Source organism: Stutzerimonas stutzeri (assembly GCF_018138085.1).
Taxonomy (GTDB): Bacteria; Pseudomonadota; Gammaproteobacteria; order Pseudomonadales; family Pseudomonadaceae; genus Stutzerimonas; species Stutzerimonas stutzeri_AI.
In genome coordinates, this window is record NZ_CP073105.1 from 4,325,701 (window position 1) to 4,383,371 (window position 57,671).

Sequence of the window (57,671 nt, forward strand, 5' to 3'; positions counted from 1 at the left end):
ACGAAGGTCTTGCTGTCCGGGAATACGCGCTGCGTCTGCACCGCGACGAACAGTTCCTGGTAACGGTCTGCCGGGGTCAGGGTATCCGCCGCGGAAACCGCACGGGTGTCGTAATCGAAGGGGCTCGGATCGGTATCGGTCATTGCTCGCTGTAATTCCGTAGCAGTCCGCCATCTATCACCAGTGTAGTACCGGTGATGTAGTCGGCCTCGTCCGAGGCGAGAAAGGCCACGGCACCGGCCACGTCGCGCGGCTGGCCGAGGCGACCGGCGGGAATGTTGCCCAGCAGGCCGGACAGCTTTTCCGGCTGGTTCATCAGGGCCCGGTTGATCGGCGTCTCGATCGCGCCCGGCGCGACATTGTTGACCGTGATGCCCAGCGGCGCCAGCTCGACCGCCAGGTTGCGCATGAGCATCTTCAGCCCGCCCTTGCTGGCGCAGTAGCTGGTGAAGTTGGGGAACGGCAGCTCTTCATGCACCGAGCTGTTGTTGATGATCCGCCCGCCCCGTCCCGTGTCCCGCAGGTGACGCGCGAACGCCTGGGCAAGAAAGAACGGCCCGCGCAGATTGACGTTGAGCACCAGGTCGTAATCGCCTTCGCCGGCGCCGAGAAACGGGCTGTGCCGCTGCACGCCAGCGTTGTTCACCAGAATATCGAGACGCCCCAGTTGCTCGATCGCCTGGGTAACCAACCGCTGGCATTCGGCGACCACCCCGACATCGGCGGCAATGAAACAGGCACGGCGACCGAGTGCGCGAACCTGTTCGAGAGTCTCCCGGGACTCGTCGTCATCATGCCGGCCATTGATCACCAGATCGGCGCCCTCCTCGGCCAGGCGGACGGCGATGCCACGGCCGATGCCCTGGGAGCTGCCGGTGACCAGCGCGACCTTGTTCTGCAATTTCATCGCATACCTCGCATGGCTGCAGGGGGCCGCGGCGCCCCCTGGCTCGTCATCTTCAGACGGACTGCCGCCGGAGGCGTTCAACGCCGCCTGTTGGCGAGGCGCTTAATGGCCACGCAGGGCAGTCACGACGGCAGACAAACCCCATCGCACTGGCGCAAAATGGCCGGCTCCGTGCTGCTGCGTTCCGGGACATTCATGGCCACTGCCGATCTGCGTAAAGGGTATCTGTTGGGTCTGACGACCTTCTGCATCTGGGGCATGTTCCCGCTCTACTTCAAGTCCATCGAGCAGTACGCGGCGCTGGAAATCGTCACCCAGCGCGCCATCTGGTCGGCGCTGTTCGGCACGCTGGTGCTCATGTTGTGGCGTCATCCGGGCTGGTGGCAGGAACTGCTTGCGCATCCCCGGCGGATCGGCGTGCTGATGATTTCCAGCGTGCTGATCGCGTGCAACTGGCTGATCTACGTCTGGGCGGTGAACCACGACCACATGCTCGAAGCGAGCCTGGGCTACTACATCAACCCGCTGGTCAACGTGCTGCTCGGCCTGATAGTGCTACGCGAACGTATGCGTCCGTTGCAGTGGCTGGCGGTGGCGATGGCGGCCGTCGGGGTGGCGCTGCAGCTGATCACGCTTGGTGATTTCCCCTGGGTCTCCATTACGCTGGCGCTGAGCTTCGGCAGCTACGGCCTGTTGCGCAAACAGGCCCCGGTGGCAGCGTTGCCGGGTCTGGTCGTGGAAACCTGGCTGCTACTGCCTATCGCCCTGGGCTGGTTGCTGTTCTTCGGCAGCGGCCCGAGCACCGAATGGGCGTTCTGGACCGATCCGCAAGCGCTCTGGCTGGTCGCGGCCGGGCCGGTGACGCTGTTGCCGCTGCTGTGCTTCAACGCCGCCGCGCGCCACCTGCCCTATTCGACCCTGGGCTTTCTGCAGTACATCACCCCAACGTTGCTGCTGGTGCTGGCCGTCTGGGTATTCAACGAGCCGTTCCCCGCTGACCGCCAGCTCGCCTTCATCTGGATCTGGGCGGGCCTGGCGGTGTACAGCTATGACGCCTGGCGGCTGATGCGCAAGGGCCCGGTGGCCTGAGGGTGATTCACTCGGTCGGCTGCAGCTTGAGTTCGACCATCAATTCGTCGGCCAGGGTTTCCAGGTGCTGCTGCAGGTCGTCCAGCGACAGCTCGGCTGGTACCGCCAGGCGTGCGTCGGCATGGAACAGCAGCTCGTTGGTCATCGGCGCGGGCAGGACGTCGGTGTTCAGGCTTTCAACGTTAATGCCGTGCCCGGCCAGTAGGCGGGTGATGTCGCGCACGATCCCGGCGCGGTCATTGCCGACCAGCTGCAACTGGATCATTCGCCAGGGGCGCTCGGGCACCTCGCCGCTGCGGGCGAATACCACCCGGATACCCTGCTGCTCCAGTCGTTGTAGCGCATCGGCCAGGTCGGCATGCGCGTCGGCTGGCACCGCCACCCGCAGTATCCCGGCAAATTGTCCGGCCATGCGCGACATACGGCTGTCCAGCCAGTTGCCGCCATGCTCGGCGATGCACTTGGCCACGCGCTCGACCAGCCCTGGCTGATCCTCGGCGATGACGGTTAGGACGAGATGATCCATCGATGACTCCTCTGGCTATGGACGGCGGCGGCGCGCTTAACGGTGGGCATGGACTGCGCTTGGCGTCCTGCCCCCTAGGTATAGAACAATCTACCGTCATCGCCGCGCAGGGCCAGTTTTTTCATGCGCATCGAGCACCGGCTCGTGATCCGGCAATGCGTCTCCAACGGTCCCTTTGGCGGACTGATTTTCCAAACGGCTTCATGTAGTATCCGCCGACCCGGACTACAAGAAGAACTGTCCGACGGATTTGAAGAAGAACCAAGTGAGGCGAGTAATGACTGAGCGCGTTGAAGTCGGTGGCCTGCAGGTCGCCAAAGTCCTGTACGACTTCGTGAACAACGAAGCGATTCCTGGTACCGGTATTGACGCCGATGCCTTCTGGACCGGCGCATCCAGCGTCATCCACGACCTGGCGCCGAAGAACCGCGCGCTGCTGGCCAAGCGTGACGACCTGCAGGCGCAGATCGATGCCTGGCACCAGGCCCGCGCCGGTCAGGCTCACGATCCGGTGGCCTACAAAGCCTTCCTGCAGGATATCGGTTACCTGTTGCCAGAAGCCGAAGACTTCCAGGCCACTACACAAAACGTCGACGAAGAAATCGCCCGCATGGCCGGCCCGCAGCTGGTCGTGCCGATCATGAATGCACGCTTCGCCCTGAACGCGGCCAACGCCCGCTGGGGCTCGTTGTACGACGCGCTCTACGGCACCGACGTGATTTCCGAAGAAGGTGGCGCCAGCAAGGGCCCGGGCTACAACGAAGTGCGTGGCAACAAGGTCATCGCCTATGCACGTGCCTTCCTCGATCAAGCCGCGCCGCTGGAATCCGGTTCCCACGCCGATTCCACCGGCTACCGCATCGACGGCGGCAAGCTGGTCGTCTCGCTGAAAGACGGCAGCACGACCGGCCTACAGGACCCCGCCCAGCTTCGCGGCTTCCAGGGCGCCGCCGATGCGCCGATCGCCGTGCTGCTCAAGCACAACGGCATTCATTTCGAGATCCAGATCGATCCGACCAGCCCCATCGGTCAGACCGACGCAGCCGGCGTCAAAGACGTGCTGATGGAGTCGGCACTGACCACCATCATGGACTGCGAAGACTCCATCGCGGCCGTCGACGCCGATGACAAGACCGTCGTGTACCGCAACTGGCTCGGCCTGATGAAGGGCGATCTGGTCGAGGAACTGGAAAAGGGCGGCAAGCGCATCACCCGCGCCATGAACCCGGACCGCGTCTACACCCAGGCCGACGGCAATGGCGAGCTGACGCTGCACGGCCGTTCGCTGCTGTTCATCCGCAACGTCGGCCACCTGATGACCAACGACGCCATCCTCGACAAGGACGGCAACGAAGTGCCCGAAGGCATCATGGACGGCCTGTTCACCAGCCTGATCGCCGTGCACAACCTCAAAGGCAACACCACCCGTGCCAACAGCCGTACCGGCTCGATGTACATCGTCAAGCCGAAGATGCACGGTCCGGAAGAAGTGGCCTTCGCCACCGAGCTGTTCGGCCGCGTCGAAGACGTCCTCGGTCTGCCGCGCAACACGCTGAAGGTCGGCATCATGGACGAGGAACGCCGCACCACCATCAACCTCAAGGCCTGCATCAAGGAAGCGCGCGAGCGCGTGGTGTTCATCAACACCGGCTTCCTCGACCGCACCGGTGACGAGATCCATACCTCCATGGAAGCCGGCCCGGTCGTTCGCAAGGCCGCGATGAAGGCAGAAAAATGGATCGGCGCCTACGAGAACAACAACGTCGACGTAGGCCTCGCCTGTGGCCTGCAGGGCAAGGCGCAGATCGGCAAAGGCATGTGGGCCATGCCCGACCTGATGGCGAGCATGCTCGAACAGAAGATCGGCCACCCCATGGCCGGTGCCAACACTGCCTGGGTACCGTCGCCGACCGCTGCGACCCTGCACGCGATGCACTACCACAAGGTCGACGTGTTCGCCCGTCAGGCCGAGCTGGCCAAGCGCGAGAAGGCCTCGGTCGATGACATCCTCACCATCCCGTTGGCGCCAAATACCAACTGGAGCGAGGAAGAGAAGCGCAACGAGCTGGACAACAACGCCCAGGGCATCCTCGGCTACGTGGTCCGCTGGATCGACGCCGGCGTCGGTTGCTCGAAGGTACCGGACATCAACGACGTCGCGCTGATGGAAGACCGCGCTACCCTGCGCATCTCCAGCCAGCACATGGCCAACTGGCTGCGTCACGGCGTGGTAACCGAGGAGCAGGTGGTCGAGAGCCTCAAGCGCATGGCGCCGGTGGTGGATCGCCAGAATGCTGGTGACCCGACCTACCGCCCGCTGGCACCGGACTTCGACAACAATGTCGCGTTCCAGGCCGCACTGGAGCTGGTGCTCGAAGGCACCAAGCAGCCCAACGGCTACACCGAGCCGGTCCTGCATCGTCGTCGCCGCGAGTTCAAGGCCAAAAACGGCCTGTAAGCCACGCCGCAGCAGCACCAGAGCCGCCCCTCGGGGCGGCTTTTTTTTGGGCCTGATTTCCGCTCAGCGGCGCTCAAGTTCGGCGTGCGACAACCGATAACGTGACCGCTTCGGCAAATCCAGTCACAATTTACCCGATAGATGGCATTTGGCTATCGGCTCACATCTCGTAGTATCCGCCGCCCGCCGTGGAGTAGATGCATGTTCAAGAATTTCTCGCTGACCGCGAAGTTGTCGCTGGTGCCTGCCGTCGCGCTGCTCGGGTTGATCCTCTACGTCGGCTACACCTCGTTGCAGCTGTCGGCGACCGACTCGCGACTGGTGATGCTGGAAACCCAGAGCTACCCGACGCTGGAAAAAGCCGATGCAGTGATCTTTCAGTTCTCGCGCATTCCGGGCTTGCTGAACAATGCGGTGGCAGCGGGGGAACCGGGCATTCTCGACGAGGCCCGCGATGCGCTGGGCAAGATAGATACCGAGCAGCGGGCATTGGGAGCGCTGCTGAGCAGCCAGCCACAACGTCGGCAGGCGCTCGACAGTTGGCGCAGTGCGGTGAAAACCTACGCCGAGAACGCCCTGAGCGCCTCGGCGAAACTGATCGACGGCAGTGCCTCCTTCGACGATCTGCGCCCGAATCTCGACCGCATGGCCAGCGACCTGAGCCAGGCGCAGAAACTTGCGGCCGACTTCCGTACCGGCGCCTATCAGGACTTCCAGCAGACCCTGGCTGAAGCCCGCGAGGCCAACGAGCGGACAACCCGCCTCGGCATCATCCTGAGCCTGGTGTTGATCGTGGTGGTCAGTGCCGGAGCCTGGCTGGTGATCCGCAGCGTGATGGCCAACGTGCGCGGCGTCATCGCCTCGCTGCAAGCCATCGCTCGCGGCGACGGCGACCTGACCCGGCGCGTGAATGTCGAATCGAACGACGAAATCGGCGCCATGATCGAGCTGTTCAATGGTTTTCTCGACAAATTGCAGCGCACCATTCGCCAGATCATCGAGGCGGCCAGCCCGCTCGGACAGGTTTCCAAAGAACTGTACAAGCTGACCCAAGGCTCGGAAGAGAACGCCAAGTCGCAGCAGCACCATACCGACTCGATCACTCGCGACATCCTCACCATGACCGGCAGCATCCAGGAGGTCGCACAGCGCTCGCAGCAGGCTTCCGAAGAAGCCAACTCGGCCGCCCGCCAGGCCGCCACCGCTCGCGACCACATCGGCAGTCTCGCCAGCGGCATCAGCGATCTTGGCACCAGCGTGATGAGCGCCGTGCAAGCGATGGAGCAGTTGGAGGAAGAGACCCAGGAAGTCGGCTCGGTGCTGACGGTGATCCGCAGCATCGCCGAGCAGACCAACCTGCTGGCGCTCAACGCCGCCATCGAAGCCGCCCGTGCCGGCGAGCAAGGCCGCGGCTTTGCCGTGGTCGCCGACGAGGTGCGCAACCTGGCGCAAAAGACAGCCGCATCGACTGCCGAGATCCAGCAGATCATCCAGCGCCTGCAAAGCAGCGCCAATACCGTGCTCAACGTGATGACCAGCAATGGCGAGAAGTCGCGCTCGAGCATCGAACGCTCGGTCGAGGCGACCCAACTGCTCGAAACCATCGCCCTCACCGTCAACCAGATCGACGAACTCAACGCCGGCATCGCCCAGTTCACCCAGGAGCAGATCGGCCTGTCGAGTTCCATCCAACAAGAAACCCAAGTGTTGCAGCAGGACGCACAAGCAACCGCAAACGGCGCCGAAGCCACCGCCCGGCTGGGCGAGCAACTGGTCAGCACGGGCGATCACCTGCGTGCGGCCACGGCCCAATTCCGCGTTTAAATTGCTTTAGGAGCAACCTGATGACCGCAGTACGTGTTATCGGCCTGGCAGCCGTTTGCCTGGCAACCACTCAAGCCTTCGCCTTGGAGCAGGGTGAGCACCGCTTCAACGGCTTCGGCACTGTCGGCGTGACCCACCTGGGTGGCGAGGACGAAGGCCGCAGTTATGGAGTACAAGGCCAGACCAACGATTCCTGGCGCGGCGACCAGCTGTCCAAGTTCGGCGCGCAGATGAGCTATGGCGTGACCGACACCGTCGGCGTGACCGTACAGGCCACCGCCAAGGCGCAGCAGGATGAGTGGAAGGCCAACCTGGAGTGGGCCTACCTTTCCTGGCAGACCAACGACCAGCTGATGCTGCGCGCCGGTCGTCTGCGCAGCCCGGTCTACATGTACTCCGAGAGCCTCGACGTCGGCTACAGCTACCCTTGGCTGCGCCTGCCCGACGAGGTCTACAGCCAGGTCCAGGTGACCAGCTACGAGGGTGTCGACGCGGTCTACACCCTGCCGCTGTCCTACGGCTCGGTGACCTTCCAGGTCGCGGGTGGTCAAGCTAAGGACCGTGACTACTACGCTTACGACGAGCAGTTCGATATCGACTACGGCAACCTGTTCGGCGCCAGCGTGAGCCTGGCGACCAACGATTTCGGCACGCTGCGCATCGGCTATGTCGAGGCCGATATCAAGACCGATATCAGCGGCACGGTGAATGTCGGCGGCGGCATGATGATGCCCCTCAGTCTGCTGAGACTCGATAAAGAGAAAGGCAAGTTCACCTCGATCGGCTACCAGTACGACAACGGCACCTGGATCAGCAGCAACGAGTGGACCTCGCGCATGATCGAGAACGACGACATGGAGTCGATCGATTCGTTCTACCTGATGGGCGGCCGCCGCTTCGGCGACTTCCTGCCACACGTCACTTACGCGCAGCTGGACGACAACGGCGGTCGCCAGAGCTCCTGGACCCTGGGCCTGAACTACCAGGCCGCCCCGACCGTCGTGGTCAAAGGCGAGTACAAGCGCGTCGACACCAAGAATGGCTATGACGGCGTCTTCACACGCAACGCTCAGGAAGTATTCGACAACGCTGTGTACGACCTCAGCGCCGGTACCCGTGGCGCCCCGGCTCGCAACTACGACGGCGACATCGTTTCCGTCGGCGTCGATTTCGTATTCTGAGGAGCGTCCTGATGAAAGTATCCCTTCGCATTCTCGGCAGCGCGGCACTGCTCGGCATGGCTGCCATGGCCCAGGCCGAGGTCGCCGTGATCGTCAATCCCGGCGCAGCCAAGACGCCATCGCAGTCCGATGTCGCCAATATCTTCCTGGGCAAGGACAAGTCCATGAAGGGCGTGGACCTGAAGGACTGGACGTCGGCCAAGGACAGTTTCTATTCCGCGGTCACCAGCAAGAACGAGTCGCAGCTGAAGTCCTACTGGTCCGGCCTGGTGTTCACCGGCAAAGGCCAGCCGATGTCCAGCGTCGCCGACGACGCGGCAGTGGTCGCCAAGGTTGCGGCCGAGGCCGACGCCATTGGCTATGTCGACAGCGCCGCGGTCAACGATTCGGTCAAGGTGCTGTTCACCCTGCCCTAAGCTGACGTCACGCCAGCAGGCCGCTCCCGGTGGCCTTCCCGATGAAGAACCCCGCCTGCTGGCGGGGTTTCTTTTTGGCCACCGCGCGTTCCTGCTCCGGAATGCTTGTATGTGCATAGGGAAGCGCTGGTGGGCATGCATCGGGCGTATCAGTCCTTGGCGGCTCATCGTCCTGCTGCCGGCAGGACTGTTCCGTCTCGCTCTAGCCCATCTAGTCTGACGTCTCCTTGCGCTTGCCTATATGGCCATGCCGTGACCTAGGCCCGGCGAGCACATTTATAGCCCTAGCTCTCGTTTCAGTGCCGGCCCCGCCCCGTTTCGTGACCCCGTTCACCCACGCAGACAAGCGAGTGAACTTCAATACTCAGCCTGAGTCTCGCTTCGCCGTTTTCGGCAAGTGGGGCCGTCTGCCCACACGCTTTCAAGGAGGAAATCGCGTGCTAGCCCGCTATTGCGCCCTCGTTTTATTCGCCGTATCCCTCGCCCTCGTCGGTTGCTCCGGCAACTACAAATTCAATGATGACGAATATCGCCCGCTGGGCGATCCGCAGGCGCCTGCCCGCAGCAACTGACCCACCAGGAGAAAGGAACCATGGAACTGGTTTTCGATATGGTCAGTGCGCAGCAATTTGCGCCCGGCCTCATCAGCAGCAAGACCTTCAAGCAGGCCGGCGGGATCATCGGCCGTGCCGAGGACTGTGACTGGGTAATCCCGGACCGCAAGCGTGTCTTGTCCAGCCGCCACGCAGAAGTGAGCTACCGGGACGGCGCCTTTTTCCTCACCGACACCAGCAGCAATGGCATCCAGCTCAAGGATACTGGCGCCAGCCTGGACAAGGGCCAAGCGCAGCGCATCGAGCACGGCAGTGTCTATTGCCTGGGCGACTTCGAAATCAGGGCGCGGTTGATTCGGGACCCGGCCTCTTTCGAAGGCGATATCGGCCGCCCGCAGCCAGCCGGCAGCATCATTCCCGACGACGCCTTTCTCGATCTCGATCCGCTGAATGCAATGGACCAGCAGGAGCGGGTCTATGCCGAAGTCGACGATCTCACTGCCGTGCTCGCCCCGCCTCGCGCGCATACCCAGCAGCGCGACTACGCCCAAATCGACGAAGAGAACTTGCAGGTTCCTGAGCTGGTGATGCCCAAGCCAGTTGCTCGAGCCAAGACTCCGCCAGAGCCAGAGTGCCTACCGCAGGGTTTCTGGACTCGCTTCGGTGAGGCGCTAGGCGTGAATCTGGACGACCTGGACGAGGAGCCTCGCCAGGCGCTGGCGCTCAAGGCTGCCGGCCTGCTCAAGCAAAGCGTCGGCGGGTTGCAACAGGCGCTGCGCACCCGTGGGGAGCTGAAAAACGAGATGCGCCTGTCGCTTACTACCGTGCAGAGCGCCGGAAACAACCCGCTCAAACACAGTATCGACAGTGGCGAAGCGCTGAATCTGCTGTTACGCGGCGGCAAAGCGGGTCAGCTGCCGGCCGAACAGGCCGTGGGGCGCGCCTATCGCGACCTGCAGGCACACCAGGTGGCCATGTTGGCCGCGAGCCGCGCGGCCATCAAGAGCATGCTCGAGCAATTCTCCCCAGACCAGTTGGCATTGCGCTTCGAGCGTGACAACAAACCGCTGATTGCCACCGCAGGGACCCGCTGGCGCGCCTATAAGCGCCTGCATCTGGCCATGCAACGTGACGACGATTGGAGCGAACGGCTGTTCGCCCGCGATTTCGCCCAGACGTACGAGGAACAGGTACGCCTGATCGCCACGCTCAACACCGACCTTCAAGGATGATGTCCATGTCTCGCTTTCTCCCCGCCGCGCTGATCGCAGCGCTGGCTGTGCTCGGCGGTTGCTCGGCGCTATCGCCAAATTCCGACCTGACCAAGCTGGACCTGTCGCTACAAGGAAGCGACCGGCTCAATCCCGACCTCAACGACCGGCCCTCGCCCATCGTGATTCGCCTGTTGGAACTCAAGCATCCGGTGGCCTTCGAGAACGCCGATTTCTTCTCGCTCTACCAGCGACCCAAGGAAGCCCTGTCCCCGGACCTGGTGATCCAGGAAGAGCTGGAACTGCGCCCGGGCGAGCAGCGCGACCTCAAGCTCTTCGTCCAGGAAGGCAGCCGCTACGTCGGTGTGCTGGCCGCCTACCGTGACCTGCCCGAATCGAGCTGGCGTTTCGTCATCCCCCTTGAGCACAAGGCGCAGAACCGTATCGAGCTGCGTCTCGACGAGCGCGGCATTCAAACCGTCGATCCGCTCACGAAGGGGAACTGATCGATGAGCATGAACAAGGTGATCTGGCAGGAGGGCATGCTGCTGCGTCCGCAGCACTTCCAGCAAAGCGACCGTTATTACGACGCGCAGCTCAAGCTGCGAACCCAGAAGTTGGGCCATTACGCCTGGGGCTTTTTCGAGCTGGAGATTGACCGCCAGTTTCTCAACATGGGCAAGCTGGTGCTCAGCCAGGCCAGTGGCCTGCTTCCGGATGGCAGCCTGTTCGAGATTGGCGCCGAGCGTGAACCATTGGCCCTGGACGTGCCGCCCAATACCGGCAATACACCTGTCTACTTGGCACTACCGCTGGTGACTGGCAACCACATCGAAAGCCGTCGGCCGGAGCAGAAGGACGTGCTGGCGCGCTACACCGCGTTCGATGAGGAAGTCGCCGACTCCAACGCCGGTGATAGCAGCAGTAGCCAGGTCAGCACCGGCCGACCGGACTTTCGCCTGCTGCTGGGTGAGCAACAGAGCGATCAGGCTTACGTAAAGCTCAAGCTTTGCGACATCCTCGACACCACCCCGGACGGGGTCATCAGCCTCGACCCAGAATACATTCCGACCTTCATCGACTTCCAGGCGTCCAGCTACCTGCTGTCCTGCCTCAAGGAAGTGATCAGCATGCTCGGCCATCGCGGCGACATCCTCGCCGAGCGAATTCGTGCAACCGGCAAGGTGGGCGGCGCGGAAGTCGGCGATTTCATGATGCTGCAGCTGATCAACCGCTACGAGCCCGTGCTACGCCATTACATGGGCATCGACCGGATACACCCCGAACATATCTATAGAGAACTGCTGGGGTTGCTGGGTGAGCTGGCGACGTTCTCCAGCGAGACCAAACGCCCGCGCCTGGATGGCCGCTACCTGCATAACGATCAGGGGCTGTCGTTCCGCAAACTGATGGATGCGATCCGCCAGGTGCTGTCGATGGTGCTCGAACAGCACGCCATCGAACTGCTACTGCAGCAGCGTCAGTACGGCATCCAGGTCTCGCCGCTGCACGACCACAAGCTGCTCGGCAGCGCCTCGTTCGTGCTTGCTGCCAGCGCCCAATGCGACTCCGAAGAGCTGCGCACGCGTCTGCCGGCTCACCTCAAGGTCGGTCCGGTGGAGCGCATCCGCCAGCTGGTCAACCTGCACCTGCCGGGAATCAAGGTCAAACCGCTGCCCGTCGCGCCGCGGCAGATCCCGTTCCATTCCGGCAAGACCTACTTCGCGTTGGAGCTCAACTCCGAGGAGTTGGCGCAACTGGAGCGCTCCGGCGGCTTCGCCTTCCATGTGTCCGGCGAATTCACCGGGCTTGAGCTGAAATTCTGGGCGATCAGGAACTGACCGACATGATCAGAGAAATGGACTACGCACAGGACGACAAGACCGTCATCCTCAATCGCCACGGTGACGCCCCGGCACAGAGCCCGCTGACCGACTTCAGCGCACCGCCCAAATTCGAGCAGCTCGAGGAGCGGATGATCTACGCCGCGCGCCTGCGCCCGGCGGAAACCTTCAACATCAGCCTCAACCCGCTGGTCGCGGCCGCTTCCTCGCTGCTCTCGGAAGTGGTGCGGCTCAAGCACAGCTACGAAGGCGAAGACCTGCATGCGCTCAACCAGCGCTTGTCCGCTGAACTCAAGCTGTTCGAGCACCGCGCGCTGCACGATGGCGCGGAAAGCAGTCAGGTCATGGCCGCCCGCTATGTGCTGTGTACCGCGATCGACGAAGCGGTGGTCACCACGCCCTGGGGCAACGAGAGCGAATGGTCGCAGATGAGCCTGCTGTCGAGCTTCCACAACGAGACCTTCGGCGGTGAGAAGTTCTTCCAGCTGCTCGAGCGCCTCTCGCGCAACCCGGTCAAGCATCTGCCGATGCTGGAACTGATGTACCTGTGCTTATCGCTGGGTTTCGAAGGCAAATATCGAGTGATGCCACGCGGCATGCTCGAGCTCGAAGCGGTGCGCGACAGTCTCTACCGGCAAATCCGCCAATTGCGCGGGGACGTACCACGCGAAGTCTCGCCGCACTGGCAGGGCCTGCGCGACACGCGTCGCCGCCTGGTGCGCATCGTGCCCTGGTGGATGGTCGCGCTGTTCACGCTGATCTGCCTCGGGATGCTGTACGCAGGTTTCGCCTGGGTACTGGGCGAGCAGCGCGACACCGTGCTGCAGCCGTACCAACCCGTCGATCCGACCATTCAGGTCGAGCCCAAGCCGTAACAAGGACGTAATGCCATGAAGGTTTTTTTCGGCAAGCTTGCCGCGTTTTTTCGCAAGACCTGGGTATGGAGCCTGTGTGTCTTGTTGGTGCTGGCCCTGCTGGTGTGGTTCGCTGGACCACTGCTGGCGGTAAACGACTACAAGTTCTGGGAGTCGTCCACCAGTCGCCTGTTGACCATCGCCGGGCTGTGCCTGGCCTGGGGGTTGTTCATTGTGTTCGCCAGCTGGCGTAGCACCCGCCGCAAGCAGGCCGAGGCCAGCGATGACGAGGTGCAGGAGCGCCTGCGTCGCGAAGGCTTAGTCAGTGAGGAACAAGGCATCCTGCGCCAGCGCTATCGCGACGCCATGCGCACCCTCAAGAGTTCGAGCCTCTACCGCGGGCGCAGCGAGAAATGGCGCAATGACCTGCCCTGGTATCTCCTGCTCGGCCCTCAGGGCAGCGGCAAAACCTCCTTGCTGGACTTTTCCGGTTTGGATTTTCCGCTCAACCGCGGCGAAAACCAGCGTCTGACCAAGGATGTCTCAGGCACTCGCTACGCTGACTGGTACTTCGCCGACCATGCGGTGCTGATCGATACCGCCGGCCGCTACCTGACTCAACCCGACGCTGCCGTCGACGGCAAGGCCTGGGAAACGCTGCTCGGTTTGTTGCGTCGTCGCCGTGCGCGCCCACTCAATGGCGTGCTGGTCAATATTCCTGTCGAGCAGCTGCTGCAATCGAGCGAACTGGAGCTCGAAACTCTGGCACGTCAAAGCCGCCAGCGCCTACAGGAAATCCACCAGCGTCTGGGCGCCGACGTGCCGGTCTATCTGGTGCTGAGCAAAGCGGACAAGGTGCTTGGCTTCGAGGAGTTCTTCGACCAGCTATCACGCGAAGAAAGCGATCAGGTGCTGGGTGCCAGCTTCCGCAAGGAACAGGACGGCACCGACGTCAACGTGGTGCGCAGCGAATTCGAGGAATTGCTGCGCCGGCTCAACAGCCAGGTCGTGCTGCGCATGCACCAGGAGCGCGACACCCAACGTCGCGGCCGGATCCTCGATTTCCCGCACCAGCTCGGCCAGATTGGCGAGCGTCTGTGCCTTTTCATTGAGCTGGCGTTCTCTGGCAACCGCTACCAGCGTGCCAGCCAACTGCGCGGCTTCTATTTGACCAGCGCACCGCAGCTGCAAGATGGACTCGACCCGATTACCAGTGGCATCGGCCGCAACCTCGGACTGTCCAGCAGCACGTTGCCGACCTTCCGCAGCGGTCGGGCGCGCTTCATCAATCACCTGCTCAGCCGTGTGATCTTCCCGGAGGCCGACCTTGCCAGTCTCGACCAGAAAGAAGTCCGCCGCATCGACTGGGGCCAGCGCGCGCTGTATGCCGCAAGCTTCGCCTGCCTGGCACTGTTCGGCGCGCTCTGGGCCAACGGTTTCTCCAACAACCACGAGCGGCTCGAGCAACTGCGCAGCCTCGCCGATCAGCTGGGTCAAGAACACCAGAGCATCTCTGCCCAGGACGATGCACTTCGCATACTCAAGGCATTGGATACCAGCTACGCGGCCACACAGGTATTTCCGAACAAATCCGAGGTGACTAACCTGCAACGCGGCGGGCTTTACCAGGGCGAGGCAGTCGATCCAACCTTGCATCAAGCCTATCGGCACGAACTGGAAACGCTGCTGCTGCCACGTGTTGCGCGTCAGCTCGAAGCCCAGATCCGCGCCAATCTCACCGACCGTGAACGCCTGCTCGGCAGCCTGCGCGCGTATCTGATGCTCAACCTGGAAGAACGTCGCGACGACGGCTTTCTCGAGGATTGGATCTCCGCCGATTGGTCGCTGCGCTACGCCGGCAATGCGGTCGCACAGAACGGGCTCAACACCCATTTCGAGCGGATGCTCAATGGCAGCTTCGCGCCCTATGCGCTCAACGACCAGCTCGTCGCCGAGGCACGTCAGGTGCTGCGCAGCGAATCACTGGCCAACGTCGTCTACCGCATGCTGCGCGACCAGGCTCGCACCCTACCCGACTATCGCTTCAGCCAACGTCTCGGACCTCAGGGTGCGCTGTTCAGCGGCAGCGACTACGCCATCCCCGGGTTCTATACGCAAAACGGTTATCAGAAGTTCTACGTCGCACAGGGCAGCGACTTGGTGCGCGAGATCCTGCGCGACAACTGGGTGCTCGGCGAAGGCGACAGCCTAAGCCTGAAGGATCTAGGACGCCTGATGGTCGAGATGGAGCAGCTCTATTTTCGCGACTACGCCAACTACTGGAGCGAAGCAGTCGCGCAACTGGCGCTGGAGCCGATCGCCGGTACCGGTCAGGGCTCGGCATTGCTCAGCGGGTTGAGCGCAGCCAACTCGCCGTTGCTGCAATTACTGGTCGAGATACGCGACAACACCCGCTTTGTCGGCGCGGCTGACACCGCAGGTGATGCTGCAGAAACCGCCGACGCCAACGGCAAACTAGGCAAAGCCGCCAAGTTGGCATCGGCCGCCGCCGAGCAGGCTCAGGCCGCACTGGCCAAGAACCTGCCTGACACGGCGCGCAAGACGCTCGAGCGCCGCTTCGAACCGCTGCACCGCCTGCTCGACGAAAATGCAGGCGCCAGTGCCGAGCTGGTCCCGACGCTGCAGGCGCTCGATGCCCTTCAACTGCAATTGGCTGCCCTGGCCCACGCCAGTGCGCCCGATCAGGCTGCGTTCGAACTCGCCAAGGCACGCATGGGCGGTCAACGTGACGCCATCAACCAGTTGCGCGCCAGCGCAGCCCGTCTGCCACAACCGATCGGCAACTGGCTCGGCCTGCTCGCCGAAGACAGCTGGACGCTGGTTCTAAACGACGCCTACCACTACCTCAACCAACGCTACCAGAGCGAGCTGTACGCGTTCTACAAAGGGTCGCTGCGCCAGCGCTATCCATTCAGCGCCCACAGCGAGAGTGACGTCGCGATCGCCGACTTCCGCGAGTTCTTCAAGGCGCAAGGCGTTGCGGACGGGTTCTTCGACCGCTATCTGAAAGCGTTCGTCAGTGGCAGCGCTGGCCAATATCAGCTCCGTCGAGTCGATGGTCGCGGCTTGCCCCTGTCACGCGAGTTCCTCTCGCAGATGGGCAACGCTCAAACCATCCGCCGCAGTTTCTTCGCTGACAACCCGAATGAGCCGCAGATTCGCTTCAAGCTCGAGCCTTACTCGCTGGATTCGAGCCTGGGTCGCGCCGACTTCCGCTTCGGCAATCAGCAGATGGAGTACCGCCACGGCCCGATCGTGCAGACCGCCTTCAGCTGGCCGGCCGATGCCGAGGACGGCCGCACCAGCCTGGTAGTCGAAGAGCTCGGCGGGCATCGTGTCGGGATCGAGAAGAACAGCGGCCCTTGGTCTCTGTTCCGCCTGCTGGATCTGATGCAGGTCGACTACCACAGCGGCCGTGACGTGCTGATGCTCAAGGCCAATCTGGGCGGCCGTCACGCCAACTATCTGCTGCACAGTCAGCGCTCGCCGAACCCGTTCGACATCGCCTTGCTGCGCGACTTCAAGCTGCCGGCGACCCTGTGATGATGCGCACCGCAAGCCTGGCCCATGACTGGCGTAGCGCCGCGCGAACCGACACCGGCAAGGTTCGCGCACGCAATGAAGACGCCTTTCTCGACCTTCCCGAGCAAGGCCTGTGGGTGGTCGCCGATGGGATGGGTGGCCACCATAACGGCGCGCTGGCCAGCCGCTTGATCGTCGACAAACTGGCCGAGCTGCCGGAAGGTAACCTGGTCGAACGCCTGGCCAACTTGCGCCGCTGCCTGCACGACCTCAATCGCAGACTCGGCCAGGAGCTGACAATCACCGCCGACCGCCCCGACCCGGTGACCGGCAGTACCGTGGTCGCGCTGCTGATGGAGACCAACCGCGCCGCCTGTGTCTGGGCTGGCGACAGCCGCTGCTACCTCTGGCGCCGCGGACGGCTTTACCAGCTCTCGCGTGACCACTCGCTGCTGCAGCAGCTGATCGACGAACAGAACCTCAGCCCGCAGGAGGCCGCGCGTCACCCTGCTGCGCATGCACTCACTCGCGCGATCGGCGCCAGTGAGCAACTGGTGCTGGACATCCTCGAGTTCGATGTCTATCCAGGCGATACCTTGCTGCTGTGCAGCGACGGGCTCTACCAGAGCCTGTCGCCGGACGCATTGGGTGCAGCACTCAATTCGCCGTCGACCACGCTTGCGCTGCAACGGCTATTCGACCAGGCCATGGACGGTCCGGCACGAGACAATCTCAGCGCAGTGGTAGTACGCCGATGAACGAGCCCGTGTGCGCCGAACCGGCTTCGGATCTGACCTACTTCGCCTTCGCCTCCACCGCTGCTGCGCCGGGCCCTGCGGCGCCACCGGCTACCAGTACCGGTGAGCTACCGAAGGTCTTGGGCGGACGTTACCTGGTCGAACGACTGCTCGGCGTCGGCGGCATGGGCGCCGTCTACCGCGCACGGGACCTGCTACGCGAACAGTTTGGCGATCCGGAACCCTATATCGCGTTGAAAACCCTGAGCGATGATTTCGCCGAGTACCCCGACGCCCATGCGCTGCTCTACACCGAGTTCGCGCTGACCGCACGGCTGAGTCATCGCCATGTCGTGCGGCTGTATGGCTTCGACGTGGACGCGGACAGCCAGCGCGCCTTCATTACACTCGAGTTGCTCAAGGGCCCAACGCTCGACCAATTGCTCAGCGAGCGTCCCGATGGCCTCGCCTGGGGCGAGTTGTGCGAAATCGCGGTGCCGTTAATAGAGGCGTTGGCCTATTCCCATAGCCGTGGCGTCATTCACGGCGACCTCAAACCCAGCAACGTAATACTCGCGGAGGATGGGCTGCGCTTGTTCGACTACGGCCTCGGTCAGCCGCTCGAGGGCGTGATGAAAAACCTGCCGCGGCTGTCTCGCAACCGATTCAAGGCCTGGACCACGCGCTATGCCGCCCCTGAACTGCTTGACGGAGCGGAGCCTTCGAAGGCCAGCGATGTGTATGCGCTTGGCTGCCTGCTGTATGAGATGGCCAGTGGACGCCACCCGTTCCGTCGCCTGAGTGCCAAGCAGGCAAGAGCGATGGCGCTGGACAAGGAGCTGCGTCGACCGCCGAACCTGGCTTATGGCTGGCCCACACTGCGCGCAGCGCTGGCGTTCGATGCCAATAAGCGCACCGCCCGTTTGACCCAACTACGGGATATTTTCCGTCGCCCCGCACCCAGCCGCCTGCAGCGCTGGTTCGGGCGCGCCCATGGATGACATGAGAACAAGGAAGCGCCATGTTCAACGCGGCCAACGACACCCACTTCAGCCTCACCATCGAAGGCATCGAGCACGACCTGCAGGTGCTTGCGTTTACGGGGCGCGAAGCCATCAGCCAACCCTATCGCTTCGACCTGGAGCTGATCAGCGAACGTCCTGATCTGGATCTGCAAAGCCTGCTGCACAAGCCTGCATTCCTGACGCTCTCTCCGGCCGGCAATGGCATTCACGGTCTGATTCATCGCGTCGCACAGGGCGAGTCCGGCAAGCGCCTGACTCGCTACCATGTGACTATCGTTCCGCAACTGGCCTATTTGGCACACCGTACCGATCAGCGCATCTTCCAACACCTGAGCGTGCCGCAAATCATCGCCCAGGTGCTCGAGGGTCAGGGTATCCAGGCGGATGCCTATCGTTTCCAATTCGGCCCGGTGGTCTACCCGGAGCGCGACTACTGCACTCAGTACGACGAAACCAACCTGCATTTCATCCAGCGCCTGTGTGAGGAAGAAGGCATCCACTATCACTTCGAGCACAGCGCGCAGGGCCATACCCTGGTGTTCGGCGACGACCAGACGAGCTTTTCCAAGCTCGGCCAACCCACCGCGTACCTGCAGGACAGCGGGCTGGTCGCCGACAAGCCAGTGATCAAGCGCTTTGCCGTCCGCCTGGAGCCCCGTACCAACCGCGTCAGCCGGCGCGACTACGACTTCGAGCAGCCGCGCCTGGTGTTGGAAGCCGGCCACAAGGGCTCCAAACAGCAGGGCGCACCAGAACCTGACCTGGAAGATTACGACTACCCGGGGCGCTTCACGGATCGCACCCACGGCAAGCATCTTTCCCAACGCGCCCTTGAACGCCATCGTGCCGACTACCGCCTGGCCGAAGGCCGAAGCGACCAGCCCACACTCGTCAGCGGTCACCTGCTGGAAATTTCCGACCATCCTCGCCAGCAATGGAACGACCTTTGGCTGCTCACCGAGGTGCTCCACGAAGGCAAACAGCCGCAGGTGCTGGAGGAGTCGATCACCAATAGCTCACGTCAGCACGGGCGCGACCATGCAGATCAATCGGACATAGACCTGAATTCAACGACTGATCGCTTCGTCCAGGGCTATCGCAACCGCTTTGTCGCGACACCGTGGGACGTTCCCTACCGGCCCGCCCTGAACCATACGAAGCCTCGCGTGCTTGGCGCCCAGACCGCCGTCGTCACCGGGCCGGCCGGCGAGGAGATCCACTGCGATAAGTACGGTCGGATCAAAGTGCAGTTTTTCTGGGATCGTGAAGGCCAAGCGGACGACAAGACCAGCTGCTGGCTGCGTGTCTCCAACAGCTGGGCCGGGGATGGCTACGGCGGTATCGCCATTCCGCGCGTCGGCATGGAAGTGCTGGTCACCTTTCTCGAAGCTGACCCCGACCAACCCCTGGTGACCGGCTGCCTCTACCATGCCGAACACCAGGTCCCCTACGGTCTACCGACAAACAAGACCCGCAGCGTTTTCAAGACCCTGAGCTCACCCGGCGGCGGTGGCTACAACGAACTGCGAATCGAAGACCGCAAGGGCGCCGAGCAGATTTACCTCCATGCCCAGCGCGACTGGGACACGAACATCGAGCACGATCAGAAGATCCGTGTCGGTCACGAGCGCCACGACACCGTCGAGGCCAACAGCTACAGCGAACTCAAGACCGATGAGCACCTGACCATTACCGGCGACCGCAAAGTCGAAATCAAGCCCGACGACCATCTCTCTATCGGCCAGAACCAGCACATAAGGCTCGGCACCGCCCAACTCACCAAAGCCGGCCGGGAGATCCACCTCAAGGCCGGCCAGAAAATGGTCATCGAGGCAGGCACAGAGCTGACCCTCAAAGCCGGCGGCAGCTTCATCAAGCTCGACCCGGGCGGAATTGCCGTCAGCGGCCCGTTGGCGAAGATCAACGCCGGCGGCGCGCAGGGCAAGGGCTCGGGTATCAAGATCAAACCGCCGGTGCTGCCGGGTTTGGCCGATAGCGACAAGGCGGGCAGCTTGTTGGAGCAAGCACAGCCGGGCGCGACAGCCAAGGCAACCAGCAAACGCAGACGCTCGCTAAATTTTTCAGGTTAAAAGGACAGGCTTCGAGATGGGAACAGCCACCGCATTTGGATAAATCGAGCGTGCGCCGTATCGCCGGCGATGAGGTGATTGCCTGTTGCATTGACGATCGCTACCCGATCAGCGAAGTTACCGAAGAGCCCCGCTTTCCTCAGACGGGGCATTCTTTCCGCTGGGCTGGGCTGGCTATCAGGTACAACTGGCCTGCAGCGCCCGGCCCTCTAGAAACCATCCGCTGTCGTAAATGCTCTGAATCAACACCTTAGCGCGCAGGCCCGTGCAAGAAAACGACGCCAATCGAGCATGAAGCCGTCTTGAGGCGAGGCATCGGTTATCAAACCATGAAGCAAACGCCCATGGCGATTCCAGAACCGCTATGGCCGAGGTTCAAATGGGCCGATTACGCTCTCAGCTATGGCGGCCACTGATTGCCAGTGGTTGCTGACTTGATTCGCGAATCATTCAGATAGCCTGGCTCAAGCGCACCGGACAGGCGCCTTAGGTTATCGAGTAGCCATGGCGAGGCCGCCTTCGAGGCGCGGCTCGAAGGCTGCTCAACGGGTGATAGCAAGGACCACTAGGGCCGTTCCACCAAGCCGCAGGCATGAGCACACAAGCACCGCTCGACACCTGCCGCTTTTTCTTCGCCCAAAGACAAACCCCCGACCTTCTTTCGAGGGTCGGGGGTTTGGTGTAGAAGCTTGACGATGACCTACTCTCACATGGGGAGACCCCACACTACCATCGGCGATGCGTCGTTTCACTTCTGAGTTCGGGATGGGATCAGGTGGTTCCAACGCTCTATGGTCGTCAAGCAATTCGGTTGGGGAGTCGGTGTTGAGTCGCTTCCCCTAATTGGGTATGTGAAGTATTGCGGTGTTGCGTATTAGGTTCGCTTTGCGAGCGATGCGTCTTTTCGGTTTGTTTGTCGACTTCAACCGTCTGACACGCAAACATCAAATTGTTTGGGTGTTATATGGTCAAGCCTCACGGGCAATTAGTATGGGTTAGCTCAACGCCTCACAGCGCTTACACACCCCACCTATCAACGTCGTAGTCTTCGACGGCCCTTCAGGGAGCTCAAGGCTCCAGTGAGATCTCATCTTGAGGCAAGTTTCCCGCTTAGATGCTTTCAGCGGTTATCTCTTCCGAACATAGCTACCCGGCAATGCCACTGGCGTGACAACCGGAACACCAGAGGTTCGTCCACTCCGGTCCTCTCGTACTAGGAGCAGCCCCTCTCAAATCTCAAACGTCCACGGCAGATAGGGACCGAACTGTCTCACGACGTTCTAAACCCAGCTCGCGTACCACTTTAAATGGCGAACAGCCATACCCTTGGGACCGGCTTCAGCCCCAGGATGTGATGAGCCGACATCGAGGTGCCAAACACCGCCGTCGATATGAACTCTTGGGCGGTATCAGCCTGTTATCCCCGGAGTACCTTTTATCCGTTGAGCGATGGCCCTTCCATACAGAACCACCGGATCACTAAGACCTACTTTCGTACCTGCTCGACGTGTCTGTCTCGCAGTCAAGCGCGCTTTTGCCTTTATACTCTACGACCGATTTCCGACCGGTCTGAGCGCACCTTCGTACTCCTCCGTTACTCTTTAGGAGGAGACCGCCCCAGTCAAACTACCCACCATACACTGTCCTCGATCCGGATAACGGACCAGAGTTAGAACCTCAAAGTTGCCAGGGTGGTATTTCAAGGATGGCTCCACGCGAACTGGCGTCCACGCTTCAAAGCCTCCCACCTATCCTACACAAGCAAATTCAAAGTCCAGTGCAAAGCTATAGTAAAGGTTCACGGGGTCTTTCCGTCTAGCCGCGGATACACTGCATCTTCACAGCGATTTCAATTTCACTGAGTCTCGGGTGGAGACAGCGCCGCCATCGTTACGCCATTCGTGCAGGTCGGAACTTACCCGACAAGGAATTTCGCTACCTTAGGACCGTTATAGTTACGGCCGCCGTTTACCGGGGCTTCGATCAAGAGCTTCGCTTGCGCTAACCCCATCAATTAACCTTCCGGCACCGGGCAGGCGTCACACCCTATACGTCCACTTTCGTGTTTGCAGAGTGCTGTGTTTTTAATAAACAGTCGCAGCGGCCTGGTATCTTCGACCGGCATGAGCTTACGGGGTAAACCCTTCACCCTCACCGGCGCACCTTCTCCCGAAGTTACGGTGCCATTTTGCCTAGTTCCTTCACCCGAGTTCTCTCAAGCGCCTTGGTATTCTCTACCCAACCACCTGTGTCGGTTTGGGGTACGGTTCCTAGTTACCTGAAGCTTAGAGGCTTTTCCTGGAAGCATGGCATCAACCACTTCTCCTTCTAAAAGAAGGATCGTCATCAGTTCTCGGCATTAAGACCCCGGATTTACCTAAGATCTCTGCCTACCACCTTAAACTTGGACAACCAACGCCAAGCTGGCCTAGCCTTCTCCGTCCCCCCATCGCAGTAACTAGAAGTACGGGAATATTAACCCGTTTCCCATCGACTACGCTCTTCAGCCTCGCCTTAGGGACCGACTCACCCTGCGTCGATTAACGTTGCGCAGGAACCCTTGGTCTTTCGGCGTGCGAGTTTTTCACTCGCATTGTCGTTACTCATGTCAGCATTCGCACTTCTGATACCTCCAGCAAGCTTCTCAACTCACCTTCACAGGCTTACAGAACGCTCCTCTACCGCTCATCTTGCGATGAACCCGTAGCTTCGGTACCTGGTTTGAGCCCCGTTACATCTTCCGCGCAGGCCGACTCGACTAGTGAGCTATTACGCTTTCTTTAAAGGATGGCTGCTTCTAAGCCAACCTCCTAGCTGTCTAAGCCTTCCCACATCGTTTCCCACTTAACCAGGATTTTGGGACCTTAGCTGACGGTCTGGGTTGTTTCCCTTTTCACGACGGACGTTAGCACCCGCCGTGTGTCTCCCGTGCTGACACTTGCTGGTATTCGGAGTTTGCATCGGTTTGGTAAGTCGGGATGACCCCCTAGCCGAAACAGTGCTCTACCCCCAGCAGTGATACACGAGGCGCTACCTAAATAGCTTTCGAGGAGAACCAGCTATCTCCGAGCTTGATTAGCCTTTCACTCCGATCCACAGGTCATCCGCTAACTTTTCAACGGTAGTCGGTTCGGTCCTCCAGTTAGTGTTACCCAACCTTCAACCTGCCCATGGATAGATCGCCCGGTTTCGGGTCTATTCCCAGCGACTAGACGCCCTATTAAGACTCGCTTTCGCTACGCCTCCCCTATTCGGTTAAGCTCGCCACTGAAAATAAGTCGCTGACCCATTATACAAAAGGTACGCAGTCACCTAACAAAGTAGGCTCCCACTGCTTGTACGCATACGGTTTCAGGTTCTATTTCACTCCCCTCTCCGGGGTTCTTTTCGCCTTTCCCTCACGGTACTGGTTCACTATCGGTCAGTCAGTAGTATTTAGCCTTGGAGGATGGTCCCCCCATATTCAGACAAAGTTTCTCGTGCTCCGTCCTACTCGATTTCACTTCTAAGATCCTTTCGCGTACAGGGCTATCACCCACTATGGCCGCACTTTCCAGAGCGTTCCGCTAAAATCAAAGAAGCTTAAGGGCTAGTCCCCGTTCGCTCGCCACTACTAAGGGAATCTCGGTTGATTTCTTTTCCTCAGGGTACTTAGATGTTTCAGTTCCCCTGGTTCGCCTCACACACCTATGTATTCAGTGTGTGATAACCATCTTATGATGGCTGGGTTCCCCCATTCAGACATCTCCGGATCACAGTCTGTTTGCCGACTCCCCGAAGCTTTTCGCAGGCTACCACGTCTTTCATCGCCTCTGACTGCCAAGGCATCCACCGTATGCGCTTCTTCACTTGACCATATAACCCCAAGCAATCTGGTTACTGTCTATAACGTGAAGACGACATTCGCCGAAAATCCGCATTTCGCTCTCTCGAGCAACTCGCAAATTTTACCTTGACTTGAATAATCATCAGTGAAAATGATTACCCAAATCTACTTCTATCACATACCCAAATTTTTAAAGAACAGTTACTGGCGCAAAGACCAGAAATCAATACACTCATCCGAGTCTATTCATTTCTGTGCTTTCAGCGATTATCGAGTTAATGGTGGAGCCAAGCGGGATCGAACCGCTGACCTCCTGCGTGCAAAGCAGGCGCTCTCCCAGCTGAGCTATGGCCCCATCTACAGATCGGCCACATCCCATGACAATTGGTGGGTCTGGGCAGATTCGAACTGCCGACCTCACCCTTATCAGGGGTGCGCTCTAACCAACTGAGCTACAGACCCAATCGTCTCTCTCGGGTCGAAACCCAATCGCTTTTCGCTAGTGAATCAAGCAATTCGTGTGGGAACTTATGAAGAAGCTGAAGTCTTCGATTAAGGAGGTGATCCAGCCGCAGGTTCCCCTACGGCTACCTTGTTACGACTTCACCCCAGTCATGAATCACTCCGTGGTAACCGTCCTCCCGAAGGTTAGACTAGCTACTTCTGGAGCAACCCACTCCCATGGTGTGACGGGCGGTGTGTACAAGGCCCGGGAACGTATTCACCGTGACATTCTGATTCACGATTACTAGCGATTCCGACTTCACGCAGTCGAGTTGCAGACTGCGATCCGGACTACGATCGGTTTTATGGGATTAGCTCCACCTCGCGGCTTGGCAACCCTTTGTACCGACCATTGTAGCACGTGTGTAGCCCAGGCCGTAAGGGCCATGATGACTTGACGTCATCCCCACCTTCCTCCGGTTTGTCACCGGCAGTCTCCTTAGAGTGCCCACCATCACGTGCTGGTAACTAAGGACAAGGGTTGCGCTCGTTACGGGACTTAACCCAACATCTCACGACACGAGCTGACGACAGCCATGCAGCACCTGTGTCAGAGTTCCCGAAGGCACCAATCCATCTCTGGAAAGTTCTCTGCATGTCAAGGCCTGGTAAGGTTCTTCGCGTTGCTTCGAATTAAACCACATGCTCCACCGCTTGTGCGGGCCCCCGTCAATTCATTTGAGTTTTAACCTTGCGGCCGTACTCCCCAGGCGGTCGACTTAATGCGTTAGCTGCGCCACTAAGATCTCAAGGATCCCAACGGCTAGTCGACATCGTTTACGGCGTGGACTACCAGGGTATCTAATCCTGTTTGCTCCCCACGCTTTCGCACCTCAGTGTCAGTATTAGCCCAGGTGGTCGCCTTCGCCACTGGTGTTCCTTCCTATATCTACGCATTTCACCGCTACACAGGAAATTCCACCACCCTCTGCCATACTCTAGCTTGCCAGTTTTGGATGCAGTTCCCAGGTTGAGCCCGGGGCTTTCACATCCAACTTAACAAACCACCTACGCGCGCTTTACGCCCAGTAATTCCGATTAACGCTTGCACCCTTCGTATTACCGCGGCTGCTGGCACGAAGTTAGCCGGTGCTTATTCTGTCGGTAACGTCAAAACAGCAAGGTATTAACTTACTGCCCTTCCTCCCAACTTAAAGTGCTTTACAATCCGAAGACCTTCTTCACACACGCGGCATGGCTGGATCAGGCTTTCGCCCATTGTCCAATATTCCCCACTGCTGCCTCCCGTAGGAGTCTGGACCGTGTCTCAGTTCCAGTGTGACTGATCATCCTCTCAGACCAGTTACGGATCGTCGCCTTGGTGAGCCATTACCTCACCAACTAGCTAATCCGACCTAGGCTCATCTGATAGCGCAAGGCCCGAAGGTCCCCTGCTTTCTCCCGTAGGACGTATGCGGTATTAGCGTTCCTTTCGAAACGTTGCCCCCCACTACCAGGCAGATTCCTAGGCATTACTCACCCGTCCGCCGCTGAATCATGGAGCAAGCTCCACTCATCCGCTCGACTTGCATGTGTTAGGCCTGCCGCCAGCGTTCAATCTGAGCCATGATCAAACTCTTCAGTTCAATACTGCTTGGGTTTTGAGAAAACCCTAAACTTGGCTCAGCAATCGCAATCTCATCTCCTAAAAGATGAGCACTCAATGATTTCTCGTTGAGTATTTGTGATGCTGATAATCTTGCTGACTACCAGTCTTACCTCACAAGCACCCACACGAATTGCTTGATTCAGTTGTTAAAGAGCGTTTCGATCAAGTCTTTCGTCTCAACCGAGGCCGCGCATTCTACAGCAGCCTTGTGTCTCGTCAAGCTGTTTTTGAAGAAGTTTTTCTTTCTTCTCAACCGCTTGCGCTTCCGATCAACCTGGCGTCTCTCGTCAGCGGGAGGCGAATCATACAGCGTTCAAAACCGCTGTCAACCACCTCTTTTACCGCCTCCGATCAACCCGACCGAAGCTGCCAACAGCGCTCAACCACCACCCCGTCAGCCCGGCGCATTCTACTCGAATTTGCCGTCCGTGCAAGCCCTTATTTTCGCTAACTTCTTGATTTACAAGAGGTTTCGCCTAAGGCCTGCGCCGGAGAAGGTGCGCATTATAGGGGCTATGATTATTACGTCAACGGTTGTTTCATCTTTCTCTAGGGAAATCGCACCTATATATATAGGCAGGGATACTCAGTGGCGAGGAGCCGTCTCGCCAGGCCGCCTGCGGCAACTCAGACATACGACAGCCGGACCAAAATTCGGAACCTAAGTTCACCGACAGCTCATCTCCAAAAGCCAACCACTCCTCAGTTTGGACACCCACCCAGCCCCGTCGGCCGTCACTACGCCCTAGTTGTAAACTGCTTCACAGTCGACCTGTGCTTTGCTGCTTAGCATTCGCCCCTCGTTGGACGTGCAGGTATGGCACGTCGCAAGTCGTTGCGCATGAAGCGCCCCTGCTGCAGCAATGCATAAGAGCAGGCTTTAGTTGAGTCATGGAATGACGTTTTCTAGCAAGCTAGCCGCCCAGATTATGGCGGTAGCAAAAACTCCAATCACAGCGACCTCCTTCGCAGGCGATGATATTCGCTACGCTGCCGAGTACGAGGTCTTGGAGCAGGAGTTAGCCAAAGCAGCATCGCTGCATGCCGCCGGCACCGTCGACTGGGAAGCCGTACGCGAGGGTAGCGAAAGCCTGCTAATCACCCAGACGAAGGACTTGCGCATTGCTGCGTGGCTGACCTGGGGCCTTTACCAACGCGATTCGTTCCTCGGACTGCATGCCGGCCTCGCCATGCTAGGCTTTCTCTGCCGCGACCATTGGGAAGACATCCATCCCCGCAAGAACCGCACCCGTGCGGCGGCGATCAGCTGGTTGGTGCCGCGCATGGAGCAGGTGCTGGCTGACCATGTGCCGATGGGCGAACAGCTTCCTCTGTTCGAGCAGATTACGCTCGAGCTGCGTGGCCTCAAGGCCTCTCTTGCCAAACACCTCGGAGCACAGGCGCCGCTTCTTTTACCTCTATGCCGTCGTCTGGAAGACATGGTCAAGCGCGCTGGTGCCGCCCATCCGCAGCCCGGCCCTGTTGGTGCGGCCATCGCCCAGGTCAAGCAGGCAGCGGCACAAGTGTTCACCGCAACCACCCCGGTCGAGCACGAGAAGGAGGCGCACAAGAGCTTGCGCAGTCTGCAGGACCAGGGCCGCCCTTTATGCAGTTGGTGGCTCAAGCAGAAAGCCACGGATCTCAAGCCATTGCGCTTGGCCCGTACGTTGCTATGGCTGTCAATCGACAGCCTACCGGAACGCAACGCCGAACAAATCACCGCCCTGCGCGGCGTTCCGGCAGACAAACTCGCCAGCTATCGCGAACGCTTCGCCCAAGGACTCTATGCCGACCTTCTAGCGGATCTGGAAGCCAGCATCACGCGCGCGCCCTTCTGGCTCGATGGGCAGCGCCTGGCCTGGGAATGCCTGAGCGAACTTGACGCCGAACAGGCGATGCGTGAGGTGGAAATCCAGCTTGCGTTGTTCCTGCAGCGCATGCCGGGCCTCGACGAGTTGCGTTTCCATGACGGCGTTCCCTTCGCCGACGCTGAAACCCGCGCCTGGATCAGCGCCAGGGTGATGCCGCACCTACAACCGGCACAGCCACCAAGCGAAGCGCTTAACAACCAGGGCGGCACGACGCCCGCCTGGGAAGAGGCCCTGCAGGAAGTTCTGCCACACCTGCGCAAAGACGGCCTCAAGAGCGCAGTGCAAAAGCTCAAGCTCGGGCTTAACCAGGCACGAGGCGGGCGTGAACGTTTCTTCTGGCAGCTGACCCTCGCCCGGCTGTGCTTCCAAGCCAAGAAATACGATCTGGCCAAGACCCAACTCGAATCGCTCGATCAGACGCTGCAGGCCTCCGGCCTCGGCGACTGGGAACCCGATCTCGCCCTTGAGGTGCTGCGCCTGTTGCATAGCTGTTGTGAGCTGCTGCCGCAGAACCACGCCGTGCGTGAAAGCAAGGATGAGATTTACCGCAGGCTGTGCCACCTCGATCTCGAAGTGGTACTCGATTAGGCCCCCGGGCCGTAAACGCAAAGGAGAAGACCCATGGCCAAAGAAGGCTCGGTAGCCCCCAAAGAACGCATCAATGTCACCTTCAAGCCAGCCACCGGCGGCGCTCAGGAAGAACTGGAGCTGCCATTGAAGTTGATGGTGCTCGGTGACTTCACCCAGCGCGCCGACGATCGCAAGATCGAGGACCGCAAGCCGATCTCCATCGATAAAAACAGCTTCGACGAGGTCCTGGCCAAGCAGGAGCTGAACCTCACCTTCTCAGTACCGAACCGTTTGCAGAACCAGCCCACCGATGAAGAGCTGGGCGTGCAGCTGAACATCAACTCGATGAAAGACTTCAACCCGGCCAACCTGGTCGATCAAGTTCCGGAACTGAAAAAGCTGATGGAACTGCGCGACGCTCTGGTCGCCCTGAAAGGCCCGCTGGGTAACGCTCCAGCCTTCCGCAAAGCGATCGAAAGCGTTCTTGCTGACGACGACTCGCGCGACCGCGTACTCGGTGAGCTGGGCCTCGCCGCGAAAGAACAACTGGACGCCTGAATCATCCGACAAGGAAAGCCAACACAATGAGCACTAGCGCAGCAGCCGTCGAAAGCGGCAACAACCTCGCCGAGATCGGCATCCTCGACCGCATCATCGCCGAAACTAAATTGACGCCCGATGACGAGGCCTATGACATCGCCAAGCGCGGCGTATCGGCCTTCATCGAAGAGCTTCTGAAGCCACAGAACGAGCACGAGCCGGTCAAGAAGGCGATGGTCGACCGCATGATTGCGGAAATCGACGCCAAGCTCAGCCGTCAGATGGACGAGATCCTCCATCACCAGCAGTTCCAGGCGCTGGAATCCTCCTGGCGCGGCCTCAAGCTGCTGGTCGATCGCACCAATTTCCGCGAGAACATCAAGCTCGAAGTGCTCAACGCCTCCAAGCAGGATCTGCTCGACGACTTCGAGGACAGCCCGGAAGTGGTCCAGTCCGGCCTGTACAAGCACATCTATACCGCCGAGTACGGCCAGTTCGGCGGTCAGCCGGTCGGCGCCCTGATCGCCAACTACTTCTTCGATCCGAGCGCACCGGACATCAAGACGATGCAATACGTCGCCTCGGTCGCCAGCATGTCCCACGCGCCCTTCATCGCCGCGGCTGGCCCGAAGTTCTTCGGTCTGGAAAGCTTCACCGGCCTGCCGGACCTCAAGGACCTCAAGGATCATTTCGAAGGCCCCCAGTTCGCCAAATGGCAAAGCTTCCGCGAGCAGGAAGACGCCCGTTACGTCGGCCTGACCGTTCCACGCTTCCTGCTACGTAACCCCTATGATCCTGAAGACAACCCGGTCAAATCCTTCGTCTACAAGGAAAACGTCGCCAACAGCCACGAGCATTACCTGTGGGGCAACACCGCCTACACCTTCGCCAGCCGTCTGACCGACAGCTTCGCCAAGTTCCGCTGGTGCCCGAACATCATCGGCCCGCAGAGCGGTGGCGCGGTGGAAGACCTCCCCCTGCACCACTTCGAGAGCATGGGCGAAATCGAAACCAAAATCCCGACCGAAGTTCTTGTTTCCGACCGCCGTGAATACGAGCTGGCCGAAGAAGGCTTTATCGCCCTGACCATGCGCAAGGGCAGTGACAACGCTGCGTTCTTCTCGGCCAACTCGGCGCAGAAGCCGAAGTTCTTCGGCAACAGCGAAGAAGGCAAGAACGCCGAGCTCAACTACAAGCTCGGCACTCAGCTGCCCTACCTGTTCATCGTCAACCGCCTGGCGCACTACCTCAAGGTGCTGCAGCGCGAGCAGATCGGCGCCTGGAAAGAGCGCACCGACCTGGAACTGGAGCTGAACAAGTGGATCCGCCAGTACGTGGCAGACCAAGAGAACCCAAGCTCCGAAGTCCGTAGCCGTCGTCCGCTGCGCGCCGCCCAAGTAGTGGTCAGCGATGTCGATGGTGAGCCGGGCTGGTACCGCGTCAGCCTGAACGTCCGCCCACACTTCAAGTACATGGGTGCCGATTTCACCCTGTCGCTGGTTGGCAAGCTGGACAAGGAGTGAGGTTCTGCCCATGAACAAGACACACCGGCGTTGCAGCCCAGAAGCGCGCCAGGCAAGACGCGAGCTCCGTGGTTTGGTGACCCCAAACGAGGGGCGAGCAACGCAGCATAGCGCGCTTCTGGGCGCCCCCCTTCGGGACGCGCGCGTTTTTGCGCATTGCTGCGTCACGCCGAGCTCGTGGGCAGGCAGCACACGTCGCTCGCCCTCCCTGGCTCTGCGCGAAAACGCGCAGCGTCGCCACCGTGTTTTGTTCGTGGGAAGAACCTGAGATGGCCTACGGCAGCCTTTTCGAGCGCCTCGGTGGTGACACCGACAAGCGCGCCGGCTGGAGTCGCGAAGTCGCGGCGATGGCTTCGGTGGCTGCCCATCTGGCCAAAATGCTCAGCACCCGGGCGGGCAGCGTGCAAACGTTGCCTGACTACGGGTTGCCCGATCTGAACGACATGCGCCTGTCGCTGCACGACTCGCTGCAACAGGCGCGTATCGCCATCGAACGTTTCATCGAAGCGTTCGAACCCCGCTTGAGCCAGGTCCGGGTGATATCGCTACCCCGCGACCACGACCCGCTAAGCCTGTCGTTTGCCATCGAAGGCCTGCTAGAAGTCGACGGCTTCAGGCGGCATGTGAGTTTTTCCGCGAGCCTGGATGGCAGCGGACAAGTGAAAGTCCACTAAGGAGAGCCTGATGTCCGGTAAACCCGCAGCCCGCCTGGGCGACCCCACCGATTGCCCGAAAAAAGGCCACGGCACCAACCCGATAGCAGCCGGCTCTCCCGACGTCCTGTTCGACGGCATGCCCGCCGCGCGCATGGGCGACCCGACCTCCTGTGGCAGCGCGCTGGTCAGCGCGACTATCCCCACGGTTCTCATCAACGGCAAACCGGCCACTACGGTCGGTACCACCGGAGATCACGGCAATCCGGTGACCGCAGGGTCCGGGACGGTAGTAATCGGTACGAGCGGCGGTGGGGCGTTCTGACAAATGAACATTTTTGCACGCCTCCTAAAGAAGAAAGCTTCTGCTCAGCGAGAGCTGGGTCCAGAAGTCGATATCAAGCTCAAGCCACTGCGGCCTTTTTACCCTCCTCGCAGGCTGTTCATTCCTGAAGCTATGCGCCGTTACCCGAGAGTCGTCTCTCTAGCAGCCAACGGCTTGGGTGCTTATTCACTGGATGCGCATGTCACCGCCGACATAATTTCCAGCGTGCAGCGGCAGATTGAAAAGTTTGGTTTTCTGGGACGCCTTCAGACCGGCTGCTTCCAGACCCACCTTCAGGATCAAGAGGCGATATCGCTGCAAGCAGAGCCGCTCGGCGGTGGATTCACCCTTCTGCTGGTGAGCAACAGCATTGACCTGCTTGAAGCGCTGCCCGACTTATCGCCTCCCGCGCCATGGCAAGCGTTTCCCGGAGTCGATGCAAGGGGCCTGGGCAGCCGAGAAGGCAGCCTCGACTACTGGTGGCGGCATTACTGGTGGCCTTATTGGCAGTCTCTGACTCAGGTGCAGCGCAACGAATGGCTGCACGATGCCGCTCATCCCGAAGATTGGCGTAGCTATGTGAGATTGCAGGACGCATCTGCCGACAACGACACGGAGTCTCCAGCCTGATGTCCTTCAACCACTACTACCAGAGTGAACTCACCGCCCTGCGCCAGCTCGGTAAACGCTTTTCCGAACGCAGCCCGGCGTTGGCGCCGTTTCTGGGCCAAGCGGGGCGTGACCCGGATGTCGAGCGGCTGCTGGAAGGTTTCGCCTTTCTCACGGGACGACTGCGGCAGAAGCTCGACGACGAGTTGCCGGAACTGACCCACTCGCTGATGCACCTGTTGTGGCCGAACTACATGCGCCCGCTGCCGGCGTTCAGCATGTTGCAATTCGACGCGGTCAGACGGCCAGGGCCAGCGCTCATCGTGCCGCGCAACACGCCGGTCGAATCGAAGCCGATCCAAGGCGTGACCTGTCGGTTTCGCACCGCCTACGCCACCGAGGTGCTGCCGCTGGCGCTCGACGGGCTGGATTATTCGGTCAAGGGGGGTGGCGCCCTGCTCAGCTTGCGCCTGCAGATGACGGCCGACGGTCATCTCGGCGAGTTGAACCTGAAGCAGCTGCGCCTTCATCTGGCAGGCGAGCGCTACATCAGCCAGATGCTCTACCTGAGCCTGCTGCGCAATGTCGCTGGCGTGCAGCTGGTGGCATTGGATGCCAATGGCAAACCTTTCACCGACAGCTTCGGCGTAACCCTGCCCTCACTTCCTATCGACCCGTCAAAGCTGCAACCGGTGGGCTTTGCCGAAGACCAGGCATTGATTCCTTATCCGCTCAACACCTTTAGAGGCTATCGCTATCTGCAGGAGTACTTCGCCTTTCAAGAAAAATTCCTGTTCGTCGACCTGCTCGGCCTCGATGCGCTCAAACGTCTTCCGCAAGACGTACTCGAGCAGGCCCGCGGCTTCGAGCTGCGCTTCGACATTCACAAGGCGGGCGTGCAGCGCATCCGGCCAACCCTGGACAACGTGCGCCTGTACTGCACACCGGTGGTCAACCTGTTCGAGCACGACGCCATCCCGATTCGCCTAGACGGCAAGCAGGACCAGTATCTGCTGCTGCCGTCCGAGCTCGATAGCAGCCAGTGCGGCGTGTTCTCGGTTGACCGTGTAACCGGTTGGAAGCCCGGCGGCATGGGCTATGAAGAATATGTGCCGTTCGAGTCCTTCGAGCACGACCCGAGTTTCGACGTCCCGGTGGCGCGCGCCCATTACAGCGTGCGCCAGCAGCCGTCGATGTTGGGCGATGGCCTGGAGACCTACCTCAGCTTCGGCCTGCGCAACCTCGACCAACACGAGACGCTGTCCATCGAGCTGACGTGCACCAATCAGAACCTGCCGCGTCAGCTGCGTCTGGGCGATATCTGTCTTCCCAGCGAAGACACCCCGGAGTTTCTTACTTTCCGCAACATCAGCCCGGTCACGCCCAGCTACGCGCCACCGTTGCACCGTGACTTCCTCTGGAAGTTGATCAGCAATATGTCGTTGAACTACCTGTCGCTGGCCAACGTCGAGGCGCTCAAGGTCATCCTCGAAACCTACGACTTGCCGCGCTACTACGACCAGCACGCCGAGAAGGTCAGCAAGCGATTGCTGGGCGGGCTCAAGCAGATCGGGCACCAGCACGTTGATCGACTGCACCGCGGCCTGCCGGTGCGCGGCGTGCGTACCGAGCTGTTGATGGACCCCGAAGGTTATCTGGGTGAGGGAGACCTGTTTCTCTTCGCCTCGATACTTAATGAATTCTTTGCGCTGTACGCCAGCCTCAACTCGTATCACGAGCTGCGCGTCAGGAGCACACAGGGAGAGGTGTATCAATGGACGCCGCGCATGGGGCAGCAGCCCCTGCTCTAAACCGGATCAGCCGGGGCATCCGCGAGTACAGCCTGTTCCAGGGTGTGCTGCTGGTGATGGACCGCCTGAAAGCCGCGCATCCCGAGCTGGACGAAGAGGCGCTTTACGAACATCTGGAGTTCCAGGCCAACCCGAGCCTGGGCTTTCCGGGCAGCGATGTCGATCGGGTCGAGTTTTTTCAGGAGCACGGCGAGCTGCGCGCTCGTTTGCGCATCAATCTGGTCAGCCTGTTTGGCGCCGGGTCGCCGCTGCCGGCGTTCTACGGCGAGCAGGCCCTGGGCGACAGCGCCGAGGGTAACCCGACACGCGAGTTTCTCGACCTGTTCAACAACCGCTTGCAGCGCCTGATGCTGCCGATCTGGCAGAAGTACCGCTACCGCGCGCGCTTCACTAGCGGTGCGCGTGACCCGCTGTCCGAACAGCTGTTCGCCCTGATCGGCCTGGGCAGTGAACAGATTCGCGCTGCCTCCGAGCTCAACTGGAAGCGCCTGTTGCCTTACTTAGGCCTGCTCAGCCTGAGGGCACATTCGGCAGCATTGATCGAGTCGGTGCTGCGCTACTACTTCAAGCACGCCGACCTGCGCATCGAGCAGTGCCTGGAGCGCCAGGTCGAGATTCTCGCCGAGCAACAAAACCACCTCGGCCTCGCTAATAGCCAACTGGGCGAAAGCCTGGTGCTGGGCGAACGGGTGCGCGATCGCGGCGGCAAATTCCGTATCCACATCCGCCAGCTCAGCTGGGACCGTTTCCACGAGTTCTTGCCCGTGGGCAACGGCTACCAACCGCTCTGCGCACTGGTTCGCTTCACCCTGCGCGACCCGCTCGACTACGACATTCGCCTGGAGCTGCGTCGCGAGGAAATCCGCGACCTGCGCATCGGCGCGGAAAACCCCTGCCGCCTTGGCTGGACCAGCTGGCTCGGCAGCGAACGCGCCGACGGTATGGTCACCCTGGGTAGCCGGACTCATTAAGGAAGATGAAATGATCAACGTAGACCTTCAACAACTGGTCCAGGCGCTGGATGCCGAGACCAAGCGGGACCTGGAAGCGGCCGCCGAGCGCTGCGTCGTTCGTGGCGGCAGCAAGATTCTTGTCGAGGACTTGCTGCTGGGCTTGCTGGAGCGTCCCGAAGGTTTGCTGGTACGTGCGCTGCAGGACGCTGATGTCGACGCGGGAACGCTCGCCCAGGCACTGCAACCACGTGGCGAGCATAGCGAATCGCGCAACCCGGTGTTTTCCGCAGAGCTGGTGCAGTGGCTGCAGGACGCCCTGTTGGTCGGCAATCTCGAACTCGGTCAGAGCCAGATCGATCAGGCCGCGTTGATCCTCGCGCTGCTGCGCAATCCGATGCGCTACGCCGGCAGCCATTACCAGCCGCTGCTGGCGCGCCTGAACGCTGAACGGCTGCGCGAGTTCGCCTTGGCGCAGCAGCCGCAGACCGCGCCGGGCAAGGTAGCGCCAGCGGGCGAGTCCAACCTGTCGCGCTTTACCCACAACTTCACCCAGCAGGCGCGCGACGGCAAGCTCGACCCGGTGCTATGCCGCGATGCGGCGATCCGCCAGATGATCGACATCCTCGCGCGCCGTCGCAAGAGCAACCCGATCGTGGTTGGCGAAGCGGGTGTCGGCAAAACGGCGATCGTCGAAGGCCTGGCGCTGCGAATCGCCAATGGCGAAGTTCCGGACGCGCTCAAAGGCGTCGAGCTGCTGTGCCTGGACCTCGGACTGTTGCAGGCGGGTGCCAGTGTCAAAGGCGAATTCGAACGCCGCCTGCAAGGCGCGATCGATGAAGTCAAAGCGTCGCCCAAGCCGATCATCCTATTCATCGATGAAGCCCACACCCTGATCGGCGCCGGTGGCCAGGCCGGCAGCGGCGATGCCGCCAACCTGCTCAAGCCGGCACTGGCCCGTGGCGAGCTGCGCACCATCGCCGCCACCACCTGGAGCGAATACAAGAAGTACTTCGAAAAGGACCCAGCCCTTGCTCGTCGCTTCCAGCCCGTCCAGCTGCACGAACCCACCGTCGACGAAGCGGTGACCATCCTGCGCGGACTCGCACCGGTGTATGAAAAGAGCCACGGCATCTACCTGCGCGACGACGCCGTGGTGGCTGCTGCCGAGCTGTCGGCCCGCTACCTCGCCGGGCGTCAACTGCCAGACAAGGCCGTGGACGTGTTGGATACCGCCTGCGCCCGGGTACGCATCAGTCTCGCCGCCGCGCCCGAAGCGCTGGAGCGCTTGCGCGGCGAGATCGCTGAAGGCGAGCGCCAGGAACTCGCACTGCGCCGCGACCTCGATGCTGGCCTGTACATCGACACTGAAATACTGGACCGCCTGGAGACCCGCCTCGCGGCTGCACGAGCCGAACTCGAGCAACTGGAAACCCGCTGGTCCGTGCAGCGCACATTGGCCGAGCGCCTGCTGGAGCTTCGCAAGCAGTGCGCTGCCGCACGCCAGGCGCCTACCGAATCCGCAGAAGCGCACCTGGATCTCGATCAGCTTGAAGCCGAACTCCGGGACCTCCAGGTCGAGCTTGCCAGTGCGCAGGCCGCCGAACGATTGGTGAGCTTCGAGGTTTGCCCACGCCTGGTGGCCGAAGTCATCAGCCACTGGACCGGCGTGCCGCTCTCTCAGTTGGCGCGCGAGCACAACAGCAAGGTGCTCAGCTTTGCCACTGATCTGCGCCAGCGTGTGCGCGGTCAGGAACAAGCCATCGAAGCGCTGGACCGCTCGATGCGTGCCACGGCCGCCGGGCTGAACAAACCCGACGCGCCGGTCGGCGTTTTCCTGCTGGTCGGCCCAAGCGGCGTCGGCAAAACCGAAACCGCGCTGGCCCTGGCCGACCTGCTCTATGGCGGCGAGCGTTTCCTCACCACCATCAACATGTCCGAGTTCCAGGAAAAGCACACCGTGTCCCGCCTGATTGGCGCGCCACCGGGCTACGTAGGTTACGGCGAAGGCGGCATGCTGACCGAGGCCGTTAGGCAGAAGCCGTACTCGGTTGTGCTGCTCGATGAAGTCGAAAAGGCCGATCCGGAGGTGATGAACGTCTTCTATCAGATCTTCGACAAGGGTGTGGCTAATGACGGCGAAGGACGGGAGATCAACTTCCGCAACACCCTGATCCTGATGACCAGCAACCTTGCCAGTGACCGAATCGCCCACCTGTGCCAGAGCGGCCAACGACCGGCAACCGAAGACCTGGAGCTGGCCATCCGCCCGGCACTGACCCAGCACTTCAAACCTGCATTGCTCGCCCGTATGCGCGTGGTGCCCTATTACCCGATCCAGGGTGACGTTCTCAACGAATTGGTGGCACTCAAACTGTCGCGGTTTGGCGAGCGCCTGGCGCGGCGCCAGCTGCAGTTCAGTCACTGCAAGGCACTGGTGGAACACCTGGCCGAACGCTGCACCCACAGCGACAGCGGTGCACGCCTGATCGATCACCTGATCGACCAGCATTTGCAACCACAGGTCGTCGATCGCCTTCTCGAAGCCATGGCAGGTGGCGAGACACTGCAACGCGTACACGCAACCCTCGACGGCAACGGGGCGGTGGTCTGTGAGTTCGCTTAAGGTCCCGCCAGTGCTCACCGAGCATTCTTTGTCTGCCGATGCGCTACTGGAGCGCCTCGCCGAGTTGGCTTGGGCGACTGATACAAGCAGGTGGCTGGACGGGATGGTACAAATGGCGGCGCAACTGGCTAGCTGCCCCCTCGCCCAGCTTTACTTGCTGGATGCGACCCACACACGTCTGACCCTGTCCGCCGAATGGTTCGAAGGCTCGCGGCGACACGAGACAGCAAGCCTGCCCAGCGACTATCGGGACGAACAGCTGCTGCAGTACTGCCTCAGCCAGAATCGCCAGCTGAGCATTGCCCTGCTGGATACCAGCCTGCATCAGACCGGCTTCCTCCCCGAGTCGCCGCGCCCCTGGCGCAGCCTGCTGTGCCTGCCGCTGGAGGATGCAGAAGGTCATGCCGTCGGGCTGATGGTGGCAGCCAGTACCGCCAGCCAGGACCTCGCCACCGCAGCCCAAACCTTGACCAACCTTGGCCGTTTCGGCCTCGGCCAGGCCTCCCTGCTCAATAGACTGCACGGCGCAGTGCAGCCTGCTCCTGCGCAAATCGCCGCGCCGCGCCCTTGCGCCAGCGGATATGGGCTGATCGGTGACAGCTCGCGCATGCGCACGGTCTATGGGCTGATCGGCAAGGTCTTGCACAACCCGGTCAGTGTGCTGCTGACGGGCGAAACCGGCACCGGCAAGGAGCTTGTGGCCCGAGCCATTCACGAATGTGGCTCGCGGCGCAGCGAGGCGTTCATCGTGCAGAACTGCGCGGCCCTGCCCGAACACCTGCTCGAAAGCGAGCTGTTCGGCTACCGCAAGGGCGCCTTTACCGGCGCCGATCGCGACCATGAGGGCCTGTTCGACGCTGCCGACGGCGGCACCTTGTTCCTCGATGAAATCGGCGACATGCCGCTGACCCTGCAAGCCAAGCTGCTGCGCGTCCTGCAGGAAGGCGAGGTTCGGCCGCTTGGCAGCACACGCACGCACAAAGTCGATGTGCGCATCGTCGCCGCCACCCATCAGGACTTGCACAAGCGTGTCGAGGAGGGTCGCTTTCGTGAGGACCTGTATTACCGCCTGTCCATCTTTCCGATCGAATTGCCACCGCTGCGCGACCGCGATCAGGACGTCCTTCGTCTAGCCCGCCATTTCGCCGACAAAGCCTGCGGCTTTCTGCAGCGCGATACCGTGCGCTGGTCGGACGCAGCGCTCGAACAACTGGCCGATTATGCGTTTCCCGGCAACGTGCGCGAGCTCAAAGGGCTGGTCGAACGCGCTGTGCTCCTGTGCGACGGTAGCGAACTATTGCCGGAACATTTCAGCCTGCGCACCGTGGAGAACGAACTGGATAGCACGCTGAACCTGCGGGCACGGCTCGAGCGGGTCGAGCGCAATCTGTTGATCGACTGCCTGCGCAAGAACGGCGGTAACCAGAGCCAGGCAGCTCGAGAGCTCGGGCTGCCACGACGCACCCTGCTCTATCGCATGGAACGCCTGGGTGTGCACGCCAGCAACCTCTGACTCAAGAAGATGAGCATGAATTTTCAACGCTACATCCGGGCAACGATTGCTCTGGCCGGCTTTGTAATAGCGGCAATAGATAGGGCGGTGCTACCGCTTGATCTGATCAACATCGCAAACGCTCCGGCTGATTGCCGGTAGCCTCACGCTTTGCCCTGAAGTGCCTCATGGAAGCGCTCCGAACAAGGATTTCATATGTTCAACCCGGCCAACGACACCCATTTCAGTCTCGCCATCGAAGGCGTCGAGCACGACCTGCAGGTTCTCGAATTCAAGGGGCGGGAGGCGCTCTCGCAGCCCTTCGCCTTTGAGCTCGAACTGGTTAGCGACCGGCCTGATCTGGACCTGGAAAGCCTGCTGCATCAGCGTGCTTTCCTTGCGCTCTCACCGGCCGGTAACGGCATCCATGGTCTGGTCCATCGCGTCGCTCAGGGCGACTCGGGCAAGCGGCTGACGCGCTATCAGATCACCCTGCGCCCGCAGCTGGCCTACTTGGCACATCGCACCAACCAGCGCATCTTTCAGCACCTCACGGTGGAGAGGATCATCGCCCAGGTGCTCGAGGAGCACGGCATCCAGGCCGATGCCTTTCGCTTCGGGCTCGGTTCGGCGTACCCCGAGCGCGACTATTGCGTGCAATACGACGAGACCGACCTGCATTTCATTCAGCGCCTGTGCGAGGAAGAAGGCATTCACTATCACTTCCAGCACAGCGCCTCGGGTCATGTGCTGGTCTTCGGCGATGACCAGACAGGGTTCCCCAAGCTCGCACCGGTCGTTTATCAGCAGGATTCAGGTCTGGTCGCGGACACACCGGTAATCAAGCGTTTCGACCTGCGCATGGAAACCCGCACCAGCCGTGTCACCCGCCGCGACTACGACTTCGAGAAACCGCGGCTGGCCATTGAAGCCGCCTTCCAGAGCGAGTTCCAGCCAGACCTGGAAGACTACGACTACCCCGGCCGATTCACCGAACGCGCACGCGGCAAGCATCTGTCGCAACGCGCCCTGGAACGCCACCGTAGCGACTATGAACTGGCCCGAGGCGAGAGCGATCAACCCCTGTTGGTCACCGGTCACTTCCTCGCCCTGAGCGGGCATCCCCGCAGTGACTGGAACCAGCTCTGGCTACTCAACGAAATCCTCCACAAGGGTAAACAGCCGCAGGTGTTGGAGGAGTCTGTCTCGCAACCGGCGAATAACGCGGTCTTCGCGCAGGGCTACCGCAACCACTTCACCGCCACGCCCTGGAGCATCCCTTACCGCCCTGCCCTGAAGCATCCCAAGCCAAAGGTGCTTGGTAGCCAAACTGCCGTGGTCACCGGCCCACTAGGTGAAGAAATTCACTGTGACGAATACGGCCGCGTACGGGTGCAGTTCCACTGGGATCGCGAAGGCCAGGCCGACGACAAGACCAGTTGCTGGCTACGCGTCTCCTCGAGCTGGGCCGGCGACCGCTACGGTGGCATCGCCATTCCCCGGGTGGGCATGGAAGTACTGGTCACCTTCCTCGAAGGCGATCCCGACCAGCCGCTGGTCACTGGCTGCCTGTACCACAAGGAGCATGTCGTCCCCTACGACCTGCCAATGAACAAGACCCGTACCGTCTTCAAGACGCTGAGCTCCCCGGGCGGTGGCGGCTACAACGAACTGCGCATCGAAGACCGCAAGGGTGCCGAGCAGATCTATATCCACGCCCAGCGCGACTGGGACGAGAACATCGAGCACGACCAGAAGATCCGCGTCGGACACGAGCGGCACGACACAGTGGAAGCCAACAGCTACAGCGAGTTCAAAGCCGAGGAACACCGCACCACCCATGCCGACCGCAAATCCGACGTTCGCGCCAACGACCACCTCACCGTCGTTAACAACCAGCATGTGAAGGTCGGCACCGGGCAGTTCGTCGAAGCCGGCAACGAAATTCACCACTACGCCGGCAGCAAAGTCGTCATCGACGCGGGAATGGAGCTCACCGCATCAGGTGGCGGCAGCTTTCTTAAACTCGATCCAAGTGGTGTTACGTTGAACGGTGCGACCATCAAGATCAACTCAGGCGGATCGCCGGGCAAAGGCTCGGGGCTGAATATTCTGGCACCGGTAATTCCCTGGGCGGCGGATCAGGACAAGGCCGGCGCCAAACCGAAACTCGCGCTGGCCAATACGCAACTGCAACTGGCACGCAAAGCCCGTCAGATCGGCGCCAGCCGCTGCCCGATTTGTGAAGCGTGCAGGGCGGGAATATGTGAAATAGGAGCGGGCCGATGAGTGACAGGGTTGAACACTGGCTCAGCGAGCAACAAGCCCAGCGCCGGCACCTGCTGCTCGTTATCGATAGCCTCGCAGAGCCCGCTCCGCTGCCTCGTTTGTTCTCAGCGGATCTGGTGCATAGCTACGCCAACCTCTATCAGGGCACCGAGGTCGACGAGATGGCTGGCATCGGCCCCTGGCTGATATTGCTGAACGAGCTGAATCTCACGCAGCTACGTTCGTTGACCGATGCACCAGAGCAGAACTGGGGTTGGCTCACCAGCGCTGAACATGCCGAGATGCCTGCGCTCACCCAACACTGGCAAGCCCGTATGTTTGCCGACGAACAAGGCCAGCGGTCGCTCTATCGATTCCAGGACAACCGCATCGTCGCGCGTCACCTTGGCGAGATGGACGCGTCACAACGCCCGCTGCTGCTTGGTCCACTGACCAGCGCGCTCTGCTGGGATGGTCAAGAATGGCAGTGTTTCGACAATGAGCGGCCGGATGAGTACCCGGAACCGTTCGACAAAACGTGGCTATCCATTGCAGAGCCTGAACAGGTGCAGCGCGCTGTAGCGCGCCACAACCTGGAGCTGTGGCTATGGGAGAACCATACACAGGCGACCACTCGGCTCGCCGAGACCCAGGTGCTGGGCGAGTGGCTGGACCATCAACTCGACAAAGCACTGGAGTGGAACTGGCACAGCGACCCGCAACTGCACTTTTTACTCCGTTACCAGCTCGACCCCGCGCTGGCCGATCATCCGGCCTGGCTTCCAGCCGAGCGGGAAACACCGGAAGTCCACTATTCGCGAGTCAGCTCAGTGCTGACTTCAAGCTCTTCTGCACGGACCTGATCAGATGCCTCCTCATACCTTTATGCGCAACTGCCTCCGGCGCGCTCATGCATGGCCGGCACTGTTCGGCCTCGTGCTCAGCGGTTGCAGCGCGCTCGGCTCGGTCGGCGCCGATACCTTCACGCTGGAAGGCGAACTACCTACCGACTTCTCATTAAGGGCTCAGGCGCACTACGGCGGTTCCGACGGTTGCAGTGGGCGCGGCCATGTGGAGACCTTTAAAAAGGAGTACGACAAGGTGCCGCATGGTTATCAGTTCGAGATTCCAGTTAGTTATCGCGATGGTCTTTGTGAGCTGCAGTTAGTGAGGGTCGGACTGTTCATCTACGGCCGCTACGGAAAAAAAGATTGGCAACAAACTTACGATAACGGGGAGCTAGTGGTTGTAGAAGAACTCCCCCCAAACGTCCAGCCCTCTCAAGCAAACGGACCTCTACCTAAATTAGCTCAATGTTCATGGCTATTCCAGATAAGCAAGCTGGAGCTAGAAGTATCTAAAATGCTGGACTGCAAAGGCGCTGGGACATATTTGTTACGCAACAATCTTCCACAAAAAAACATAAGGCTCAGCTTCCAACTAAGCGGTGATGACAGGCCTTATATGAGGAACTACTGGAAAAAAACTGCGACAGGCTGGAAGCCATGCACCGGACGCTGGGGAACAAGATTCGAAGAGCTTTGTACAACCCCTCCCCAATTTCGCACCTTCATGATGGAAGGCCGTAAATGCACGGTCTATCCAAACTGCACGGAGTGACTAACGGATGAGTAACGCAGCCTCGCAAACCGTACTCCAATGCCCAACACGCTTGGCATGGATAAGCTTTCGTTTGGTCGACGAGCATGGAAACGGCAAAACCTACTCTGGATTGACCTGCAGGGTTACGGACAGCCACGGGCTCGATTACTCCGCGACGCTAGATGAAGACGGCTATGCACGTGTTGCTAATCTTCACAGCGGCGCCTTGGTTGTATCTTTTCCCAACGATTACACCGGCAACGACCCATGGTATTCCGGCCTATACAACAGGGAGTATTTCCCAACTCCTCTCTCGGCCCTTCAAGTTTCAGCGGAACAATCACCAGCAGGGCCTAGGCGCATTGATGGACAAACCTACCTAGCGCAAGGACGCGCAGCGAGGGAGGATGCTTATTTCATACGGGCGGAAGTAAGCGACCTCGTAAAGAGCAAGGGCCACCTTCCAACACCAGACGAAACATGGACAACACAGTCTGCAATAAAACAGAACGCAGGCTCAGCAGCCGACCAACCTGGTGTTGCTCTTGGTTGTAACAGGCATCATGTCATTGAGATAAAAGCGCTACGTGCGTATAGCCCGTTGTTTTCCCGCAGCGCTGATTTCTGCGCCCTGAATGCCTATCACCTTGCGGTCATGAGCGCCTTCATCTACGCGCCATTCAGTACATCCAAAAATCCTTACGCCTCAGCACCACCACCCTATTCCGCGCTTGGCAGCATCGGGTACGTACTTCAGAACCAACTAGGACGCCGAATTCGGCCAACGCAATTCAACACCGCGTTGCCCTATCACCTGCTTTGTGAAGAGGTGCCGTACTCGAAACGTCTCGAAATCATGCCTTACGATCCGGCGCGCTATGAAAAAGAAGCCCAAGAGGGCTGGCAAAATCCTGAAGATGTGCATTTTCTTCACGACACGGATAACGAAACGAATACAAATACCCAAGCCTTCATCACCCATAACGACAAGGTCGTCCTGATCTCGATACGTGGAACGCAGGAACTTCTGGCCGACGCCAGTCGAGACGCAGATGCTCGGCAAGTGCCTTACGCCGAGGGCGAAGGTCAAGCTCACCGAGGTTTTTATAGAGGCTTCCAAGCAGCGAAGCCGTTCATAGAGCGTTACCTGAATGCTTTTTATACCGGCGAACAAACGCTAGTCATCTGCGGCCACAGCCTGGGCGGCGCCATTGCGCTCCTGCTGGCCGAATGGCTACGTCGCAAGCCCACCAAACCGAACATCGTCCTATACACCTTCGGCGCCCCACGCGCAGGCGACGCGGCTTTTGTCAAAGCCGCTCAACCCCTTACGCACCACCGCATCGTCAATCACAACGATCCGGTTCCCGCGCTTCCACTGCCATGGATGGACGCCGAATGGAAGCTGGCGCTTCCCGGCGCGGCATTGGCGTACAGTTCACCGGTCATTGGCTCTGCACTGCTGCTGGCGGGGCTCGTCAATCTCCAGGGCGACCCCTATGAGCATCACGGGGAGCAATGGCATTTCATGCCACGCAAGCCCGGAACAGGCAGCGAGACCGCAGTTCTGTGGCAGCCGGGTTGTCCATCGATTAATCAGCAGACCTGCGCGCGCTACGTTGGCCAGATCGGCCTGGATGGGGATATGCCCAACCGTTTCGCGCTCGCGGCCGCGCACCATCTGAGCGACAGCGGCTACGCGCGAGCAGCACTGACAAACCTGCTGCGTTGGAACGCCAGCGTCGAAGAGCGAAACGGAAGGCTCTTCACTGAAGCTGAGATTCGCGACATCTACGCCCAGCTGCTAAGCACGGCCCAGCTATTGGAGAGCTGGCAAGCGCGCTCATTCAATGAATTCCGCTGGGAAATCAGGCGCAGGGGTGAGATGCGTTTCTACGGCAAAAGCGATCTGGAACTACGCGCTATCTATTCCGATGCGGTCGAACAGGGGGAACGTGTTCGAGCTGAACAGAGCCCGGCACTCACGCGAGCTCAGCAGCGTTTACTGACCCAGGCGGAGCGCCTCGTCACTCCACGCAGCGTGTTCGGCGAACACTCGGAACGAGCAGATATTGCCGAGCTGGTAGCGCAATGGCGCGCCATCAACGACAACCGGGTCGCAGAGCGGCTTGCCGCTATCGATAGAAAAGGGTCATCGCACTTTCTCGGGAAAAGCGATCTTGATGTCCAGGAAAAAGCAGTCTGAGTCCCGAACCATAACCAAGCGGCGAACGCCGCCAGGCATGATGGAACTGCCTCGGCTTCCAGGCGGCGCTTTTCGGACGTCCTGAGTCTGTGCCAGGGCAGGCCGGTTGCCGGCTCATCGGTAGCAGCAGGGGGTTGGTTCGTCTGGCGGCTGCCAAGACCCACTTCCCTGCCTGTCAATCCGCTCTTCCCCAATCCCGCGAGCGTCCTGTCTTTTCGTGACACCAATACCCTTTACGAGACCTCGAAAAGCGCTGATCCGCATCAGCCCGGCGTGACCGGTGCGCGACTAGACTTACGTCCAATGTGCCCTGAAAGTCCCACCGCCCACCATTGGGCGCAAAAAATGGAAGCGACCGATGAGCAAAGCCGATGCTTTTGCCGAGGCAGGCAAGACCGCTGTGCTGCAGAACATCCATGGCACCATGGAATTCCTGCGCAAGTATCCGCCGTTCAACCAAATGGAGCCGGGGCACCTGGCCTATCTGGTGGAAAACTGCCAACTGCGCTTCTACAGCGAAGGCGATTGCATCATTTCGCCGGATGACGGCGTGGTCGAGCACTTCTATATCGTCAAGCAGGGCCGGGTACACGGCCAGCGCCCGCACACCAGCAAGCGCGGCACCGAAACCACCTTCGAAGTCATCGTCGGCGAGTGCTTCCCGATGGCCGCACTGATGGGCGAGCGCGCCACTCGCACCGGTCACTTTGCTGCCGAAGACACCTTTTGCTATCTGCTGAACAAGCCGGCCTTCGTCAAGCTGGTTTCCAAATCCGCCGCGTTCCGTGACTTCGCCATGCGCGGCGTCAGCAGCCTGCTCGATCTGGTCAACCAGCAGGCACAGATGCGTGCGGTGGAGAACCTCGGCGCCCAGTATTCACTGGAGACGCGTATCGGCGAACTGGCCCTGCACCATCCGGTGTCCTGCTTGCCGTCGATGCCATTGGCCGAAGCGGTCACCCTGATGCACGGAAACAACGTCGGCAGCGTGGTGATCACCGATGCGGAGCTGCACCCGCAGGGCATCTTCACGCTGCGCGACCTGCGCCGGGTGATCGGCACCGGTACAACCGACCTGTCAGCCCCGATCGCCGGATTCATGACTCAGGACCCGTTCCATCTGCCGCCGGATGCCACCGCTTTCGATGCCGCGATCGCCATGACCGAACGGCATATCGCCCATGTCTGTGTCGTCGAAGACGGTCTGCTGCGCGGCGTGATTTCCGAGCGCGACCTGTTCTCACTCCAGCGCGTCGACCTGGTGCACCTGGCCCAGGCCATTTCCCACGCCGACAGCGTCGAGACGCTGGTAATCATCCGCGGCCGCATTCTGCAGCTGGTCGACAACATGCTCGCCCACGGCGCGTCCTCGACGCAGATCACCCACATCATCACGCTGCTCAACGACCACACCGTCTGTCGGGTGATCGAGCTGGCGATCGAAGCGCTCGGCGATCCGGGGATCGCGTTCACCTGGCTGTGCTTCGGCAGCGAAGGGCGTCGGGAGCAGACCCTGCACACCGACCAGGACAACGGCATCCTGTTCGAAGCCAGCGATGCCGCCGAAGCCGCGCATATCCGCGGGCGGCTGCTGCCGTTTGCCGAGCGCATCAACCGGGACCTCGACACCTGCGGCTTCACTCTGTGCAAAGGCAACATCATGGCCAGCAATCCGCAGCTGTGCCTGTCTCGTCAGGAATGGCAGCGCCGTTTCGGTTCGTTCATTCGCGAATCGACCCCGGAAAATCTGCTCAGCAGCAGCATCTTCTTCGACCTGCGCGCGGTTTGGGGGCCGAGCGAAGGCTGCGAGCAGTTGCGCCGCGGCATGCTCGAGGAAATCGGCGAGAATCGCCTGTTCCAGCGCATGCTGGCCGAAAATGCGCTGCGGCATCGCCCCCCGGTGGGGCGGTTTCGCGATTTCGTGGTCACCCGCAAGGGCGAGGGCAAGGCGACCCTGGATCTGAAGGTGCAGGGCCTCACGCCCTTCGTCGACGGTGCCCGCCTGCTAGCGCTGGGTCACGGCATCGCGACCTGCAACACCCTCGACCGACTGCGGCAACTTGTGGAACGCGAGGTGATCGACGAAAAGGATGGCGCGGCCTATGAAGAGGCCTACCATTTCATCCAGCAGACGCGCATGCAGCAACATCAGCAGCAGGCGCGCGACGGTCGGCCGTATTCCAACCGGCTGGACCCCGATAACCTCAATCATCTGGATCGCCGCATCCTTCGTGAGTCCTTTCGTCAGGCCCAGCGCCTGCAAAGCAGCCTGGCGGTTCGCTATCAGTTATGAATATGCCCTGGTTCAGACGACGCGGTCCGCTCCTCAGCCTGGAACAACTGCAGCGACGCGAGCAATTGCTTGCACCTGCGGCGCTGGACCAGTGCCCGTTGCAGGCGCAACGCATGGTGGTGCTCGATCTGGAAACCAGCGGCCTGGACATGCGCCGAGATATCGTCCTGTCCATCGGCGCCGTGGTCATCGAACAGGGTGCGATCGATCTCGGCCACCAGTTCGAATCGACGTTGTTGCGCCCGGCCCAGAAGCTCAGCGAAAGCGTTCTCATCCATGGCATCGCGCCGAGCGTGCTGGAAGCCGGCGAGGAGCCGGCCGAAGCGCTACTGGATTTCATGGAGTTCGTCGGCGACAGCCCGATCCTGGCATTTCACGCCAGCTTCGACCAACGCATGTTGGCCCGGGCGCTGAAGCAGGCGCTCGGCTACAAGCTGCGCCACCCGTTCATCGATGTCGCCGAGCTTGCACCGATGCTCTGCCCGGACAGCCGGCCAAGACAGAACTGTCTCGATGACTGGTGCACCCATTTCGGCCTGCAGGTACTGCAACGTCATCATGCCAGCGCCGATGCGCTGGTGACTGCCGAGCTGGCGCTGATTCTCTTCAGCAAAGCGCGCCGCCAAGGCCTGGGCAGCCTGGAAGCGGTAAGCCTGCGGCTGACCAACTGGCGCAAGCGGCAACAGGCTCAGTTCATGTAACTGCGTCTGCAGGGATTCTGGATCAACGACGCAATATCTTCGTTGCACCGACGCGGGCAACTTGCGATCATGTGCGAATAGTTCTCGTTACAGGCCGTATTCGCGGCCTTGGAGCATTCGCTTGTCGGCTGGGTCGACTCATCAACAGCTCGTGGGCTCGCTATATCGCGATCATCGCGAATGGCTATTGAGCTGGCTGCGCCGCCACCAGCCGTGCCCTCATCGCGCCGAGGACCTGAGCCAGGACACTTTTGTACGATTGCTCAAGCGCAACGACCTGAGCAACCTGCGTGAGCCACGCACCTTGCTGGCGACGATCGCTCGCGGTCTTCTGATTGATCATTTTCGCCGTAGCACGTTAGAGCGTGCCTACCTTGATGAGCTGGCACTGCAACCTGAAGAGCTGCAACCCGGCGCCGAAGAGCAGCTACAAGTGCTCCAGGCACTGCGTGAAGTGAACCGGATGCTCGGCGAGCTCTCGGCCAATGCGCGTGTAGCCTTCATCTACAACCGCCTGGACGGTTTGACCCACGCCGAAATCGCGTCGCGCCTCGGCGTATCCGTTCCACGTGTACGTCAGTATCTCGCCCAGGCCCTGCGCCAGTGCTATATCGCCGTTTACGGTGAGCCGAAATGAGCCTGGACCGGCAGCCGGTATCGGCCCGCGTACTCGATGAAGCCATTGCCTGGCAGCTGCGTCTTGGCGACGGTGAAGCGAGCGCCAAGTTAAAAGGGGAGCTGCAGCACTGGCTGAATGAAAGTGCCGAGCACGCCAAAGCCTGGGCGCAGTTGGGCAACATCGATCGGCAAATGGGCGGCATCAACTCGCCCTCTGCGCGCCGGGCACTGCAGATCAGTGCGACGTCCCAACGACGGCGCGCCACCGGCCGCGCCTTTCTCGGTCTGGTCTTGCTGTGCACGCTGAGCGTGGGAATGGCATTGCGATCACAGTCGCTGCCGGTGTGGTTAGCCGACGAGCGCACCGGCGCTGGGGAACAGCAAACCGTTACCCTGGCTGACAACAGCCGCATCCAACTGAATAGCCGCAGTGCACTGGACATTCGCTTCGATCAGCAAGAGCGCCGACTGTTTCTGCACAGCGGTGAGGTGCTTGTTGAAACCGCACCGGGTAGCGATCCGAGACCCTTTATCGTCGAAACCGAACAAGGCGATCTGCGCGCGCTCGGCACGCGGTTCATCGTTCGGCGAGAGGGTGATGCGACCCGCCTGATCGTTCTCCGGTCCGCCGTGGCCGCGCTTCCGGGCAGCCTCCAGGCGGGTCGTACCGTACGGGCTGGCGAGCAGGTAGTGATGCACCGTGACCATCTTGACGACAATCAGAAAGCACCGGTCGCCGCAGACGCCTGGAGTCGGGGCATGCTGGTCGTCGAGGACCTGCCGCTGAGCGAGCTGCTGGAGAAGCTGGGCGAATATCGACACGGTTATCTCAGCCTCGACCCGAGCCTCGAATCCCTGCGCATCAGCGGCAGCTTTCCGCTGAATGACACCGACCGTGCGTTGGCAGCCCTGCCACCCAGCCTACCGGTACAGATCGAGCGGCACACCGATTGGTGGGTCAAGGTGGTACCGGCGCAACCCGTCAGCCATGCGGGCAAGTAACTGCAGCGCGCACCGCGGCGGCGCTGCAGGCCCCTACAAAAAATATTTTCAGCTGCCCCTATCACTTTTCATTTCTGATCCGGCCTGATGAATAACTGAGACATATTCCTATTCGGGAGTTATTCACAAATGCCGTCGCTTTCACTGTTCCGCCCCAGCCTGCTGGCCGTTGCTATTGCCGTCGCGCCACTGCCACTACTGGCCCAGACGCCCAACGGCGAAACGGCTGCTGGCGAGGTTCGTGAGTACGCCCTACCCGCCGCACCTCTGGCCTCGACCCTGAATCGCATTGCCGCCGAAGCGGGGCTCGTGCTCAGCATCGATCCGGCATTGACCCGCGACCGCATGGCCGAGCCGGTACAGGGCCGCTTCGATGGCCAGGGTGCGCTGCAGCAAGCCTTGCGCGGCACCGGACTCGAACTTCGTCAGGACCCTTCGGGCAGTTACAGCTTGCAGCAGGCAGCAACCGAGGCGATGGCACTGCCGGATGTCACCGTGACGGCAACCGAGGCGTTGGCTGAGGGCGGCGAAGAAAGCGGCTATCGCGCCAGCGCCGTGCGAAACGTCGGCGCGCTGGGCGGAATGGCACTCCAGGATGCCCCCTACTCGGTGACAGTTATTTCCTCGGAGCTGATGGATAACATCCAGGCTACCTCCAGCGACGACATCTTCAAGCTCAGCCCGACCACACAGTTCACCTCCCCGACCAGCGCCGGCTACGCCAGCGCAGTGGCCATTCGCGGCTTCAGCGGCGTAGGCAATCTAAGCATCGCCAATGACGGCCTTCGCTTCAGCAACGGCTACGATGGCGGCAACTTCATCGAGGAAATGGAGCGGCTTGAAATCCTCAGCGGCCTGTCCGGCTTCCTCTATGGGCCAGCCAGCCCCGGCGGACTGGTCAACTACGTGCTCAAGCGACCCACTGCCGAGCGCTACAACAGCGTGACCTACGGCACCACAGGCGGCGAGAACCAGTACCTGCACGGCGACTTCGGCGGGCCGATCGACAGCGAAGGCCGCTTCGCCTACCGCGCCAACCTGCTCGCCCAGGACGGTGAAACCGCCATTGACGGACAGGTCGAACGCCGTCACATGGCCAGCGTCGCACTGGACTGGAACGTCAGCGACGACTTGCTCATCCAGTTCGACGCCTCGCACAAGCAGAGCGAGACGCGGGGCCTCACCAGCTACTGGTACTTCGCCGATCAAGCATTCCGGCCTGATGCCGACGACTTGGAGAACGACGAGCTCTATAGCCAACGATGGGCCTACAACGACAGCCGCCACGACCGTGTCGGCAGCCGCTTCCAGTGGCGCCTGAGCGACGTGTTCAGCCTGCGCGGTGCGCTCGGCTACAGCCAGTACACGACCGAATACGCCTATACGGGGCCGACCGTGAACTCGGCCGGCGTGTACGTCCAGCCGCTCTACGCCTTCGCCCCGGTGGAAACCGAAGAGACCTCCGGTAACCTTTTCCTCGATGCGGCTTTCGACACCGTGGCCATCGGCCATGAGATGACCCTCGGTTACCAAGGAAACATCGCCCGGGTTCGCTATAACACCGACTACATTCCCTTCCCGGGTCCGCAATATGTGTCGGTCACGCCCGAAGTGCCCTTCGGCGAGCAGCCGCAGGCCGCCAAACCGGCCTACGACCTTGGCGACGGCGACTACCATCTGGCCAGCCGATCCCAGGCCGACAGCGTACTGATCGGTGACGTCATCACATTCAACGAGCAATGGTCGACGATCCTTGGCGTGACGCATTCGCGTATCAAGACCTTCAGCGACAACTTCGTCTGGGTCGAAGCGTTCGGCAGCGCGCCAGCGATCGAGGACTACAGCGAAACCGAAACATCGCCCAACGTCTCGCTCGTCTACAAGCCGGTCGAGTGGTTGACTACGTACGTGACCTACATCGAAGGCCTGCAGACGGGTGGCGTAGCGCCGAGCGGCACGAACAACGCCGGCCAGGCGCTGGCGCCGATCGTCAGCGAGCAGTACGAAATCGGTGCGAAAGCCGAGCTCGGCGGTGCCCTGTACACCGTTGCGCTGTTCGACATCGAGAAGCCCAACACCTACACCAATGCAGCCAACTTCTTCGTTCAGGATGGCATGCAGAATAACAAGGGCCTGGAGTTCAGCGTAACGGGCAACGTTACCCCAGCACTGACACTGGTGGGCGGCGTCACGTTGCTCGATCCGGTCGTAGAAGGCGCGGCGAACGCTGCCAACGACGGCAATCGCCCGGTCGACGTGGCGCGGCACCTGGCCAAGCTGTACGGCGAATACGCGATCTTCGGCGTACCCGGGCTGACACTCACCGGTGGCGCCTTCTACACCGGCAAGCAATACACCGACGAGGCCAACGACAATACCATCCCCTCCTTCACCACCTTCGACCTGGGCGGTCGCTATCGCATGGCCTTGGGGGATGAACGTGCCCTCACTCTGCGCGCCAACCTGAGCAACCTGACCGACGAGGAATACTGGCTGAGCAGCCATTACATTGGGGCACCCCGCACGCTCAAACTGTCGGCGCAGCTGGAATTCTGATGCGGACGACCACCATCCGTCGCTGGTCCTTCGTCCACACCTGGACCAGCCTGATCTGCACGCTGTTCCTGCTGATGCTTGCCATCACCGGGCTACCGCTGATCTTTCACCACGAGCTGGAGCATCTGCTTGGCGAGGCGCCCGAGCTGCGTGAGATGCCTGCCGACACCCCGCATCTGGATCTGCAGCAATTGGTCAGTGCCGCCGAACGGCATCGGCCAGCTGAGGTGGTGCAGTACTTCGGCTGGGAAGCTGACGAACCCAATGGCGTCGTCGCCATCACCGCCGCGACTGCGGGCACCGAGCCGAATTCGTCCTACACCTTCATGCTCGATGCGCGTACCGGAGAAGCGGCGGAGATGCCTGCGGCCAATGGCGGTCTGATGATGTTTTTCCTGCGCATGCACGTGGACATGTTCGTCGGGTTACCGGGCAAGTTATTCCTGGCCTTCATGGGCATCATGTTCATTGTGGCGATCATTTCGGGCGTGGTGCTGTACGCGCCCTTCATGCGGCGTCTGGAATTTGCTCAGGTGCGCCATGACCGTTCCAGCAGGACGCGCTGGCTCGATCTGCACAACCTGATCGGTATCGTCACGCTCAGTTGGGCCTTGGTGGTGGGCATCACCGGTGTGGTCAGCGCCTGCGCCGATCTGCTGATCGAAGCTTGGCGCGCCGAATCGTTGGCGACGATGCTCGAACCCTACCAAGACGCCCCGCCACTGACGACAAGGGCTCCTGCCAGCGATCTGTTGGAGATCGCCACGCAGGCTGCACCGGGCATGCAGCCGGACTTCATCGCCTTCCCCGGCACACGCTTTTCCAGCGAGCACCACTATTCGGTATTCATGAACGGCAGCAGCCATCTGACCTCACATTTGTACACGCCGGTACTGATCGATGCGCAGACGCTGGAGGTCACCGCGGTCGGGGGCCGCCCGTGGTACATGGACGCGCTGGGGTTGTCCCAGCCCCTGCACTTCGGCGACTACGGCGGCCGGCCGATGCAGATTCTCTGGGCGATCCTGGACGTCCTGACAATCATCATGCTCGGCAGCGGGCTTTACCTGTGGTGGGTTCGGCGCCGTGGTACCCAGACGATAGCGCGTGAGGCAGTAGCATGAGCTGGCGTGAGTCAACCTTTATGCTTCCAGGCCTGATTGCCGCGCTCAGCCTCGTCGGTCTTTTCGCTGCGCTGCTGGGTGATGGCTGGTGGGATGTGATTGCTTGGTTCGGCCTCGGCCTACCGGCAGTGCTCGGGGCATGGCCGCTACTGCGACGGCAAACGGCAACACCCGCCCCAACCGGGGAGCCTCGAATCCGCTGACATCGCGGGACGCGCGGCTCCCCTGGCCCGGCGCCGCCTCGTACGCAGCGCTGCGTCCCGTCAACGGGCGCAGCGGTGTATCGAAACCAGATCGATCCGCCAAGCTCAGCGCGGATCGGCGCCACAGATACGCTGGTACAACGGCGAATCGGCCTCCAGCTCGGTCAGGGTTTCCACCTTGGCCTGACCCGCATCGTTCAGCTTGAACATGGCCTTTTCCGTGCAGATCAGTTGATAACGCTGGCTGACCACCGTGGACATCAGGTGCTGTTTATCGAAGCGATACAGAACGAAGCGAGCGACCCGCCCCTGATCCGTGTCCTGGATTTGCGCGTTTGCTCGATCGAGAACCGTGTAGCTCAACGGCATGGGATACATCATGGTCCAGGGGCGCCACAACATCTCCCCCTTCTCACTCGCAACCACCACGGTCCCTTCCGGCAGGCGCGCCTGCTTGGCTTCGAACCAGGTGTATTCGTAGTGGATGGTGTAGCTGAGCATACCCAGGCCCGCGAAGACGGGAATGATCCACTTCGGCAACCGCTTCCGAGTCAGAGAGCGCAGCAGCAGCGCGATCCCCGCACCCGCTACAGCGGCTACTATTGCAGCGATGAGATGCCAGATCATATTTCAGCTTCCTTAAAAAAATCGGGCTTCCATATGGAAGCCCGACTCTACTTCAGCGTCAGACCAGGTCTGACCGTTGGCGCATTATCAGTTAGTGATCAAGCGCAGCGCCAGCACCCTTGGGTGTACGAACGCTTTCGACCAGGTCCTGAATGGCTTGCGGCGGCGCCTCGGTTGCCATCGAAACGGCATAGGCGACGGCGAAGTTCAGAATCGCACCTACGGCACCGAAGGCCTGCGGAGAGATGCCCATCCACCACTGATCAGGCGTGTTCGGAATGCTCGCAGTGCCGGGGATGAAGAACCAGCCCAGGTACAGGAAGATGTATACGGCGGTGGAAATCACACCCACCAGCATCCCCGCTACAGCACCCTTGCTGTTCACACGCTTGGAGAAGATACCCATCATCAGCGCCGGGAACAGGCTCGCTGCCGCGAGACCGAACGCCAGGGCCACAACCTGAGCCGCGAAGCCCGGAGGATTCAGGCCCAGCCATGTCGCCAGCAGAATCGCTGCGGTCATGGATAGACGGGCGGCCAGCATCTCGTTCTTCTCACTGATCTTCGGATTGATCAACGTCTTGATCAGGTCATGGCTGATGGCAGAGGAGATCGCCAGCAGCAGACCCGCAGCAGTGGACAGCGCAGCAGCGATGGCACCCGCGGCGATCAGACCGATGACCCAACCTGGCAGGTTGGCGATTTCCGGGTTGGCCAGAACGATGATGTCATTGTTCACGGTCAGCTCGTTGCCGTTCCAGCCACGCTCGGTAGCGGTCGGAGTGAAGGCGGCGTTGGTGTCGTTGTACATCTGCACACGACCGTCGGCGTTCTTGTCTTCCCACTTGATCAGGCCAGTCTGTTCCCAGGTCTGGATCCACTGCGGACGATCTTCATAGCGGATCGCTTCGGCCTTCGGGCCTTCCGGATAGATGGTCTGAACCAGGTTCAGGCGTGCCATGGAAGCGACAGCCGGCGCGGTGAGGTACAGCAGGGCGATGAAGACCAGCGTCCAGCCAGCGGACCAACGGGCGTCAGCCACTTTCGGTACGGTGAAGAAGCGGATGATTACGTGCGGCAGACCAGCGGTACCGATCATCAGCGACAGGGTGAACAGGAACATGTTCAGCTTGTTGTCGACGTCCGCGGTGTAGGCGGCGAAGCCGAGGTCAGTGACCACCTGGTTCAGTTTGTCGAGCAGCGGCATACCGGATTCGGTATGGGTGCTGAACATGCCGAACATCGGGATCGGGTTGCCCGTCAGCTGCATGGCAATGAACACGGCCGGGATGGTGTAGGCGATGATCAGCACCACGTACTGCGCCACCTGGGTGTAGGTGATGCCCTTCATGCCGCCGAATACCGCATAGGCGAACACGATGGCTGCAGCAATCCAGATACCGGCGGAGTTGCTCACTTCCAGGAAGCGGGAGAACGCCACGCCAGCACCGGCCATCTGACCGATTACATAGGTAACCGAGATGAGGATGAGGCAGACGACAGCGACCAGGCGAGCGCCACGGCTGTAGAAGCGGTCACCAATGAAGTCCGGTACGGTGAACTTGCCGAACTTGCGCAGGTAGGGCGCCAGCAGCATCGCCAGCAGTACGTAACCACCCGTCCAGCCCATCAGGTAGACGGACGTGGCATAACCGCCGGAGGCGATCAGACCGGCCATGGAAATGAAGGACGCTGCAGACATCCAGTCCGCCGCCGTTGCCATGCCGTTGGTTACGGGGTGAACACCACCGCCGGCGACATAGAACTCTTTGGTTGACCCGGCGCGAGCCCAGACCGCGATCCCTATATAGAGCAGGAACGAGGCGCCCACGAACATCATGTTGATCCAATATTGGCTCATTGTGGTTACTCCTCAACCCCGAATTCCTTGTCCAGTTTGTTCAGCCGCCACGCGTAGTGGAAGATGATCAAAATGAACGTGATGATGGAACCCTGTTGAGCGAACCAGAACCCCAGGTCAGTTCCCCCGACCGGGATGCCGGCGAGTAGAGGGCGCAGCAGGATGGCGAAGCCATAAGAGACAAGAGCCCATACCACCAGGCTCCAAGTTATGAGGCGAACATTCGCCTTCCAGTACGCAGCAGCATTTGTTTTGTCGCTGTCGGCCATGACGTTCTCCGTCTTATTTTTATTTACGGGTAAAGGGAACCACATCCTGAATTTACAAGGATGGCCTATCGATGAATAGCCCCGACTTTAGTCTGACGGCTGCGAGTGAGTAGCAGACCGCATATAAGGACGGCGCCCACAGTCGCCTCGGGCAGGCCGTCGGCAACGAACCGTGCCGCAGCCGCCCAGGCAGACCCAAGTGTCACTCTGGGGCCTATTGTTTGACCTAGAAGTCAATAAGACACTTACGCACTGAAAGAAAACGCATCGACCGATAATTAACCAATATCGATGATTGTATTGAACGGCCTATAGCCAATTACCTACATGCCAAATAGGCAGATCTGACATTAGGTTAAGCGTCGCCCGCGCGGACATATGACTGTCATATAACGCCAGCCGCACTCGCCGTATTCATCGGTTAAATAAAACAAGAGCCAGACGCAGCAATACATCGCCCACCGCCGCCCGGATGGCTCGCCATAACATGCGAGCACGAATCAGCGGCAGAGAAGCGCAACACGCCCCTGCCGCTGATTTGCTGCCCTGGGTCTGCTCACGCCTCAGCAGGCTGGACGACCCGCCGTGTATTTCTGCGCCGGGTCGATGGCGGCCTCGAGGTCACGGATGGCCGTCGCCCCGATCAGCAGCGGATAACGGAAATGGCTGCGGTCGGTGAGGTTGACCTCGGTCTGATGCAACTGATCGCCGATGCATAGCTGCATTTCCACCACAGGCCGCTCGGCCACGCCCGGGCCACGCTCGATATCCGTATCGTCGTCCGGATCGCCTTCCTCCGCGCGGGTCTTGATTTCGGCGACCCGCGCCAACGGCCGCTCGAAGACGGTATCGCCAGCCCCTTCGACCGCCAGGCGGAAACGCACCCAGTCCTCGCCATCACGCTCGAAGCGTTCGATGTCACGGGCCGACAGCGAGGCGGTCATCGCGCCGGTGTCCATCTTGGCCTTGAGGACCTTACCGATGTCTTCGATCTTGATCTGTTCATAGCGGCCGAAGAGCGTGGGCTCCGCGGCGATGGCAGGAAGAGATAACGCACTCAACAGCAACAGCAAACGGGACAAAACAACCTCCGGGAGTCTCCATTGTTGTCGTTGGGACCCTCCCGCGCGCGCATCCGTTCCGCCGACTTGCCGGCCGGCGAGGCGCCACGCG

General features: G+C 60.8%; 42 protein-coding genes, 2 tRNA genes and 3 rRNA genes (1 of these 47 running past the window's edge). 35 read left to right on the forward strand and 12 right to left on the reverse strand.

The features are described 5' to 3' along the window. Together treF and KCX70_RS19880 are read right to left on the reverse strand one after the other, a co-directional pair. Positions 1-143 carry the 5' portion of an alpha,alpha-trehalase TreF gene (treF, locus tag KCX70_RS19875; protein ID WP_212618577.1) on the reverse strand. It extends 1,483 nt beyond the left edge of the window, so the window shows 143 of its 1,626 coding nt (coding positions 1-143); its start codon is at positions 141-143; its stop codon lies beyond the left edge, outside the window. Beyond that, entirely contained in the window at positions 140-907 is a 768-nt protein-coding gene (locus KCX70_RS19880; protein ID WP_102853094.1) for an SDR family NAD(P)-dependent oxidoreductase, read from the reverse strand. Before KCX70_RS19880 ends, treF begins: the two co-directional genes overlap by 4 nt. Before the next feature lie 195 nt (positions 908-1,102). Between KCX70_RS19880 and rarD the strand changes: the two genes are divergently transcribed. Further along, on the forward strand, positions 1,103-1,996 hold the full coding sequence (gene rarD / locus KCX70_RS19885; protein WP_212618578.1) for an EamA family transporter RarD: 894 nt from the start codon (positions 1,103-1,105) through the stop codon (positions 1,994-1,996). A gap of 7 nt (positions 1,997-2,003) precedes the next feature. Here the strand turns inward: rarD and KCX70_RS19890 are convergent, their stop codons facing one another. Then, positions 2,004-2,522, reverse strand: a complete 519-nt coding sequence (locus KCX70_RS19890; protein ID WP_212618579.1) for a glycine cleavage system protein R — start codon at positions 2,520-2,522, stop codon at positions 2,004-2,006. 277 nt (positions 2,523-2,799) lie between these two features. Here KCX70_RS19890 and KCX70_RS19895 point away from each other — a divergent pair, with 277 nt between their 5' ends. The 13 genes from KCX70_RS19895 to tssI all read left to right on the forward strand — a co-directional run bounded on the left by KCX70_RS19895 (position 2,800) and on the right by tssI (position 20,259). Then, positions 2,800-4,980, forward strand: coding sequence for a malate synthase G (locus KCX70_RS19895; protein WP_212618580.1), 2,181 nt, complete (start codon positions 2,800-2,802; stop codon positions 4,978-4,980). Positions 4,981-5,181: 201 nt separating this feature from the next. Next, positions 5,182-6,804 carry a methyl-accepting chemotaxis protein gene (locus KCX70_RS19900; RefSeq protein ID WP_212618581.1) on the forward strand — a complete coding sequence of 541 codons (1,623 nt, stop codon included), beginning with the start codon at positions 5,182-5,184 and terminating at the stop codon, positions 6,802-6,804. Between the two features lie 20 nt (positions 6,805-6,824). Next, on the forward strand, positions 6,825-7,985 hold the full coding sequence (locus KCX70_RS19905; protein WP_212618582.1) for a hypothetical protein: 1,161 nt from the start codon (positions 6,825-6,827) through the stop codon (positions 7,983-7,985). An 11-nt stretch (positions 7,986-7,996) separates the two neighbouring features. Continuing rightward, entirely contained in the window at positions 7,997-8,401 is a 405-nt protein-coding gene (locus tag KCX70_RS19910; RefSeq protein WP_212618583.1) for a phosphate ABC transporter substrate-binding protein, read from the forward strand. A gap of 437 nt (positions 8,402-8,838) precedes the next feature. Beyond that, complete coding sequence (locus KCX70_RS19915; protein ID WP_021210200.1) at positions 8,839-8,973, forward strand: hypothetical protein; 135 nt, start codon at positions 8,839-8,841, stop codon at positions 8,971-8,973. A 20-nt stretch (positions 8,974-8,993) separates the two neighbouring features. Next, on the forward strand, positions 8,994-10,187 hold the full coding sequence (gene tagH / locus KCX70_RS19920) for a type VI secretion system-associated FHA domain protein TagH (RefSeq protein WP_212618584.1): 1,194 nt from the start codon (positions 8,994-8,996) through the stop codon (positions 10,185-10,187). A gap of 5 nt (positions 10,188-10,192) precedes the next feature. Beyond that, a complete protein-coding gene (gene tssJ, locus KCX70_RS19925) occupies positions 10,193-10,672 on the forward strand; it encodes a type VI secretion system lipoprotein TssJ (RefSeq protein ID WP_212618585.1) in 480 nt (159 codons plus the stop codon). A 3-nt stretch (positions 10,673-10,675) separates the two neighbouring features. Beyond that, positions 10,676-12,007, forward strand: a complete 1,332-nt coding sequence (gene tssK, locus KCX70_RS19930) for a type VI secretion system baseplate subunit TssK (protein ID WP_212618586.1) — start codon at positions 10,676-10,678, stop codon at positions 12,005-12,007. A gap of 5 nt (positions 12,008-12,012) precedes the next feature. Then, positions 12,013-12,885, forward strand: coding sequence for a type IVB secretion system protein IcmH/DotU (icmH, locus tag KCX70_RS19935; protein WP_212618587.1), 873 nt, complete (start codon positions 12,013-12,015; stop codon positions 12,883-12,885). A gap of 15 nt (positions 12,886-12,900) precedes the next feature. Further along, complete coding sequence (gene tssM / locus KCX70_RS19940) at positions 12,901-16,428, forward strand: type VI secretion system membrane subunit TssM (protein WP_212618588.1); 3,528 nt, start codon at positions 12,901-12,903, stop codon at positions 16,426-16,428. Next, the gene (locus KCX70_RS19945; RefSeq protein WP_212618589.1) at positions 16,428-17,165 is read left to right on the forward strand and encodes a PP2C family protein-serine/threonine phosphatase; all 738 of its coding nucleotides are present in this window, start codon (positions 16,428-16,430) and stop codon (positions 17,163-17,165) included. Before tssM ends, KCX70_RS19945 begins: the two co-directional genes overlap by 1 nt. Next, positions 17,162-18,145, forward strand: coding sequence for a serine/threonine-protein kinase (locus KCX70_RS19950; protein WP_212618590.1), 984 nt, complete (start codon positions 17,162-17,164; stop codon positions 18,143-18,145). Before KCX70_RS19945 ends, KCX70_RS19950 begins: the two co-directional genes overlap by 4 nt. 20 nt (positions 18,146-18,165) lie before the next feature. Continuing rightward, the gene (tssI, locus tag KCX70_RS19955; RefSeq protein WP_212618591.1) at positions 18,166-20,259 is read left to right on the forward strand and encodes a type VI secretion system tip protein TssI/VgrG; all 2,094 of its coding nucleotides are present in this window, start codon (positions 18,166-18,168) and stop codon (positions 20,257-20,259) included. Between the two features lie 687 nt (positions 20,260-20,946). Here the strand turns inward: tssI and rrf are convergent. The 5 genes from rrf to KCX70_RS19980 form a co-directional block, all read right to left on the reverse strand. Further along, positions 20,947-21,062, reverse strand: a 5S ribosomal RNA gene (rrf, locus tag KCX70_RS19960). Positions 21,063-21,223: 161 nt separating this feature from the next. Then, a 23S ribosomal RNA gene (locus KCX70_RS19965) occupies positions 21,224-24,114 on the reverse strand. 250 nt (positions 24,115-24,364) lie between these two features. After that, positions 24,365-24,440, reverse strand: a tRNA-Ala gene (locus KCX70_RS19970). Positions 24,441-24,470: 30 nt separating this feature from the next. After that, positions 24,471-24,547 (reverse strand) — tRNA-Ile (locus KCX70_RS19975). 91 nt (positions 24,548-24,638) lie between these two features. After that, positions 24,639-26,175: ribosomal RNA gene (locus tag KCX70_RS19980) — 16S ribosomal RNA — on the reverse strand. The 16S, 23S and 5S rRNA genes sit together here with 2 tRNA genes alongside, the layout of an rRNA operon. A gap of 919 nt (positions 26,176-27,094) precedes the next feature. Between KCX70_RS19980 and tssA the strand changes: the two genes are divergently transcribed. The 21 genes from tssA to KCX70_RS23360 all read left to right on the forward strand — a co-directional run bounded on the left by tssA (position 27,095) and on the right by KCX70_RS23360 (position 53,741). Then, complete coding sequence (gene tssA, locus KCX70_RS19985) at positions 27,095-28,657, forward strand: type VI secretion system protein TssA (protein ID WP_212618592.1); 1,563 nt, start codon at positions 27,095-27,097, stop codon at positions 28,655-28,657. A 33-nt stretch (positions 28,658-28,690) separates the two neighbouring features. Beyond that, positions 28,691-29,197 (forward strand): type VI secretion system contractile sheath small subunit, encoded by a 507-nt coding sequence (tssB, locus tag KCX70_RS19990; RefSeq protein WP_212618593.1) that lies wholly within the window; start codon positions 28,691-28,693, stop codon positions 29,195-29,197. Between the two features lie 26 nt (positions 29,198-29,223). Next, the gene (gene tssC / locus KCX70_RS19995; RefSeq protein WP_102846906.1) at positions 29,224-30,702 is read left to right on the forward strand and encodes a type VI secretion system contractile sheath large subunit; all 1,479 of its coding nucleotides are present in this window, start codon (positions 29,224-29,226) and stop codon (positions 30,700-30,702) included. A 269-nt stretch (positions 30,703-30,971) separates the two neighbouring features. Next, positions 30,972-31,376, forward strand: a complete 405-nt coding sequence (tssE, locus tag KCX70_RS20000) for a type VI secretion system baseplate subunit TssE (protein ID WP_021205955.1) — start codon at positions 30,972-30,974, stop codon at positions 31,374-31,376. Between the two features lie 10 nt (positions 31,377-31,386). Next, the gene (locus KCX70_RS20005) at positions 31,387-31,680 is read left to right on the forward strand and encodes a PAAR domain-containing protein (RefSeq protein ID WP_392602829.1); all 294 of its coding nucleotides are present in this window, start codon (positions 31,387-31,389) and stop codon (positions 31,678-31,680) included. 3 nt (positions 31,681-31,683) lie between these two features. Then, a complete protein-coding gene (locus tag KCX70_RS20010; protein ID WP_212618594.1) occupies positions 31,684-32,310 on the forward strand; it encodes a hypothetical protein in 627 nt (208 codons plus the stop codon). Continuing rightward, positions 32,310-34,100, forward strand: coding sequence for a type VI secretion system baseplate subunit TssF (gene tssF / locus KCX70_RS20015; RefSeq protein ID WP_212618595.1), 1,791 nt, complete (start codon positions 32,310-32,312; stop codon positions 34,098-34,100). The genes KCX70_RS20010 and tssF overlap by 1 nt, the downstream gene beginning before the upstream one ends. Further along, complete coding sequence (tssG, locus tag KCX70_RS20020; RefSeq protein WP_212618596.1) at positions 34,064-35,071, forward strand: type VI secretion system baseplate subunit TssG; 1,008 nt, start codon at positions 34,064-34,066, stop codon at positions 35,069-35,071. Before tssF ends, tssG begins: the two co-directional genes overlap by 37 nt. Positions 35,072-35,081: 10 nt before the next feature. Next, a complete protein-coding gene (gene tssH, locus KCX70_RS20025; protein ID WP_212618597.1) occupies positions 35,082-37,676 on the forward strand; it encodes a type VI secretion system ATPase TssH in 2,595 nt (864 codons plus the stop codon). 10 nt (positions 37,677-37,686) lie between these two features. Then, on the forward strand, positions 37,687-39,189 hold the full coding sequence (locus tag KCX70_RS20030) for a sigma-54 interaction domain-containing protein (RefSeq protein WP_212620394.1): 1,503 nt from the start codon (positions 37,687-37,689) through the stop codon (positions 39,187-39,189). 195 nt (positions 39,190-39,384) lie between these two features. Beyond that, entirely contained in the window at positions 39,385-41,457 is a 2,073-nt protein-coding gene (locus KCX70_RS20035; protein WP_212618598.1) for a type VI secretion system tip protein VgrG, read from the forward strand. After that, positions 41,454-42,299: a DUF4123 domain-containing protein gene (locus tag KCX70_RS20040; RefSeq protein ID WP_212618599.1), complete on the forward strand. Its 846-nt coding sequence runs from the start codon at positions 41,454-41,456 to the stop codon at positions 42,297-42,299. The genes KCX70_RS20035 and KCX70_RS20040 overlap by 4 nt, the downstream gene beginning before the upstream one ends. A 4-nt stretch (positions 42,300-42,303) precedes the next feature. After that, complete coding sequence (locus KCX70_RS20045) at positions 42,304-43,056, forward strand: hypothetical protein (RefSeq protein WP_249121672.1); 753 nt, start codon at positions 42,304-42,306, stop codon at positions 43,054-43,056. 7 nt (positions 43,057-43,063) lie between these two features. After that, a complete protein-coding gene (locus tag KCX70_RS20050) occupies positions 43,064-45,244 on the forward strand; it encodes a lipase family protein (protein ID WP_249121673.1) in 2,181 nt (726 codons plus the stop codon). Positions 45,245-45,602: 358 nt separating this feature from the next. Beyond that, the gene (locus KCX70_RS20055) at positions 45,603-47,537 is read left to right on the forward strand and encodes a putative nucleotidyltransferase substrate binding domain-containing protein (RefSeq protein ID WP_102852415.1); all 1,935 of its coding nucleotides are present in this window, start codon (positions 45,603-45,605) and stop codon (positions 47,535-47,537) included. After that, complete coding sequence (locus KCX70_RS20060) at positions 47,534-48,238, forward strand: 3'-5' exonuclease (RefSeq protein ID WP_212618600.1); 705 nt, start codon at positions 47,534-47,536, stop codon at positions 48,236-48,238. Before KCX70_RS20055 ends, KCX70_RS20060 begins: the two co-directional genes overlap by 4 nt. 121 nt (positions 48,239-48,359) lie before the next feature. Next, entirely contained in the window at positions 48,360-48,875 is a 516-nt protein-coding gene (locus KCX70_RS20065) for an RNA polymerase sigma factor (protein ID WP_212618601.1), read from the forward strand. Beyond that, positions 48,872-49,858 carry a FecR domain-containing protein gene (locus KCX70_RS20070; RefSeq protein WP_212618602.1) on the forward strand — a complete coding sequence of 329 codons (987 nt, stop codon included), beginning with the start codon at positions 48,872-48,874 and terminating at the stop codon, positions 49,856-49,858. The genes KCX70_RS20065 and KCX70_RS20070 overlap by 4 nt, the downstream gene beginning before the upstream one ends. 129 nt (positions 49,859-49,987) lie before the next feature. After that, on the forward strand, positions 49,988-52,414 hold the full coding sequence (locus KCX70_RS20075) for a TonB-dependent receptor (protein ID WP_212618603.1): 2,427 nt from the start codon (positions 49,988-49,990) through the stop codon (positions 52,412-52,414). Beyond that, positions 52,414-53,538, forward strand: coding sequence for a PepSY-associated TM helix domain-containing protein (locus tag KCX70_RS20080; protein WP_212618604.1), 1,125 nt, complete (start codon positions 52,414-52,416; stop codon positions 53,536-53,538). Before KCX70_RS20075 ends, KCX70_RS20080 begins: the two co-directional genes overlap by 1 nt. Beyond that, positions 53,535-53,741 (forward strand): hypothetical protein, encoded by a 207-nt coding sequence (locus KCX70_RS23360; RefSeq protein ID WP_249121674.1) that lies wholly within the window; start codon positions 53,535-53,537, stop codon positions 53,739-53,741. The genes KCX70_RS20080 and KCX70_RS23360 overlap by 4 nt, the downstream gene beginning before the upstream one ends. A 105-nt stretch (positions 53,742-53,846) precedes the next feature. Here the strand turns inward: KCX70_RS23360 and KCX70_RS20085 are convergent, their stop codons facing one another. The 4 genes from KCX70_RS20085 to KCX70_RS20100 form a co-directional block, all read right to left on the reverse strand. Further along, on the reverse strand, positions 53,847-54,368 hold the full coding sequence (locus KCX70_RS20085; protein WP_212618605.1) for a hypothetical protein: 522 nt from the start codon (positions 54,366-54,368) through the stop codon (positions 53,847-53,849). A 91-nt stretch (positions 54,369-54,459) separates the two neighbouring features. Next, entirely contained in the window at positions 54,460-56,229 is a 1,770-nt protein-coding gene (locus KCX70_RS20090) for a sodium:solute symporter family protein (RefSeq protein WP_102852423.1), read from the reverse strand. A 5-nt stretch (positions 56,230-56,234) separates the two neighbouring features. Beyond that, entirely contained in the window at positions 56,235-56,498 is a 264-nt protein-coding gene (locus KCX70_RS20095; protein ID WP_102836722.1) for a DUF4212 domain-containing protein, read from the reverse strand. Positions 56,499-57,061: 563 nt separating this feature from the next. Next, positions 57,062-57,580, reverse strand: a complete 519-nt coding sequence (locus tag KCX70_RS20100; protein ID WP_021205974.1) for an ATP-dependent zinc protease — start codon at positions 57,578-57,580, stop codon at positions 57,062-57,064. Between the last annotated feature and the right edge of the window lie 91 nt (positions 57,581-57,671).

Coding starts and splice junctions, on each gene's coding strand:
- tssA (WP_212618592.1), top strand. CDS start 27,095: ATGACGTTTTCTAGCAAGCTAGCCGCCCAGATTATGGCGGTAGCAAAA.
- tssB (WP_212618593.1), top strand. CDS start 28,691: ATGGCCAAAGAAGGCTCGGTAGCCCCCAAAGAACGCATCAATGTCACC.
- KCX70_RS19880 (WP_102853094.1), bottom strand. CDS start 907: ATGAAATTGCAGAACAAGGTCGCGCTGGTCACCGGCAGCTCCCAGGGC.
- KCX70_RS19900 (WP_212618581.1), top strand. CDS start 5,182: ATGTTCAAGAATTTCTCGCTGACCGCGAAGTTGTCGCTGGTGCCTGCC.
- tssC (WP_102846906.1), top strand. CDS start 29,224: ATGAGCACTAGCGCAGCAGCCGTCGAAAGCGGCAACAACCTCGCCGAG.
- tssH (WP_212618597.1), top strand. CDS start 35,082: ATGATCAACGTAGACCTTCAACAACTGGTCCAGGCGCTGGATGCCGAG.
- KCX70_RS19895 (WP_212618580.1), top strand. CDS start 2,800: ATGACTGAGCGCGTTGAAGTCGGTGGCCTGCAGGTCGCCAAAGTCCTG.
- tssK (WP_212618586.1), top strand. CDS start 10,676: ATGAGCATGAACAAGGTGATCTGGCAGGAGGGCATGCTGCTGCGTCCG.
- KCX70_RS19910 (WP_212618583.1), top strand. CDS start 7,997: ATGAAAGTATCCCTTCGCATTCTCGGCAGCGCGGCACTGCTCGGCATG.
- KCX70_RS19905 (WP_212618582.1), top strand. CDS start 6,825: ATGACCGCAGTACGTGTTATCGGCCTGGCAGCCGTTTGCCTGGCAACC.
- tssI (WP_212618591.1), top strand. CDS start 18,166: ATGTTCAACGCGGCCAACGACACCCACTTCAGCCTCACCATCGAAGGC.
- KCX70_RS20075 (WP_212618603.1), top strand. CDS start 49,988: ATGCCGTCGCTTTCACTGTTCCGCCCCAGCCTGCTGGCCGTTGCTATT.
- tssJ (WP_212618585.1), top strand. CDS start 10,193: ATGTCTCGCTTTCTCCCCGCCGCGCTGATCGCAGCGCTGGCTGTGCTC.
- KCX70_RS20040 (WP_212618599.1), top strand. CDS start 41,454: ATGAGTGACAGGGTTGAACACTGGCTCAGCGAGCAACAAGCCCAGCGC.
- KCX70_RS19890 (WP_212618579.1), bottom strand. CDS start 2,522: ATGGATCATCTCGTCCTAACCGTCATCGCCGAGGATCAGCCAGGGCTG.
- KCX70_RS20055 (WP_102852415.1), top strand. CDS start 45,603: ATGAGCAAAGCCGATGCTTTTGCCGAGGCAGGCAAGACCGCTGTGCTG.
- tssF (WP_212618595.1), top strand. CDS start 32,310: ATGTCCTTCAACCACTACTACCAGAGTGAACTCACCGCCCTGCGCCAG.
- tssM (WP_212618588.1), top strand. CDS start 12,901: ATGAAGGTTTTTTTCGGCAAGCTTGCCGCGTTTTTTCGCAAGACCTGG.
- KCX70_RS20045 (WP_249121672.1), top strand. CDS start 42,304: ATGCCTCCTCATACCTTTATGCGCAACTGCCTCCGGCGCGCTCATGCA.
- KCX70_RS20005 (WP_392602829.1), top strand. CDS start 31,387: ATGTCCGGTAAACCCGCAGCCCGCCTGGGCGACCCCACCGATTGCCCG.
- rarD (WP_212618578.1), top strand. CDS start 1,103: ATGGCCACTGCCGATCTGCGTAAAGGGTATCTGTTGGGTCTGACGACC.
- KCX70_RS19950 (WP_212618590.1), top strand. CDS start 17,162: ATGAACGAGCCCGTGTGCGCCGAACCGGCTTCGGATCTGACCTACTTC.
- KCX70_RS20050 (WP_249121673.1), top strand. CDS start 43,064: ATGAGTAACGCAGCCTCGCAAACCGTACTCCAATGCCCAACACGCTTG.
- KCX70_RS20035 (WP_212618598.1), top strand. CDS start 39,385: ATGTTCAACCCGGCCAACGACACCCATTTCAGTCTCGCCATCGAAGGC.
- tssE (WP_021205955.1), top strand. CDS start 30,972: ATGGCCTACGGCAGCCTTTTCGAGCGCCTCGGTGGTGACACCGACAAG.
- tagH (WP_212618584.1), top strand. CDS start 8,994: ATGGAACTGGTTTTCGATATGGTCAGTGCGCAGCAATTTGCGCCCGGC.
- tssG (WP_212618596.1), top strand. CDS start 34,064: ATGGACGCCGCGCATGGGGCAGCAGCCCCTGCTCTAAACCGGATCAGC.
- KCX70_RS20070 (WP_212618602.1), top strand. CDS start 48,872: ATGAGCCTGGACCGGCAGCCGGTATCGGCCCGCGTACTCGATGAAGCC.
- KCX70_RS20060 (WP_212618600.1), top strand. CDS start 47,534: ATGAATATGCCCTGGTTCAGACGACGCGGTCCGCTCCTCAGCCTGGAA.
- KCX70_RS20090 (WP_102852423.1), bottom strand. CDS start 56,229: ATGAGCCAATATTGGATCAACATGATGTTCGTGGGCGCCTCGTTCCTG.
- KCX70_RS20080 (WP_212618604.1), top strand. CDS start 52,414: ATGCGGACGACCACCATCCGTCGCTGGTCCTTCGTCCACACCTGGACC.
- KCX70_RS23360 (WP_249121674.1), top strand. CDS start 53,535: ATGAGCTGGCGTGAGTCAACCTTTATGCTTCCAGGCCTGATTGCCGCG.
- KCX70_RS20085 (WP_212618605.1), bottom strand. CDS start 54,368: ATGATCTGGCATCTCATCGCTGCAATAGTAGCCGCTGTAGCGGGTGCG.
- icmH (WP_212618587.1), top strand. CDS start 12,013: ATGATCAGAGAAATGGACTACGCACAGGACGACAAGACCGTCATCCTC.
- KCX70_RS20095 (WP_102836722.1), bottom strand. CDS start 56,498: ATGGCCGACAGCGACAAAACAAATGCTGCTGCGTACTGGAAGGCGAAT.
- KCX70_RS20010 (WP_212618594.1), top strand. CDS start 31,684: ATGAACATTTTTGCACGCCTCCTAAAGAAGAAAGCTTCTGCTCAGCGA.
- KCX70_RS19945 (WP_212618589.1), top strand. CDS start 16,428: ATGATGCGCACCGCAAGCCTGGCCCATGACTGGCGTAGCGCCGCGCGA.